This window comes from Pseudomonas fluorescens (assembly GCF_005938625.1).
In the GTDB taxonomy this organism is placed as follows: domain Bacteria; phylum Pseudomonadota; class Gammaproteobacteria; order Pseudomonadales; family Pseudomonadaceae; genus Aquipseudomonas; species Aquipseudomonas fluorescens_BD.
This window is the reverse complement of the sequence record NZ_VCNJ01000017.1, coordinates 115344-173014: the sequence shown is the minus strand read 5'-3', so window position 1 is coordinate 173014 and position 57671 is coordinate 115344. Positions and strand designations below refer to the sequence as shown.

The window sequence follows — 57671 nt, the reverse complement described above, 5'->3', positions numbered from 1 at the left end:
CGACCACCGCGCCGGTGGCGATCATTCAGCATGCGGATGTCAGACGCATGCTGTTGACGCAGAAGTCCTACGTCGAAGGGGCGTTTGACCTCGGCTTGTATGCAGCGCGCCTGTTCGATGACACCACCACGCTCGAGTCCGAAGCCGAACGCAAACAGGCTCATGAATTGCTGGATCTGCTGACGCCAATCGTCAAATCCTGGCCATCGGAGTTCTGCCTCAAGGCCAACGAACTGGCGATCCAGATTCTTGGCGGTCACGGTTACACCCGTGAGTATCCGGTGGAGCAGTATTACCGTGACAACCGCTTGAACCCGATCCACGAAGGCACCCACGGCATTCAGTCGCTGGACTTGCTCGGGCGCAAACTGGCGCAAAACGGTGGCGCAGGGCTGAAGCAACTGATTCGCCTGATCGCCACCACCGCTGAACGCGCTACAGCATACGAATCGCTGACCGCACTGCGTGAACCACTGGAAAAACTGGTGGCGCGCCTGCAAACGGTGACCATCGGTTTGCTGACCGATCTGGCGCAGGGCAAGGTCAATAGCAGTCTGGCGAACTCGGCGTTGTACCTTAAGGTGTTCGGCCACACGGTAATTGGCTGGCGCTGGCTGGAACAGGCGATTCGTGCCGAGGAAGGGTTGGCCAAAGGGAATGCAGCGGATGCTGACTTCTATAAGGGCAAGCTGCAGGCGGCGCGGTATTTTCTGACGTGGGAAGTGCCGGGTTGCCATCATGAACTGACGTTGCTGGAGGTGCGGGATGATACGTGCCTGGCGATGCAGGATGCGTGGTTCTGATTTCAGCGCCATTACCCAGACAAAACACATTATCGCGCGCTCCACACCTGTCATGTTTGACAGGTGTGGAAATGAGCTCTGCGCGATAGGCTGTATCCGCCTGACATGTAGTTTGCAGTTTGCCCGGCAAGTTCGGACTTAACGTCCTCTTCTTACCCTACAAAAGAGCGAACAACATGGACAGCCAAACTGCCGACCAAACCATCAAACTTGCAGGACTGGTAACGCAGGACTATTGCGTCCTTGCTTCGATTTCGCAATTTGGATCGCGAAACGGCACAGTCTGGACTAACAAAAACTCCTCGGTTTCCACTGTAACCAGCAAAAATCACCATCGCCTTTCTGATGAGCGATCGCAGATCAGCATCACGACATCGCCGGACAACTCAGTACCGGCTGTCGAAACAACAGCAGCAGCAATGTTCGAGATCATTATGGCGGAGGACCGTTATGAGACGGTCAATCGCGTAGCTTACAAAGACTACACGTTCATAGGTGTCACTCAGGTGCGAGCAGTAGTGTATGGCGGCGCAGACGCGAAGTTGCTGATTGATCCTAACGTCGTTCTGAGCGCAGAAGAGTTTGTGTTTTCGGCAAGAGTTAATGACGTAGTAAAAGATCCCACTGCAGAGCGCGTTACGGAAAAGCGTTACATCAAAAAAGGGGAAAATCTCTACCAAGCCATGGTTATCACTTCGCGCTCGAGTTATATCAGTAATAAGGATTTCAATAGAGACGATATGTTCAGAACACTGGCAGCTGGCGACACTTACCACGAAGACCAGCAGGTGTGGACTGTCCGAGAGAAGCGAGTGTTTTACCTGGAGACAATTGGTGGCATCGATTTCTATGGGCGAGAAATCCTGCTGTTCTGAATGGCGAAACCAAAGTGAAACCGACGCGCCTTCGAGGCGCGTCGGGTCTGTACCAAAGTCAGAGTCACTCACTTCAATCGGAAGCCACCCATCTGCCGCGCCAGATCATCCGCCAGTTTCTGCAACATCTGACAATCCTCGCGACAGGCCCGAACCTCCCCCGCCGTCGCCCGCGCCAGATCCGAAATCCCCTGCACATTACGGTTGATCTCTTCCGTCACTGCCGACTGCTCTTCCGTCGCCGTCGCCACCTGATGGTTCATATCGCTGATGCGCTCGACCTGACCGGTAATCGCCGTCAACGACGCCCCGGTGCGCTGGCTCGACTCAACCCCGGTGCCGGTTGCGGCCTGCCCGGTACGCATCGACGACACTGCGTTTTCCGCACCTTGCTTGAGGCTGCCGATCATCTGCTGGATCTCGTCAGTAGACGCTTGCGTCCTGCGCGCCAAAGTGCGCACTTCATCGGCGACGACGGCAAAACCCCGACCCATGTCACCGGCACGCGCCGCTTCAATGGCAGCATTGAGCGCCAACAGGTTGGTCTGCTCGGACACCCCGCGAATCACCGCCAATACAGAATCGATCGACGCCACTTGATGCGCCAACTCCCCCACCGCGCCAGCCGCTATGCCAATTTCATCGGACATGCTTTCAATATGCCGAATCGAGCCGCCGACCACTTCCCGCGCCTGCATCGCTTCATCGCGCGCGGTTTGCGAGGCGAGCGCCGCGTTACCGGCATTCTGCGCAATCTCCTGCACGGTCAGGCCCATTTCGTGAACGGCGGTCGCGACCATGTCGGTCATTTCCTGCTGACGGCCAGAACGTTCAGCGGTGTTCTCCACCACTTTCGCCACCTGCCCCACGGCCGTACGCAGACGCTCGCTGGTGGTCAGCACTTCGCCGATCATCCCGCGCTGGCTGTCGAGGAAACGATTGAAGCCTCGGGCGAGATCGCCCAACTCGTCGGCGCGACTGGAATCTAACCGGTGGGTCAAATCTCCACCGCCGCTACCGATTGCTACCAGCGCCGCTGTTACCTGACGAATCGGCCGCACCAGCCCTTGCGCCAGCCACACCACCAAAGCGAGGCACACCAGCGCTACGGCCAGACCGATACCGCCGCTCATCCACATCGCTTTTCGGGCTTCGGCATAGATTTGCGATTGCGGCACTTCGGCCACGAGAGTCCAGCCTAGACCACGCAACGGCAGGCTGAAGGCGAGGAAGTCTTCGCCATCCCGTTGGAAGCTGCTGCTGACGGCGGCAGCCTTTGAGGTAGAGAGCTGGCCCATGACGGCCTGCGCCGCATTGGCACCAATCTGCTCGCTCAAGGTGCGTTTGCCACTGAACTGCGCTTCGGGATGCACCTGGATCAAACCGTCGGAACGCACGAGATAGACCTTGCCGCGCTCACCAAAGCTGAAGTTGTGGATCAGCTCCGACAGCTCTTTCATGCTCAAACCGAGCCCGGCCACACCGACGACTTTACCGGCCTGCTCAACCTTCAAATCGATGAACAGCGCCAACTCTCCGGTCGCCCCGTCGTTGTCGATATTGAGGGTGCGCGGCTGATTGCTGTCGAGGAAGGAATAGAACCACGCGTCAGCCGGTTTTGAACGGCTGAGGGTGCGGTCCAGACCTTTTTCGGTGATGTAGTGATTGGATTCGGTGCCGATGATCAAAGCGGTAAAAGCTTTATGTTCGGCGCGGATGCCTTCCAGATACTGCGCGAAGCCCGCTGTTTTGCTGCTGTCTTCGCCTGAGGCGAGCCAGTCGCGGACCATCGTATTGCTGGCGATATCTTTGGCCGCCGTCAGCGGTTGCACGAGGATGCGCTCGATATCGTTGCGCGTCGCTTCGATGCTCGACGGCAGTGCTTGTTCGACCAGATAGCTCTGGGCGAGACGGTTGACCACCAGGGTATAAATGCCAACCACGATCAGGATACTGACCAGCAGGGCGGTGCCCATGCTGAGAATCAGCTGCCATTGAATACTGCGTCGCCACAACTGCATGGAGCACCCCCAAAGAATAAGTGGCCGAAACAATGCAACAGCCGTGCCGATTGTATACAACCCAGTCGACAATCTATTCTTTGGTTGTGCGCAGCTCCATCAACTTTGGTTAATGGTCTTGGCAATAGTGTCGACCGTGGCGCTGACTTGCTCTTGGTAACGGTCGAGTTCTTCTTTGTGCTGCTTCTTCATTTCAATCTGCTGAGAGCACAGATTCATCGCCGCCAGCACCAGCAAGCGATCACCGATCAGTGTCGGGTATTTGCGTTTGGTGTCGTCCAGCGCTGCCTTGAGCATCATGGCCGCGTCCAGCAGAGTCTGTTCTTCCCCGGCCGGTGCCTTGATCGAATAGTCCTCCCCGAGAATGGAGACGACTTTTACCCCTGCTGTGTGGTGGTTCATGCGCTGACCGGACCTGCGTTGACGCGATCAACCAGTGCCTGAATGCGGGCAGCGGTGGCGCCGTGTTTTTCTTCCTGCTCCATCAGGTTCAGTTGCAGGCTTTCGTTTTCATCCTTGGCCTGGGCCAGTTCCGTGGACAGAGTCTGGTTGGTTTGCGCAAGGCTCTGGTTCTGTTGCACCAGGTCGCTGACGAGCTGTTCCAATTGGCTGAGGGATGCTTCCAACATTTTGATCTTCCAAGCGTTTTTCAAAGGGCGCGTACGATAAAGAAAAGTCACCACGGATGCCAGGGTTAAACCGGCGCAAGGCCTTGATTTTCCTGGTGGCGGACCGTTCCTGCGAGTTTTAAAGACTGTGATCTGCCGATCTGGTTCCTGCACTTCGTCGCCCAAGCCCTTGTGCGACAAATACGCACACTGCCTCAAGACTTTAGTCGTATGACCGATAAGTCATCCATACAGCAGTCTCAGCCCGCATGGAAGCGGCCCTCTCTTGGTATCCGCCCCATGTCCCTTCGCAATATGAATATCGCCCCACGGGCGTTTACCGGCTTCGCCCTGATCGGCGGCCTGATGCTGATTCTGGGTGTGTTCGCCCTGAACCAGATGAGCAAAATCCGTGGCGCCGCCGAGGACATCTCGTCCAGCAGTGTGCCGAGCATCAAGAACCTCGACGAATTCACCCAGTTGACCCTGCGCCTGCGCGTGCTGTCGTACCGCTTGCTGGTCAACCGCGAGCCGGACGTGCAGCAGAAAACCGTTGAACTGCTGGACATGCGTAACCAGCAGATCCGCAAAGCCCAGAGCGATTACGAGCCGTTGATCGGCAGCCCCGAGGAACGTGCGGCGTATGACCAGTACGTGCAGTTGCTCGGCCAGTACCGCCAGATCGAAGACCGCATGAAGAGCCTGTCGCGCAACAATCAAGTGGATGAGCTGCGCACCTTGCTCAACACCGAGTTGCTGAACAATTCCGAAGCGATGAACAGCGTGCTCAACCGTCTGATGCAGATCAACGGCGAGCAGATCAGCGAGACCAACCAGCAAGCAGCCGAGCAGTATTCTTCGGCGTTCGACTTGGTCGTGACCCTGCTGGTGATCGCCACTGGCCTGACGTTCCTGTTCGCCTGGCTGCTGACCACCAGCATCACCAAGCCGATTTCGAAAGCATTGGAAGCGGCGGAAACCATCGCAGAAGGCAATCTGACCCAGCCGATTCACGTCGATGGCAGTGACGAAGCCGGGCGCCTGCTGGCAGCCATGGCCAAGATGCAATCGAAACTGCGTGACACCCTGCAGCGCATTTCCGGCTCGGCCACTCAACTGGCCTCGGCGGCTGAAGAACTGAACAGCGTCACCGACGAAAGCGCGCGTGGACTGACACAGCAGAACAATGAAATCGAACAGGCGGCCACTGCGGTCAACGAAATGACCAGCGCCGTGGAAGAAGTCGCACGCAACGCCGTGAGCACTTCGGAAGCCTCGAAGAACGCCACCACCTCGGCCGGTGATGGTCGTGATCTGGTGCAGGAAACCGTCAGCGCGATCGAACGCATGAGCGCCGATGTGCAGAGCACTGCGTCGCTGATCGGTGATCTGGCCAATGAGTCCCGCGACATCGGCAAGGTGCTGGATGTGATTCGTGGTCTGGCCGATCAAACCAACCTGTTGGCACTGAACGCGGCGATTGAAGCGGCACGTGCCGGTGAAGCCGGTCGTGGTTTTGCTGTGGTGGCGGATGAAGTCCGTGCCTTGGCGCACCGCACGCAGCAGTCGACCAGCGAAATCGAGCGGATGATTGGCAGCATTCAGAGCGGCACCGAACACGCCGTGGATTCGATGCGCAACAGCACCGAGCGTGCCGAGTCGACCCTGAACATCGCCCGTGGTGCCGGCATGTCGCTGGACACCATCAACACCGCCATCGTCGAGATCAACGAGCGCAACCTGGTGATCGCCAGCGCCGCCGAAGAGCAGGCGCAAGTAGCGCGGGAAGTGGATCGTAATCTGGTGAATATTCGTGATCTGTCGGTGCAATCGGCGACCGGGGCGAATCAGACGTGCGGCGAGTAATGAGCTGTCGCGGTTGGCGCTGGATCTGAACAACATGGTTGGGCGGTTCAGCCTGTAAATTTTGAGATCAAGGTCAAAAGCCCCTCACCCCAGCCCTCTCCCAGAGGGAGAGGGGGAAAGGGGGCAGATCTTCGTATTTTTCAAAACCTGAGTTCGACTCGGAATTTCAGGTCGGTGTACCTCGCACAAACACCTCGATCAGTTCCCTCTCCCTCCGGGAGAGGGCTAGGGTGAGGGCAGCAATCGCCCGCCAGACACAAAACCTTATGCCCTGCTGAAAAAGCTTTTTGACAGCATCACATTTCAACAGGTTAGAATCGCTGGCACGCAGACTGCATGGTCAGTTTGTGCCCGTCTTTCCGCTTCTGGAGTACTGCCTTTGAATGCGACGACCATCAACAGCCTGTTCTTGATCGGCGCGTTGCTGGTAGGTGCAAGCATTCTTGTCAGTTCTCTTTCTTCCCGTCTCGGCATCCCGATTCTGGTCATTATTCTTGCGGTCGGCATGGCTGCCGGGGTCGATGGCGGCGGGATCATTTTCGATAACTACCCGACGGCCTATCTGGTCGGCAACCTCGCACTCGCGGTAATCCTCCTCGACGGCGGCTTGCGTACACGGGTGTCGAGTTTCCGCGTGGCGTTATGGCCGGCGCTGTCGCTGGCCACGGTCGGTGTGTTGATCACCACCGGGCTGACCGGCATGGCTGCCGCCTGGTTATTCGACCTTAACCTGATTCAAGGCCTGTTGATCGGTGCCATCGTTGGCTCGACCGACGCCGCGGCGGTGTTCTCGCTGCTCGGTGGCAAAGGCTTGAACGAACGGGTCACCGCCAGTCTGGAAATCGAATCCGGCAGCAACGACCCGATGGCGGTGTTTCTCACCGTGACCCTGATCGACATGCTCGCCAGTGGCCAGACCGGTCTGCACTGGAGTCTGCTGACGCACCTGATCCGCGAGTTCGGCATCGGCGGCGTGATCGGCCTCGGTGGCGGCTGGCTGATGCTGCAACTGGTCAACCGGATCAATCTGGCGGCCGGTCTGTATCCGATTCTGGTCATCGCCGGCGGTCTGGTGGTGTTCGCCTTGACCAACGCCTTGCATGGCAGCGGCTTCCTCGCGGTTTACCTGTGCGGTCTGGTCATTGGCAACCGCCCGGTGCGCAGCCGTCACGGCATTCTGCACATGCTCGATGGCATGGCATGGCTGGCGCAGATCGGCATGTTCCTCGTGCTGGGCCTTTTGGTGACGCCGCACGATTTGCTGCCGATCGCCCTGCCCGCTCTCGGTCTGGCACTGTGGATGATTCTGTTTGCGCGGCCACTGTCGGTGATGGTCGGCCTGCTGCCGTTCAAGGCGTTCCATGGCCGCGAAAAAGCCTTTATTTCCTGGGTCGGCCTGCGCGGTGCGGTGCCGATCATTCTCGCGGTGTTCCCGCTGATGGCCGGGCTGCCGAATGCGCAGCTGTACTTCAACCTCGCGTTTTTCATCGTGCTGGTGTCGCTGCTGGTACAGGGCACAAGTCTGCCGTGGGTGGCCAAGCTGTTGAAGGTGACGGTACCGCCAGAGCCCGCGCCGATTTCCCGGGCGGCGCTGGAAGTTCATGTCACCAGCGAGTGGGAGCTGTTCGTTTACAAGCTCGGCGCGGAGAAATGGTGCATCGGTTCGCCCCTGCGTGAGCTGAAAATGCCCGAAGGCACACGTATCGCCGCACTGTTTCGTGGCCAGCAATTGCTCCATCCGTCGGGTAGTACGGTGCTGGAAGTCGATGATTTGCTGTGTGTTATCGGCCATGAACACAACCTTGGCGCGCTCGGAAAACTGTTCAGCCAAGCGCCGCAACGGGGTCTCGATCTGCGCTTCTTCGGTGATTTCGTGCTTGAAGGAGACGCCCAGCTTAAAGCGGTTGCGGCGCTCTATGGCTTGCCAGCCGAGGGCATCGATCCGGACATGACCCTGGGCGCCTTTATTGCCCACAAAGTGGGTGGCGCACCGATCGTCGGTGACCAGGTGGAGTGGAACAACACCCACTGGACGGTTGCGGTCATGGACGGGAACAAGATCGGCAAAGTGGGCGTCAGATTCCCCGAAGGAAGTCGCCCGGGCCCCGGGCTCTTCCTCTAAACTGCGTCCACTCTCACTTGCTTGACCGGTCTCTATGCCTACCCTGCGCTCCTTTTTCGCCGCGGCCCTGCTGGGCCTGAGTCTTACTGTCGGCCCGCTGTACGCCGCCGAACCACCGTCCAGCGACGCCGTACAGGCCAGCCTCGACAAGCTTGCCGACAGCAAACTGCCGGATGCCGATAAAAAGAGCCTGCAAACCGTCCTGCAGAACACGCTCAATCAATTGAACAATCAGCGTGATTACGAGCAGAAGCTGATCGATCTCAAGCAGCAACTGGCGACCGCGCCCAAGCAGACGATTGAAAGCACCCGCGAACTGACGCGCCTCAAGGCTACGGCCGTGGTACCGGTGGCGCAGCGTTTTCCCAAAGAGTCGATTCAGCAACTGGAGCAAATCCTCACCGATCGCTCGACTCAGCAAAGTGACCTGCAAAAAGCCCTCGCCGACGCCAACAGCCTGATCATCACCGCACAGACGCGCCCCGAGCGTGCTCAGGCAGAGATTTCCGCCAGCCAGACGCGCATCCAACAGATCAACAACATCCTCAAATCCGGCAAGGACGCGGGTAAAACCGTCACCGCCGAGCAGCGCGACCAGTTGAACGCCGAATTGGCGGCGCTGAATGCGCTGATCCCGCTACGTCGTCAGGAACTGGCCGGCAACAGCCAGTTGCAGGATCTGGGCAACGCTCAGCATGACCTGCTCTCGGAGAAGTCCGAGCGCCTCGACCGCGAGATCCAGGAACTGCAAACCCTGATCAACCAGAAACGTCTGGCGCAGTCGCAGGAGACCGTTACCCAGCAGTCGATCGAAGCGCAGAAGGCCGGTAGCAGCAGTCTGCTGGCCATCGAAAGCACGGCCAACCTCAAGCTCTCCGACTACCTGCTCAAAAGCACCGACCGCCTCAACGAAGTCACCCAGCAGAATCTGCAGACCAAACAACAGCTCGACAGCCTGACCCAAAGCGATTCCGCGCTGGACGAGCAGATCAGCGTGCTCAAGGGCAGCCTGTTGCTGTCGAAGATTCTCTATAAGCAGAAACAAGCCCTGCCACGGCTCAAGGTCGACCGCGATCTGGCGGATCAGATCGCCGACATCCGCCTGTGGCAATTCGACGTCAGCCAGCAGCGTGAGCAACTGAGTAATCCGGCCGCCTACGTCGACACCCTGTTGGCCACTCAGCCGCCGGAGCAGGTCACGCCGCAATTGCGCAAAAACCTGCTGGATCTGGCCAACACCCGCGCCGACCTGCTGGAACGTCTGAATCGCGAACTGAGCGCCATGCTCAACGAGTCGATCACCCTGCAACTCAATCAGAAACAACTGCTGAGCACCGCACAAGGTCTGCGTGCGACGCTCGATGAGCAGATGTTCTGGATTCCCAGCAACAAGCCGCTGGATCTGGAATGGATGCGCGCGGTGCCGGAGCGCCTGAAACGCCAGGTCGACACCCTGCCGTGGGCCTCCAGCCTCAGTGAGCTGACCGACGGTCTGACCCAGCGGCCGCTGCTGTTCCTGCCGCTGGCACTGTTGATCGGCGCGTTGCTATGGCGGCGCAAAAATCTGTACGCGCGCTTGAACAAGGTTCACCAGGACATCGGCCACTTCAAACGCGACAGCCAGTGGCACACGCCGCAGGCGATCCTGATCAATATCCTGCTGGCGATGCCGGTCGCATTGGGGCTGGCGCTTTGTGGTCTGGCGTTGCAGATCGACGCCCGTGGGCAGAACGCCAACATGGGCGCGGCTTTGCTGCAGATGGGTCAGGCGTGGCTGGTGTTCTATACCGCTTACCGGATTCTCGCGCCGGGTGGTGTGGCGGAACTGCACTTCCGTTGGGAAAAGCCTCAGGTCGAATTCCTCCAAGGCTGGATCCGCCGCCTCGGCCTGGTGGTGATGGCGCTGGTGACCATTGTCGCCGTCGCCGAACTGCAGCCGGCCGCCCTGGCCGATGACGTGCTCGGCATGCCGGTGGTGCTGACCTGCTACGCCCTGATGGCCTGGCTGCTCAGTCGCCTGTTGATCAGCAGCCCGGCCCACGAGAACACCTCGCTGTTCCGCAAAGCCGTCGGCGTGATGTTCACCTTGCTGCCGATCGCCTTGTTCGTGGCGGTGTGCTTCGGCTACTACTACACCGCACTGAAACTCAGTGACCGACTGATCAACACCCTCTACCTGCTGATGTTCTGGCTGGTGATCGAAGCGACTTTCGTCCGTGGTCTGAGTGTTGCCGCACGACGCCTGGCCTACCAGCGCGCTCTGGCTAAACGTCAAGCAGCGAAAGAGGCTGGCGACGGTGAAGCGGTGATCGAAGAGCCGACGCTGGACATCGAAAAGGTCAACGAACAGTCCCTGCGCCTGATCCGCCTTGCCCTGCTCGGCGGCTTCATCGCCGCGCTGTACTGGGTCTGGTCGGACCTGATTTCGGTGTTCTCGTACCTCGACAACATCACCCTCTACGAATACACCAGCGGCACTGGCGCCAACATGAGCATGGTGCCGATCAGCATCGGCGATATGCTCGGCGCACTGATCATCATTGGCATCACCTTCGCCCTCGCGCGCAACTTGCCCGGCTTGCTGGAAGTGTTTGTGCTGTCCAAGCTCAATCTTGCCCAAGGCAGTGCCTACGCGACCACGACGTTGCTGTCGTACGTGATCGCCGGCGTCGGTTTCGTCTCCACCCTGTCGACCCTCGGCGTCAGCTGGGACAAGTTGCAATGGCTGGTGGCGGCGCTGTCGGTCGGCCTCGGTTTCGGCATGCAGGAGATCTTTGCGAACTTCATCTCCGGCATCATGATCCTCTTCGAACGCCCGGTGCGGATCGGTGACACCATCACCATTGGCAACCTGTCGGGCACGGTGAGCAAGATCCGCATCCGCGCCACGACCATTACCGACTTCGACCGCAAGGACATCATTGTCCCGAACAAGACGTTCATCACCGGGCAATTGATCAACTGGTCGCTGACCGACACCATCACCCGCGTCACGCTGAAACTCGGCGTCGACTACGGTTCGGATCTGGATCTGGTCAAGGAACTGCTGCTCAAGGCTGCCCGCGAGAACCCGCGCGTACTCAAAGAGCCTGAGCCGCACGTGTACTTCCTCAACTTCGGCGAAAGCACCCTCGACCACGAGCTGCGCATGCACGTGCGCGACCTCGGTGACCGCAACCCGGTGCTCGATGAGGTCAACCGCTTCATCAACCGCGAGTTCAAGAAGCAGCACATCAACATCTCGTTCCGCCAGATGGAGGTGTACCTGAAGAACCTTCACGGCCAGGAATACAAGATGGTGCCGATCGAGCCGGAAACGAAAACCATCGTGCCGGTTGCCGACGATCAGAAACCGCTGCAAGAGCCGCCGCCGGCCAAACTCGACTAACCGGTCTAATCCCAGCAGAATGCTCGGACATTCTGCTGGAGCCGGCCCTTGAAAGCCCTCGACGAACTGACCTTCGACAATCGCTTCGCCCGCCTGGGCGACGCGTTCTCCGCCCACGTGCTGCCCGAGCCGATCGACAATCCGCGTCTGGTCGTCACCAGTCCGGCCGCCCTGGCCTTGCTGGATCTCGACCCGGCGACCGCTGAAACCCAGGAATTTGCCGAATTGTTTGGCGGCCACAAGCTGTGGGCCGATGCCGAGCCGCGGGCGATGGTCTATTCCGGGCATCAGTTCGGCGGCTATACGCCGCAACTGGGCGATGGTCGCGGGCTGCTGCTCGGAGAGGTCTACAACACTGCCGGCGAGCATTGGGATTTGCACCTGAAGGGCGCCGGGCAGACGCCATTTTCACGCATGGGCGATGGCCGTGCGGTGCTGCGTTCGTCGATCCGCGAGTTCCTCGCCTCCGAAGCCTTGTTCGCGCTGAACATTCCTTCGTCGCGCGCGGCGTGCGTGATCGGTTCCGACACCCCGGTCTGGCGTGAAAAGCAGGAACGCGCAGCGATGGTCCTGCGTCTGGCGCCAAGCCATGTCCGCTTCGGCCACTTCGAATATTTCTACTACACCAAGCGTCCCGAGCAGCAAAAGCAACTCGGCGAGCACGTGTTGGCAATGCATTTCCCTGAGTGCCTGGAACAACCGGAACCGTATCTGGCGATGTTCCGCGAGATCGTCGAACGCAACGCCGAACTGATCGCCAAGTGGCAGGCCTATGGCTTCTGTCACGGCGTAATGAACACCGACAACATGTCGATCCTCGGCATCACCTTCGACTTCGGCCCGTTCGCCTTTCTCGATGATTTCGACGCCAACTTCATCTGCAACCATTCCGATGATCAGGGGCGTTACTCGTTCAGCAATCAAGTGCCGGTCGGCCAGTGGAACCTCAGTGCACTGGCGCAGGCACTGACGCCGTTCATCAGCGTCGAAGCCCTGCGCGAAACCCTCGGCCTGTACTTGCCACTGTTCCAGGCGCACTACCTCGACCTGATGCGCCGCCGCTTCGGCTTCAACACGGCTGAAGATGACGACCAGAAACTGCTGGAGGATCTGCTGCAACTGATGCAGAACAGCGGCGTCGACTACACGCTGTTTTTCCGCCGACTTGGCGAAGACTCACCTCAGCAGGCAGTCGCCCGCTTGCGTGATGATTTCGTCGACATCAAAGGTTTTGATGCTTGGGGCGAGCGCTATGTCGCCCGGGTTGCCCGCGATGGTGATGCCGATCAGGAACAGCGCCGCATCCGCATGCACGCGTTCAATCCGCTGTACATCCTGCGCAATTATCTGGCGCAAAAAGCCATCGACGCGGCAGAGCAAGAGGATTACTCAGAAGTACGCCGGTTGCACGCAGTGCTGAGCAAACCGTTTGAGGAGCAGCCGGGAATGGAGGGTTATGCCGAGCGGCCGCCGGAGTGGGGCAAGCATTTGGAGATCAGTTGTTCTTCCTGAGGCGGCCTAGATAAACACATCTACAGGCAGCTTGAAGTACTCAGCCAACCATCGAACCTGTCGCAGGTTTAGTTGCCGCTTGCCGCTCAGGATCTCAGAGACGACTGACTGAGTGCCCACTCCAGGCAAGTCGCTCTGGGTCAAACCATGCTCACGCATCAGATATCCCAATACTTCAAAACCCGGAGGTTTTGGGGCCGGGTGATGCGTTTGATCCCATTCTTCAATCCAGTCACCAATGATATCCACCAAGCTCATCAACGGATGAGACTCGTCATCACCGGTAATTTCCAGCAGTTCGTCGACCGCCAACACCAAGGCATCGTAGTCGTCTTCGTTTTCTGGCAACTGCAGAAAACGAGTAAAGAGACCCGGACCTTGGCCCGCACCGGAATCAAGGCAAAAACTTTCAAAGCCAACAGAGTCCCCGGTGAGCGAACAACTCGTCCGGGCATTTAAGGTTTAAAGATATTCAGAGCCCTTCAAAAGCTCCGAGAGTGGAAGGCGTTTAACGGTCTTGGCGGTCATAGGAAGGTATTTCGCTCAGTTCTGCACAAGATGACCGATTAGATAAAATACAGATAGTCAGCCTCCGCGCAGACGTGCGTAGGCCCTTTCCTCAACTGAGGAAGGTAACGACCTACAGATCAATTCCTTGATAATCGTGACTTTGCCTCCAGATCCGTCTCATAGACGTCCTGCCTGAGAACCCATCATGTCCGAACCACTCCTCATCCCCTGCCCCTCCTGCAACGGCCTCAACCGCATCCCCGCCGAGCGCCTTGCGGATCAGCCCAAATGCGGCCGCTGCAAATCCGCCGTGCTGTTGAGCAAACCCTTCGAACTCAAGCAAGGTGATTACGCCAGCCAGATCAAAGGCGATCTGCCGTTGTTGGTGGATGTCTGGGCGGATTGGTGCGGGCCGTGCAAGTCGTTTGCGCCGGTGTTCGAGCAGGCGGCGGCGCAGCTGGCAGGCAAGTGCCGCTTGGCCAAGCTTGATAGCGAGGCCAATCAGCAGTTGTCGGCGCAGTTGGGGATTCGTTCGATTCCGAGCTTGATTCTGTTCAAGAACGGCCGCGAGGTGGCGCGGCAGAGTGGTGCGTTGCCGTTGCCGCAGTTGATGGCGTGGCTGCGTAGCCAGGGGATCTGACACACCCCAGAACCCCCTGTGGGAGCGAGCTTGCTCGCGAAAGCGGTGGATCAGTAAACGAAGATGTCGACTGAACTGACGCATTCGCGAGCAAGCTCGCTCCCACAGGTGTTCATGGATAGCTCAAGGGATCAGTGATCTTCGAGCAGGTTGTGCAGTTCAACGAACTGCTGGGTCAGCTTGTGTCGTGGGTCGAGGTGAATCAGCGGCATGCTGGCCTGGTGCGATTCGCGCATGCGCACGGAACTGCTCAGATACACCGGCAATACCGGCAAACCTTCAGCAATCAACTCATCGAGCATCTGCTGCGGCAGGCTTGCCCGGGCCTGAAACTGATTGACCACAATGCCTTCTACTTCCAGACCTTCGTTGTGGTCGTCCTTCAGCTCTTCGATTTCGGCGATCAGGCCGTACAGAGCCTGACGCGAGAAGCTGTCGCAATCGAAGGGAATCAGCACGCGATCAGCGGCAATCAATGCCGATACCGCATAGAAATTCAGCGCCGGTGGCGTATCGAGGTAAATCCGGTCGTAATCCTCGGACAGCTCATCAAGCAACTTACGCAGCTTGTTGATCTTGTGCTTGGCCTCGAGCTTGGGCTGCAAATCGGCCAGCTCGGCCGTCGCGGTGATGATGTGCAGGTTGTCGAACGGCGTTTCGTAGATATCCGCCTGATTCTTCTTCGAGAACGGCCCCGAGGACAGGGTCTGCTTGAAGAAGTCGGCAATGCCCATCGGGATGTCGTCACCCGTCAGCCCGGTCAGATACTGAGTGGAGTTGGCCTGGGCATCGAGGTCCACCAACAACGTGCGATAACCCTCACTGGCGCTGACCGCCGCCAGATTGCAGGCAATGCTCGACTTGCCTACGCCGCCCTTCTGATTGAACACCACGCGCCGCATGACCAAACCTCCGTGTATCAAAGAATGACCGAGTGTAGATGTGCGCGACCTTGCTTCGCTACCTTCATGGACACGGACTACAAAGTCAGGTGCAAATATCCACGGAAAGATAGCGCAATAACCTCCATTGATCGGCGAGAAGCCCGACAGACAAGCCGCTGACAATCTGGATAATGGCCAAGTGACAGTTTTCTTGCGAACCACTCGGTACATTTCATTGCACATAATGTAACCAGCATTTGCTACACACTCGTCGCACCGGGATAATGCGCGCCACTCGGCGCCATGCGCCACGTCAGGCCTGCTGCGGCTTTGGCATCCAAACGCGTCAACACAAGCCCGCAGGGGCGGGATGAATGTCCGTGATCAACTTCAACATCGCCCAATGGCGCGCCTGGGCCCCTGGCCTCGACAGCGTGGACGCCTGGCAGGCCTGGAGCCGACAACCGGTCGTGCTCCAGAGCAGTGATGCCGCGCCCGATGTGTCGTTTTTGCCGGCCATGCAGCGCCGCCGCCTCAGCCGACTGGCGCGTATGGCATTCAGTGTTGGCTGGCCCCTGGCCGACGGACGGGACAATCTGCCGCTGGTGTTTGTTTCGCGTCACGGCGAAACCCCGCGCACTTACGAGATCCTCAGCGATCTGGCGAACGAGCAGCCGCTGTCACCGACGCAGTTCAGTCTGTCGGTGCACAACGCGATCATTGGCCTGTGGTCGATCATGCGTGGCGAAACCAGCGAAATGAGCGCCCTTGCCGCTGCCGGCGACGGCCTCGAACACGGCATGCTCGAAGCCGCCGCCCTGCTCAATGAAGGCGCCCCGGCGGTGTTGCTGGTGATCACAGAAGAACAACCACCCGAGGCCTATTCAGCGTGGATCGATGACGTGCCGTTTCCATATGCGCTGGGTCTTTTGCTCACCGCCGGTACCGACTGGCAGCTGACCCTGAACAGCACCTCAGAAACACGGTCAAAAGCGCACTGGCCCCACGCGCTGAATCTGCTGCGAACCTTGCTCGGCCAGCAACCCCATTGCCAACATGCCTGGAAAAATCGTGTATGGACCTGGCAACGCAGCCCGTGACCGAGAAAAACCGCGACGCCTATTACTGGCGCCTGCTGGCCACCGCCGCAAGTTTCGCCCTGTTCGGGCTTGGCGGGCTGTGCCTGCGTGTGTTGGTGTTTCCACTGCTGGGCTGCCTGCCCGGTGACGCCCTTGCACATCGCCGACGCGCGCGGCAGACCGTCAGCCGGTTGTTCTGGTTTTTCGTGCGTTTCATGGCCCGCGCTGGCGTGCTGACCTACGACATTCAGGGAGCCGAACGTCTTGGCCGTCCCGGGCAGATGATCATCGCCAACCACCCGTCGCTGATCGACGTGGTGTTCCTGATCGGTCTGGTGCGCCAGGCCAATTGCGTGGTGAAGAAAAGCCTGTGGGAAAACCCCTTCACTCGTGGCCCGCTGCGCAGCACCGAATACATCAGCAACGACGGCAGCATGGACATGCTCGATGCCGCCGCCCAATCCCTGCAAAACGGCCAGACCCTGATCATCTTTCCTGAAGGAACTCGCACCCAGCCGGGCCAGGCGCCAGCCTTTCATCGGGGTGCTGCGGCAATTGCCTTGCGCGGTGCGAAAATCCTCACACCGGTGATCATCAAGGTCAGCCCGACCACATTGACCAAAGCCGAACCCTGGTATCGGATTCCCAGCCGCCGGGTGCACTTCAGTTTTCGCGTCGGGGCCGATATAGACCCACAAGCCTTCGCCGCTCAGGGGCCTGCACCGCAGGCCTCGCGCAAGCTCAACGATTATTTGCACAACTACTTCATTAAGGAGCTCGCCGAAGATGAGCGATCTGAACACCCCTAGCCTGGTGCGTGACATCAAACTGCTGATCATCGATGCCCTTGGCCTTGAAGACATCAGCGCCGACGACATCGGCGACGAGCAGACGCTGTTCGGCGAAGGCCTGGGCCTGGATTCCGTCGACGCGCTGGAACTGGGTCTGGCGATCCAGAAAAAATACGGCATCAAGATAGACGCCGACGCCAAAGACACCCGTAACCATTTCACCAACGTGGCCAGCCTTGCGGCATTCGTCACGGCAAAACAGGCAGCTTGAGACCGGACCATGCAAACTCGTGACGATATTTTCAACACCCTGCGCGATGCCTTGGTCGAGCTGTTCGAACTGGATCCGGCCCGTGTGAGCCTGGAGTCCAACCTGTATCAGGATCTGGAAATCGACAGCATCGACGCGGTCGATCTGATCGATCACATCAAACGCCAGACCGGCAAGAAAATCGCCGCCGAAGAGTTCAAATCGGTGCGCACGGTCGGCGACGTGGTCGAGGCGGTCTACCGTCTGGTTCAACCGGCCGCATGAGCCGACTGATCGGCCTCGGCCTGCTGCTGGCCGGTCTGCTGTACCCCTTTGCGGTGTATTTCGGCATGGAGCATTTTGCTCCGTGGCAGTTCGGCCTGCTGTTGGGCAGCCTGTGGCTGGCGCGGGCACTGACCGGCGAACGCAAGCCCGGCAGCCTGTGGATGGCCGGCGTGGCGATTGCGTTCTGCCTGTTGCTGGCACTGTTCGACAGCCCGCTGTTGCTGCGCTGGTATCCGGTGCTGATCAGCGGCTTCATGCTGGTGCTGTTCAGCCTGAGCCTGAAATACGGCCCGCCAATGGTCGAGCGCCTGGCGCGCTTGCGTGAGCCAGAGCTGCCGGACATTGCGATTCGCTATACGCGAAAGGTCACGGTGGCCTGGAGCGTGTTTTTCTTCTGCAACGGTTTGTGCGCCGCCCTGCTGACCCTGTGGGCGCCGCTGAATTGGTGGATGTTGTACACCGGTCTGATCTCCTACGGATTGATCGGCCTGATGTTTGCCATTGAATGGCTGATACGACAACGGGTAAGAGGCCGTACATGAACTGGATAAAACTTGAGCAGCTGTTGCTCAAGCCTGTGCCGGCGCGGGCCATCAGCCACGCACCGGCCCTCGAACACACACAACTGTGCGAGCAGGCGTTGAGCGTTGCCGCCGGTCTGCAAGCTCAGGGCGTGAAGCGCATGGCTGTGCATCTGGAAGATGCCGCAGAACTGGCCGTCGCTTTGCTGGGCGCATGGCGTGCCGGCGTGAGTGTGCTGCTGCCCTCGGATCTGCAAGCACAAACCCGCCAGCGCTGGTCGACTGAGGTCGATCTGTGGCTGACGGATCACGCCGATGACGCGCAGCTGAGCGACTTTCATCAGCCGCCGTTGCATGGCGCCGAGCTGGATCTCGACCAGTGCCGTTTGAGCCTGTGTACGTCCGGCTCAAGCGGCGAGCCCAAGCGCATCGACAAGACCCTGCGCCAACTGGCCAATGAAGTCCTGGCGCTGGAGCAACTGTGGGGCGCGGACCTCGGTGAGGCCTGCATCATCGGCAGCGTCGCCACCCAACACATCTACGGTTTGCTCTTTCGCGTGCTGTGGCCGCTGTGCGCCGGGCGCACTTTTGTGCGACAGCAACTGGCCTTCCCGGAAGATATGCAGCGCGCCAGCCGCGAACATCCGGCCTTCGCCTGGGTCGCCAGCCCGGCGTTGCTCAAGCGTATGGGCGATAACCTTGACTGGCCTGCCCTCAGCGCCGTGCGCCGGGTGTTTTCCTCCGGTGGCGCGCTGCCCTTTGAAGCTGCGCAGAGCTTGCAACGACGCTTGCAGCAATGGCCGACGGAAATCCTCGGCAGCTCGGAAACCGGCGGAATCGCCTGGCGTCAGGGCGAACAACTGTGGCAACCGTTCGCCGGTGTCGAACTGAGCCAGGACAGCGACGGCGCCCTGCTGATCGCTTCACCTTATTTACCGGCCGGGCACGTTGAGCACACCGCCGACGCCGCGCGAATCGCCGCCGATGGCCGCTTCGAACTGCTCGGACGGCTGGACCGGATCGTCAAACTCGAAGAAAAACGCATCTCGCTGCCCATGCTCGAACAAGCCTTGGTTGCCAACGACTGGGTCGCCGAAGCGCGCTTGGGCGTGGTCCAAGAGAATCGTGCCTCGCTGGGTGCTCTGTTGGTGCTCAGTGAGTCGGGCCTGTTTGCCTTGCGTGAACACGGCCGTCGCAGTCTGACCGAAACCCTGCGCCAGCATTTGCGCCAACACTGTGAAGCGCTGGCTTTGCCTCGACGTTGGCGGCTGGTGCGGCAATTGCCGTTGAACAGCCAAGGCAAGCTGCCGCAGGCCGACGTTGAAGCACTGTTGATGGCGCCGCGACCGAAAGCGCCGCAAGTGCTGGAACAAGTCGAGACCGAGGGTGAATGCAGTCTGCAACTGAGCGTACCGCCGGATCTGGCTTATTTCAGTGGCCACTTCCCTAAAGCCCCGGTATTGCCCGGCGTGGTGCAGGTTGAATGGGCGCTGAACCTCGGTCGCCAATTGCTCAACCTGACTGGCCCGTTTGCCGGGATGGAAGTGCTGAAGTTCCAGCAACTGGTGCGCCCCGGCGATGAAATCCAGTTACACCTGCGGTTTGATCCTGAGCGCCGCAAATTGTATTTCGCTTATCGCAATGACACGGCGACCTGTTCCAGTGGGCGGATTCTTTTGGGTGTAGAGCATGATTGACCTTGGTGAGTGCTACGCACTCAATCGCGAGCAGGCTCACTCCTACAGGGATCGTCGGTATGCATAATCCCTGCGCCGTTATCCCGGTTTACAACCACGAAACCGCGATTACCACTGTGGTCGACGCTCTGCTCGCCCAAGGCCTGCCGTGCATTCTGGTGGACGACGCCAGCACCCAATCCTGCGCGAAGGTGCTCGATACTCTGGCCGAGCGCGACAAGGTGCATTTGGTACGCCTCACCGCCAATCAGGGTAAGGGCGGTGCAGTGATGACCGGTTTGCGCGAGTCCGCGCTGCTGGGCTTCACCCATGCACTGCAGGTCGATGCCGACGGTCAGCACGATTTGCACGATGTCGCCCGTTTCGTCGATGAATCCCGCGCCCATCCCGAAGCGATGATCTGCGGTTATCCGCTGTTCGACGAGAGTGTACCGAAAGGCCGTTTGTACGCGCGCTACCTGACCCACGTGATGGTCTGGATCAACACGCTGTCGCTGCAGATCCGCGATTCGATGTGCGGGTTTCGCGTCTATCCACTGGCCCCGACGCTGGCGGTAATCGACTCGGCGAAAGTCGGCAAGCGCATGGATTTCGACTCGGACATTCTCGTGCGCCTGTCGTGGCGCAATCAGCCGATGCGCTGGCTGCAAACCAGCGTTCACTACCCGCTGGACGGTGTGTCGCACTTCCGTCTGTTCCACGACAACGCGCTGATTTCCAGCATGCACACACGGCTGTTTCTCGGCATGTTGCTGCGCTTTCCGCTGATCCTCTGGCGGCGGTGGCGCGCATGACTGGCGAAACCGACAAGAAGCACTGGGCTGACCGCGAGGAACGCGGCAGTTTCCTGCTGATGAAATTCACCGCGTTCGCCGCCAAGGTCCTCGGGCGACGTCTGCTCAGCCCGTTGCTATACGGCATCGTCCTGTATTTTTTCCTGTTCGGCCGCACCGCCCGGCGCAGTGCCTGGCAATACCAGCAGCGCCTGGCCGCTTGGAGTCAGCGCGAAGCGTTGCGCCCTACACAATGGCGCGTGTTCGGCCAGTTCATGGCGTTCGCCGATTCGATGCTCGACAAGCTCGACGTGTGGAACGGCAAACTCCGAATCGAACAGATCGAAATCATCGACCCGGCGCTGCTGCGCAACCAGTTGCGCGGCAGTCGCGGGCAACTGCTGGTCGGCGCTCACCTGGGCAATCTCGAAGTCTGTCGCGCACTGGCGGAGATCGGTGAAAAGGTCACCATGAACGTGCTGGTGCACACCAAGCATGCCGAGCAGTTCAACCGTTTGCTGGGCGAGGCTGGAGCGACCAATCTGCGCCTGATTCAGGTCAGTGAGCTCGACCCGGTGATCATGCTGCAATTGCACGAACGGCTGGAGCGCGGCGAGTGGCTGGCGATCGCCGGCGACCGTGTGCCGCTGCACGGTGGGCGCAGCGTGACCGTCGATTTCCTCGGCCATCCGGCGCCGTTCCCGCAAGGCCCGTGGCTGCTCGCCGGTCTGCTGAAATGCCCGGTCAACCTGTTGATGTGCCTCAAGCAACCAGACGGTCACTATCGCCTGACCCTCGAACCCTTCGCCGACGCCGTGGTGTGGAAGCGCAGCGAGCGCGAGCAGGTCATTCATCAGTGGGCCTCCCGCTATGCGCAGCGCCTGAGTCACTATTGCCTCGAAGCGCCGCAACAATGGTTCAACTTTTACCCTTTCTGGAAGACCGATGACGACGCCAACCCATGAGCCGGTAACCTTCGGCGAACGCCCATTGCGCATCGAAGACGTGCTGGCCCTGGCCAACCGTCAGGCGCCCGTGCAGTTGCAGAGCGACGCCGACTATCGCGAGCGCATCGCCAAGGGCGCGCGGTTTCTCGATTCGCTACTGGACAAGGAAGGCGTGATCTACGGCGTGACCACCGGTTACGGCGACTCCTGCGTGGTCGCGGTGCCGTTGCATCACGTCGAAGCGTTGCCGCGTCACCTCTACACCTTCCACGGTTGCGGCCTCGGCAAACTGCTCGACGCGCAAGCCACCCGCGCGGTGCTCGCGGCGCGTTTGCAGTCGCTGTGCCACGGCGTGTCCGGGGTACGCGTAGAACTGCTCGAGCGCCTGCACGCTTTTCTCGAATACGACATCCTGCCGCTGATTCCTGAAGAAGGCTCGGTCGGCGCCAGCGGCGATCTGACGCCGTTGTCCTACGTCGCCGCGACCTTGTCCGGCGAGCGTGAAGTGATGTTCCGTGGCGAGCGCCGTCAGGCGGCCGATGTGCATCGCGAACTCGGCTGGACGCCGCTGGTGTTGCGCCCGAAAGAAGCGCTGGCGCTGATGAACGGCACCGCCGTGATGACCGGCCTTGCCTGCCTCGCTTTCGCCCGCGCCGACTATCTGCTGCAACTGGCCACGCGCATCACCGCGCTCAATGTGGTCGCACTGCAAGGCAATCCGGAGCACTTCGACGAGCGCCTGTTCGCCGCCAAACCGCATCCCGGGCAAATGCAGGTCGCCGCATGGCTGCGCAAGGATCTGGCGATCGACGCACCGACCGCGCCGCTGCATCGCCTGCAGGATCGCTATTCGCTGCGTTGCGCCCCGCACGTGCTCGGCGTATTGGCCGACAGCCTGAACTGGCTGCGTTCGTTCATCGAGACCGAACTGAACAGCGCCAACGACAACCCGATCATCGACGCCGAAGCCGAGCGCGTTTTGCACGGTGGGCACTTCTACGGCGGGCACATTGCGTTCGCCATGGACAGCCTGAAAAACCTCGTGGCCAACGTCGCCGACCTGCTCGATCGGCAACTCGCCTTGCTGGTCGACGAACGTTACAACCACGGCCTGCCGAGCAACCTGTCCGGCGCTCCGGCGGATCGTGCAATGATCAACCATGGTTTCAAAGCCGTGCAGATCGGCACCAGCGCCTGGACCGCCGAAGCGTTGAAAAACACCATGCCGGCCAGCGTGTTCTCGCGTTCCACCGAGTGCCACAACCAGGACAAGGTGAGCATGGGCACCATCGCCGCCCGCGATGCAATCCGTGTGCTGGAACTGACCGAACAGGTCGCTGCCGCGACATTGCTCGCCGCCAACCAGGGCGTGTGGCTGCGTGCTCAAGCCGAAGATGCCCGGCCGTTGCCGCCGTCGCTGGCGGCAATGCACGCAGAACTGGCCAAGGACTTCCCGCCGGTGATCGAAGACCGCGCCTTGGAAGGCGAATTGCGCCTGTGCCTGCAACGCATCGCTGCGCAACACTGGAGGCTGCATGCGTAGCGCCGGAGTGCTTCACGCCGACACCGAAATCCTCGTGCCGTTTTTCGACGTCGACACGATGCACGTGGTCTGGCACGGCCATTACGTCAAATACCTCGAAGTCGCCCGTTGTGCGTTGCTCGACAAGATCGGCCACAACTACACGCACATGGTCGAGTCCGGTTACGCCTGGCCGATCATCGACCTGCAACTGCGCTATGTGCGCGGCGCGGTGTTCGGTCAGCGCCTGAATGTGCGCGCCAGTCTGGTCGAATGGGAAAACCGTCTGAAGATCAATTACCTGATCACCGACCTGCACAGCGGCGAACGCTTGACTCGCGCCAGCTCGGTGCAGGTCGCCGTTGAAGTCAGCAGCCGTGAGATGCAACTGGCTTCGCCAAAGGTCTTTACCGATGCCGTGGAAAGGATGCTGCGATGAATGTTTTGGTTAAAAGCCTGAGCGTATTGGCGCTGCTGACGCTGTCAGCGCTGGCCAACGCCTTCGACCTGCAACAACTCAGCGCACAACTGGCGAAACCGGACGTGATCCACGGCCAGTTCATTCAGGAAAAGCACCTGCGTGCATTACCGCAGCCGCTGATCAGCAAGGGCAGTTTTGTTCTCGCCAAAAACCACGGCCTGCTCTGGTTACTGAAAACGCCGCTGCAGCAGGATTACCGCATCAGCGCCAAAGGCATCGCTCGCCGCGACGATAACGGCTGGCAGTTGCTGCCGAACAAGAGTGCCGGTGCCGAGCAGAACCGCTTGTTTCTCGCCGTGCTGCAAGGCGACAGCAGTGGCCTGCAACGTGATTTCGAACTGGCGCTGAGCGGCGATGCACAACAGTGGAAACTGACCCTGACCCCGCGCTCGCTTTTGCTCAAGCAAGTGTTCAACCAGATCAACATCGACGGCGGCGCGCTGGTGCAAACCATCGAACTGCTGGAAACCCAAGGCGACAGCACCGTGCTGCGCATGCAGGACAGCATCGCCAGTCAACCGTTGAGCGACGCGGAGCAACATGACTTTGCCGAGTGAACGCAGGCTGCCATGGCTGTTCCTGATCCTGCTGCTGGCGGTCGTCGCGCTGGCCGGTTGGCAATGGCGCGACGGTGCGCCGCTGTCGGCGAACCTGATGGAGCTGGTGCCCGGCACTCATCCGGACGCTCTTGAACAGCGCGCCGAGCAGCGTATGCAGGAACCGCTCAACCGCGAAATGCTGGTGCTGGTCGGCCACACCGATCGCCAGCAGGCCGTCACCATGGCGCAGACCCTGGGTGAGCAATGGCAGGCCAGCGGGTTGTTCGAAAAGGTGCAGTGGAACCTGCAAGCAGACCTGCCAGCGCTGCGCACGCAACTGCTGCAAGGGCGGCTGGCGATGCTCTCGGCGGATGACCGGCAACTGCTGATCGAACACCCCGACGCATTCATTCAGCAGCGCGTACAAGCCCTGTTCGACCCGTTCAGCGGTTTCAGTCTGGTGCCGAGTCAGGACGACTGGCTCGGCCTGACCGGGCGCATCCAGAACAGCCAGCCGCAGCACGGTTCGGTGCAACTGGACATCGGCAGCGGCGCGTTGATTGCCGATGCCGACGGCAAGAGCTGGGTGCTGCTGCGGGCGCGCACCACCGGCAACGCCTTTGACATGAACCTGCCGCTGCAAGTCGCCGCGCTGCTGCAACACAGTCGCGAACAGGCCGCGAAATCCGGCGTGCAACTACTGGCCGCCAGCGGTTTGCTGTACGCGGCCAACGGTCAGCAACAAGCCACTCGCGAAATGACCTGGGTCGGCGGCGGTGCCACCGTCGGCATTCTGCTGTTGCTGCTGTTGGCGTTTCGCCGCTGGCGCGTGTTGCTGGCGTTTGTGCCGGTATTGGTCGGCATGTTGTTCGGTGCGGTGGCGTGTGTGGCGTTATTCGGTCACATGCATGTGATGACGCTGGTGCTCGGTTCCAGCCTGATCGGCGTGGCCGTGGATTATCCGCTGCACTATCTGTCGAAGAGCTGGAGCCTGAAGCCGTGGCGCAGTTGGCCGGCGTTGCGCTTGACCTTGTCCGGGCTGACCCTGAGCCTGATCACCAGCGCCATCGGTTATCTGGCGCTGGCGTGGACGCCGTTCCCGGCACTGACGCAAATCGCCGTGTTCTCTGCCGCTGGATTGCTCGGTGCCTATTTGTCGGCGGTATGCCTGTTGCCGGCGCTGTTGAAAAACGTCGAACTGCGCCCCGCGCAGTGGCCGCTGCATCTGGCCGAGCGCATGGTCAACCTGCGCGAAAAACTTCTCGAGCGCGTGCGCACACCGGTGTTGCTGGCGCTGCTGATCGCATTCTGCGTGGGCGGTCTGGTACAGCTGCAAAGCAAGAATGACATCCGCCAATGGGTCGGCGCACCGCATCATCTGACCGACGAGGCGCAGGCCATCGCGCGTATCACCGGCTATCAGCCCACCAGCCAGTTCTTCCTCGTGCGCGCCGACAATCAGCAGCAATTGCTCGAGCGTCAGGCCGCGCTGAGCGAGCGTCTGCAGCAACTGGTCAACCTCGACAAGCTGCAAGGTTATCTGGCCCTCGATCAATTGGTCAGCCCACCGAACCAGCAAGAACAGGTGCGCGAGGCGCTGAACAAACTGCCGCAATACTGGCAGCCACTGCTCGACCTCGGTGTACCGCTCGCCGCCCTGCAAAGCGAACTGCAACAGCTGCAGACCGTGCCCGCCGAAGACATCGACGCGGCACTGGCCGGCCCGCTCGGCGAGCCTTATCGCATGCTTTGGCTCGGCCCGAGCGAGGCTGGCGTGGCGGCGATAACCAGCCTGCAAGGCTTGAACAACCCGGCGCTGTTGCGCGTGCAAGCGCTGGACTTGCCGGGGGTGATGCTGGTCGATCGCCTCGGTGAATTGAATGAAGTTTTTGCGGCGACGCAGATCAGCGCTGCTGAACTGAAACTCGCCTCCTGCGCGTTGATCGTGCTGGTGCTGATGCTGCCGTTCGGTCTCGGCGGCGCGCTACGCATTGTCGCCCTGCCGCTGCTCGCTGCGCTGTGCAGTCTCGCCAGCCTTGGCTGGCTCGGTCAGCCACTGACCCTGTTCAGCCTGTTCGGCCTGCTGCTGGTGACGGCAATCAGCGTCGATTACGCGATTCTCATGCGTGAACAAGTCGGTGGTGCGGCGGTGAGCCTGCTCGGCACCTTGCTGGCCGCTGTGACGACGTGGCTGTCGTTTGGTTTGCTGGCGGTGTCCAGCACGCCGGCGGTGAGCAACTTCGGTCTGTCGGTGAGCCTCGGTCTGGCCTTCAGCTTCATGCTCGCACCGTGGGCCGGACGTCACGAACACACCGCGACAGTCGCGGAGCCAGCGGCATGATGGTCGCCGTTTTCTGGCTGCTGACCATGGCGTTGTTCGCCGTGGCCACTCGTGTTGGCCGCCACTTCGGCCTGATTCCGATTGTCAGCCAGTTGTTGCTGGCGAGCTTCGGCTTGCCGCTGCTGATGTACTTCTGGATCGAGCCGGGCTGGCAGCTCAGCGGTGCCGAACTGATCGCGCCAGACTGGCTGAAAAACCTCTACAGCCTGAGCTTTGCCCTGCTGCTCGGGCACATTCTCAGTGATGTGATCGATCTGAAACTGGATCGGCAGAGTGTGAAAATCGCCGTGCCGAGTTTCGCCGTGCCGTTCGCCTGTGGTCTTGCCGCGGCTTATTGGCTACTGCCGGCGCAACCGTGGCTCAACTCGCTGGCCATCGGCCTGGTGTTCGCGATTACCGCGATCCCGGTGCTGTACCTGTATCTGCGCCACATCGATTACCCGCCCGCCGCCACGCGCCGCCTGGTGCAAACCGCGATCCTCATTGATCTGACCTGCTGGACGCTGTTCGGCCTCGCCCAGGGCAGTCTGCATCTGAGCAGTCTGTTGCTGCCACTGGGACTCGCGTGTGTGCCGTTGCTTTTAAGTCTGTTGCGTGTGCGCCGGCCGCTGACCTACAGCCTCGTTTTTTTCGCGCTGCTGGTGATGGCCGAGCATTACAAACTCAACGCGCTGATCTTCGGCATCGGCTATCTGCTGTGCATGGCCGCGCTGAAAGTGCCGCTGGTGTTGCCCTTGCCGGCGCGCTGGATGAGCCGTTTGCAAACGTGGCTGGCGATTCCGCTGATTCTGACGTTCGGCATCGTCCAGATCGATGTACACAGCGCCCTCGCCAGCCTCGGCGCGGCGCAATGGGCGGCGCTGCTGCTGTTGCCGATTGCCAGTAAACTGCTCGGCAACTGGCTCGGTCTCGGCTGGGCCGGCGCCTCGTTCGAAGGCGCCAGCCGCTGGCGTGAAAGCGTGCTGCTCAATATTCGTGGCCTAAGCGAAATCGTCTTTCTCAATCTGCTCTTGCAACAACAACTCATCACCCCGGCGCTGTACTTCGCGCTGATGCTGATGGGCCTGATCGCGACGCTGCTACCGGCCCTGATCGGTCTGCATCGCGCGCCATTGAATCTGCAACATCCTTTGCCCCGGAGTTCACGTGCCAATCGTTGAAATGGAATCCCGTCAGGTCGTGATCATCGGCGCTGGCCCGTCCGGCGCCATTGCTGCAGCGTTGCTCAAGCGCAAGGGCCACGATGTACTGGTGATCGAGCGCCAGCACTTTCCACGCTTTTCCATCGGTGAAAGCCTGCTCAGCCATTGCCTGGATTTCGTCGAAGAGGCCGGCATGCTCGACGCTGTCAATGCCGCCGGATTCCAGCGCAAGACCGGCGCCGCATTCGCCTGGGGTGAGCGTTACAGCGCCTTCGATTTCGGTGACACCTTTACCGGCGGCAAACCGACCACGTTTCAGGTGCAACGCGCCGATTTCGACAAACTGCTGGCCGATCAAGCGGCGCTGCAAGGCGCGGAAATCCGCTACGGCGACGCCATCGTCAGCGTCGATTTCGAGCGGACGAAACCGCAGCTGGATGTGCGCCGCGAAGACGGCAGTAAGTACCGCGTCGAAGCGGATTTCGTCCTCGACGCCAGCGGCTACGGTCGCGTGTTGTCGCGACTGCTGGACCTCGAAGCGCCGTCGAATTTCCCGGTGCGCCAGGCAGTCTTCACCCACGTCGAAGATCACATCGACAACCCGGCATTCGACCGCGAAAAAATTCTCGTCACCACCCATCCAGAGCACCGCGATGTCTGGTTCTGGACAATACCGTTCAGCAACGGTCGTTGCTCGGTGGGCGTGGTCGCGGCGCAAGAGCATTTCAACGGCCGCGACAGCGATCTGGATGCCTGCCTGCGCGGTTTCATCGCCGAAACCCCGAGCCTTGCCGGCGTGCTGAACAACGCTGTCTGGGATACCCCCGCGCGCACCCTCGGCGGCTACGCGGCCAATGTGAAAACCTTGCACGGGCCGGGCTTCGCACTGCTCGGCAACGCGGCGGAATTTCTCGACCCGGTGTTTTCCTCCGGCGTGACCATCGCCATGCGCTCGGCGAGCATGGCCGCCGCGGTGCTGCACCGTCAGTTGCAGGGTGAAACCGTCGACTGGCAAAGCGAGTTCGCCGAGCCGTTGAAACGTGGCGTCGACACCTTCCGCTGCTACGTCGAGGGCTGGTACGCCGGCACCTTTCAGGACGTGATTTTTTATGAAGACAGTCAGCCAGAAATCCGTCGGATGATCTGCTCGATCCTCGCCGGTTACGCCTGGGACGAACGCAACCCGTTCGTCAGCGAAGCGCGCCGCCGCTTGAAAATGATCTCCGAACTCTGTGCAAAGGACGCCCCATGAATTACTTGAGCGACAGCTACGTCGAGGAGACCCGCTTCGGTTTCTGGTTCCTGCGCAGCCACACCTGGCAGCACCATGTGTTGCGCGTGGCGATCAATGATCTGCGCGGACTGTTCAGTGAAGCGCTGCCGCAAAACCCGGTGTTGCTGGACGCCGGTTGCGGTCAGGGCAAGTCGTTCGGTCACCTGCGCCAGACCTTCGCGCCCCAGCGTCTGATCGGCGTTGATGCTGACCCGCACAGCCTTGAATTGAGCGGCGCAGAAGCGGCGCGTCTGGAACTGGAGGTGGAATTGATCGGCAGCGATTGCGCGACGCTCAATGTGCCGGATGCCAGCGTTGATCTGTTGTTCTGCCACCAGACTTTTCATCATCTGGTTGAGCAGGAAAAGGCCCTGGCCGAGTTTTATCGGGTGCTGAAACCGGGCGGCTATCTGCTGTTCGCCGAGTCCACCGAGGCATACATTGATACGTGGGTGATTCGCTGGCTGTTCCGTCATCCGATGCACGTGCAGAAGAGTGCGGCGCAGTATCTGCAGATGATTCGCGAGCAAGGGTTTGAGTTTGCCGAGGGCAATGTTTCCTACCCGTATCTGTGGTGGAGCCGGTCGAAGGATTTTGGTTTGCTGGAGCGGTTCGGCTTACTCAAACCCAAGCCGTTCGGGCAGCGCGAAGAGACGTTGGTGAATGTCGTTGCGCGCAAGCCTCTGGCAGAGGTTTCCTGATGTACACAAATCCTTGTAGGAGTGAGCCTGCTCGCGATAGCGGTGGGTCAGCCAACCTGTATTTTGAATGTGCGACCGCTATCGCGAGCAGGCTCACTCCTACAGTGTCCGCGGTGTGGCGATTTTTTGTTTTTGGCATGATGCTTCTGTTGAGTGCCTGCGCCAGCCAGGCGCCGTTGCCGGCGGGCAATCCAACACTCCCGCTGCCTCTGCAACTGCACATCGAACGCCAACAAGCCGAACAACGCCAGGACTGGCTGCTGGTGATCCAGCGCGAAGGCCCGGGCATCCGCTGGTCGATGATGGATCCGCTGGGTATTCCTCAGGCACGTCAGCAACTGATCGACGGCCACTGGCAAGCCGATGGGCTGCTGCCGCCGAACCCGGAAGCCCGGGAATTGTTTGCCGCGCTGTTATTCGCCCTGACCCCGTCCGGCGAGCTGCTGCGCAATTACCCCACTGCGCAGGTACAGGCCGGGCAACGCTCTCTGCCGGCGCGCTGGGACATTCGTTATGCCCAACCGTTGAGCTTCGAATTGAACCTGCCTCAAGGCCCGCACTACCGCGTTTCTCCGCTGGGTAAACCGACGCCATGACTGCTTACCTGAATGCCCTCGGCGTGATCTGCGCCCTGGGCCGCGACAAGTCCGAAATCGCACGTAACCTGTTCGCTGGCGACTGTTCGGGCATGCGCCGCGAGTCCGGCTGGGTGGCGGAGCGTGAATTGCCGGTGGCCGCCGTACACGGTGAACTGGCGCCGATCCCGCCGACACTCGCCGATCAAAGCAGCCGCAACAATCAGCTTCTGCTAGAGGCGGCGCTACAGATTCGCGATAACATTGATCAAACGATCCAGACCTACGGCCGCGACCGCATCGGTGTTGTGCTCGGCACCAGCACCTCGGGCATCGACGAGGCCAGCCGTGGCCTGGCGCATTACATTCGCGAGCAGCAGTTCCCGGCGGAATACGATTACCGTCAGCAGGAACTCGGCGCGCCAGCAAATTTCCTCGCCGACTGGCTGCAACTGAGCGGCCCGGCCTACGTGATTTCCACCGCTTGTACTTCCAGCGCCCGCGCCTTGATGAGCGCTCAGCGCCTGCTCGATCTGGGCTTGTGCGACGCCGTGCTGTGCGGCGGCGTCGACAGTTTGTGCAAGCTGACGCTTAACGGTTTTTCGTCGCTGGAAGCAGTGTCGGACGAACGCTGCAATCCGTTCTCGGCCAATCGCAACGGCATCAATATTGGCGAGGCGGCGGTGTTGTTCGTAATGAGCAAACAGCAAGGTGAAGGCCCGGCCATTGCCCTGCTCGGCGCCGGCGCCAGTTCCGACGCGCATCACATTTCCGCCCCTGAGCCGACGGGGCGCGGCGCACTGCAAGCGATGCAAAAAGCCCTCAGTCGCGCACACCTGCATGCCACGCAAATCAGCTACCTGAACCTGCACGGCACCGCCACCCAACACAACGACGCCATGGAAAGTCTGGCGGTCGCCGAACTGTTTCCCGAGGGAGTCGCCTGCTCATCGACCAAACCGATGACCGGCCACACCCTCGGCGCAGCCGGCGCACTGGAAGCAGCGTTTTGCTGGTTGAGCCTGAGCGCCGAAAACCCCGACCACGCCTTGCCGCCACACGTCTGGGACGCTCAGCCCGATCCTGCGCTGCCGCCGCTAAAGTGGGTGACCGCGAGCGAACGCCTGACGTCCATTGCACCCCGCTACCTGATGAGCAACTCGTTTGCCTTCGGCGGCAATAACGTCAGCCTGATTATCGGAGACGCCCCATGACGGCCTGGCCGCTCGCCGAACTGCTGCCCCACGCGGGCGACATGATTCTGATCGACAGCATCCTCAGCTTTGACGAGGAGCAGATTTTTACCCGCCTCACGGTCAAGCCAGATGGCCTGTTCAATCTGCCCGACGGCAGCCTGCCGGCATGGGTCGGCGTCGAACTGATGGCACAGAGCGTCGCAGCGTTTGCCGGTTGCCACGCGCGACTCAAAGGCAATCCGGTGGAGCTGGGGTTCCTGCTCGGCACGCGCAAGTTCGAATGCAACGTCGAAGCGTTTCCCGCCGGTAGCGATCTGACCATTCATGGTCTGCGCTCGCTGGAAGACGACAACGGCATGGGCGTCTTCGAATGTCATATCCACGGCGCCGGCATCCATGCCAGCGCGCGGCTGAACGTGTTCCGCCCGCCCCAGGTTACTCAATATCTGCAACAGACACAGGAGTCGAACCATGACTGAATCCGTGCTGGTCACCGGCTCCAGCCGTGGCATCGGCCGCGCCATTGCCTTGCGTCTGGCGCAGGCCGGGCATGACATCGTCCTGCATTGCCGTAGCGGCGTGACTGAAGCGCAAAGCGTTCAGGCTGAAGTCGAAGCGCTGGGCCGCAAGGCGCGGATCCTGCAATTCGACGTTGCCGACCGTGAAACCTGCAAAACCATCCTTGAAGCCGACGTTGAAAGCCACGGGGCTTATTACGGTGTGGTGCTCAATGCGGGCCTGACCCGCGACGGCGCGTTTCCGGCGCTGAGCGATGACGATTGGGATGTGGTTCTGCGCACCAACCTCGATGGTTTCTACAACGTGCTCCACCCGGTGATGATGCCGATGATCCGCCGCCGCGCCGCTGGTCGCATTGTTTGCATCACTTCCGTGTCGGGGCTGATCGGCAACCGTGGCCAGGTCAACTACAGCGCTTCCAAGGCTGGCGTGATCGGCGCTGCAAAGGCGTTGGCGATCGAGCTGGGCAAGCGCAAAATCACCGTTAACTGTGTCGCGCCGGGCCTGATCGACACGGCGATGCTCGACGAAAACGTGCCGGTGGAAGAATTGATGAAAATGATCCCCGCGCAACGCATGGGCACCCCGGAAGAGGTCGCCAGTGCGGTGAATTTCCTGATGTCGGCGGAAGCCTCGTACATCACCCGTCAGGTCCTGGCGGTCAACGGAGGCTTGTGCTGATGAAGCGCGTCGTCGTCACCGGCATGGCCGGCATCACCTCGCTGGGCAGTGACTGGGAGACCATCGCCGGCAATTTCGCGGCCAACCGCAGCGGCATCCGCCGGATGGACGAGTGGGATCGCTTCAGCGAACTCAACACGCGCCTGGCCGGGCCGATCGATGATTTTGCAGTGCCTGCGCACTGGACCCGCAAGCAACTGCGCAGCATGGGCCGGGTGTCGCGGCTGGCGGTTCGTGCTGCAGAAAACGCCCTGGCTGACGCCGGTTTGCTCGGTGACGAATCGATCAAGGACGGCAGAATGGGCGTGGCTTGCGGTTCGTCCACCGGCAGCACCGACGAGATCAAAGCGTTCGGCAACATGCTGCTCAACTCGGTGGCCGAAGGCCTCAACGCCAACTCCTATGTGCGGATGATGCCGCACACCACCGCCGCCAACATCAGCATCTTCTTTGGCCTGACCGGGCGGCTGATCCCGACGTCGAGCGCCTGCACCAGCGGCAGTCAGGGCATCGGTTACGCCTACGAGGCGATCAAGTTCGGCCGCCTGCCGTTGATGCTCGCCGGCGGCGCCGAAGAGCTGTGCCCGACCGAGGCCATGGTCTTCGATGCGCTCTACGCCACCAGCCTGAAAAACGATGCGCCACAGACCAGCCCGCGCCCGTACGACAAGGGCCGCGATGGTCTGGTGATCGGTGAAGGTGGCGGCATGCTCGTGCTCGAAGAGCTGGAACACGCCCTCGCCCGTGGTGCGCACATCCACGCCGAGATCGTCGGCTTCGGCAGCAACGCCGACGGCCAGCACACCACGCGCCCGGAACAAGTGACCATGCGTCGTGCAATGGAACTGGCGCTGGAAGACGCCGGCCTGACGCCGGATGCCATCGGTTATGTAAATGGCCACGGCACCGCTACAGAACAGGGCGACATTGCCGAAACACTGGCAACCAGCAGTTTGTTCGGTGAACGCATGCCGATCAGTTCGCAGAAAAGCTTCCTCGGCCACACACTCGGCGCCTGCGGCGCACTGGAGTCGTGGTTCAGCATCGAGATGATGAATCGCGACCTTTACGTGCACACGTTCAACCTCGACGAGGTCGATCCACACTGCGGCAAACTCGATTACCTGCGCGGCGAATTCCGCCAGATGCATCACGACTACGTGATGAACAACAATTTCGCTTTTGGTGGCGTCAACACCTCGTTGATTTTCCGCCGCTGGCACTGACCGCAACACGTTTGGAGTGAAGGGAATGACTCAGTTTCACCGCATCGCCGCTCTGTTGGCACTGGCTTTTGTGCTCGGCGGCTGCACCAGCAAACCGGTTTACAACGCCAAGGAAGAGTTCTCGCCCAACCTCGGTTTCACCCAGCAACAGATGAGCCGCGCCATCGTCACTGCACTGAACGATCGCCAGTGGGTCGTGCAATCGGTGCGTCCGGGCATGATCAAAGCGGCGATCACCGTACGCGGTCGCCATCACGCCGAAGTCGATATTCCGTTCACCCCGACCTCGTTCGAAATCGACTACCGCAGCAGCTACGGCCTCGACGCCAAGGACGGCAAGATCCACGGCAACTACAACCGCTGGGTCAACCGCCTGCGCGACAACGTGCTCAAAGAGCTGTCGATCAACCCGGACATTGAAGCCGTTAACAACCTCGGCATCATCAAACAGGGCGCCGACGAACCGACTTACCTGAGCTTCCGCGAAGGCGTCAAACGCGCCACCGACGCCGGCCTGCTCGACGGCAGCGTGAAGTTCTACCTGGCCGGCGAAACGCTGCCAAAACAGGTGCGCAAACTCGACACCGTGAGCAGCAGCCGCAAGACCAACGGCTCCAACAAGTCCGACGAAGACGCCTGCTTCTGGGCGCTGCAATCGGCGCTGGCAACTCTGCAGAACGCCGCGAAAAAAGCTGATGCCAACGCGGTGATCAACATCGCCAGCGTCGACCAGCGCGACCTGTACAAAGACACTGAGAAATTCCAGTGCCGTGCCGGGCTGGTGGTGTCGAGTGTGGCGTTGCGCGGGGATTTGGCGCACGTGGATTGATGGGATTGTAGAAACGACAAAGGGCGCCATTCGGCGCCCTTTCACAAACAGGTTGGCTTGTCATCACCGATTACCTGTCTGGCTCTACGATGGCTGGTCACCCAGGATCCTTAGAGTCTCACAAGCCCCTTGCGGGAACGCTCGCAGTATTGCCCGAATCATCAATCCGGACAACGGCTGGCGTTTGGCCTCACTGCGCCACTTCTGCAGCCATTACAGCCCAAGCGCCCGCCTGACTGCGGCTTTAACGGCGCAGAACTCTTCTGTTTCAAGGTGTGAGATCAGATAGACGCGCTTTCCTTCACGATCTCTGCTTTTGATTCGGTCCAGTCGGGAAAGGCTGACAGTGGCCACCATATCGCACTTCGCCCAACAGATCGGGCTGGCGCCTTGAAGATGGCTGGAGAGTTCGTAATGGTGATCAAGTAAGCAATCCGGCGCAGTAGTACTCAGCGGCACGACCGTCACCAACATACTGTTGGTTCTGTGTTTGCGTATTACGACAACGGGCCTGACCTTGACCATTTCAGGTACTTCATAACCTCTGAAATCGCAGATCAAAACACTACCTTCCTTGGGCTGGTATCGAAGTGGCATCCATGGCACTCACTTAAAGAAATCGATTCTGCGCAAGAAAACAAACACTCGCTAAAACAGTTCGTAACCGCAAATGTGGTGAACTCGGCTGCACAAGCTGAACACTCGCCACACAGCATCTACACTCGCTCATGCAGGCCATCAATACGCCTGTCAGAACGGCGGGCCCGGTCGGTCGAGCACTCGCGGTTCTCTTTCACCGTCAAGGAGATGACCATGCAAGTGAAAGCCCTGATCGCCGCTGCGCTTTTCGTGCTACTGCCCAGCGCCAGCCATGCTACCAATCTGATGTACATGCCCTTCGAAACCGTGCTGTCGGAGGCGATTCGTGCCGGGCGGCTGGATGGCAGTGTGAAGTTCTATCTGCTCGGTAATGGACCGCAGGGCACGCAGCAGTTGCTGCGCCCTGGGGTGGTCAGCGATTTGAAGACCAACGGCTTCAACAAAAGCGACCACAACTCCTGCGAGTGGGTGTTGCAGTCGAATCTGATCAAGTTGCAGGCCGATGCCAAACGGGTCGGGGCGAATGCGGTGGTCAATATCGTCAGCTATTACGACCAGCATGTGCGCAAGGATTTGAATACGTATGAATGCAGGGCGGGGATCTTTGTGACGCGGGTGGCGTTGAAGGGGGATTTGGTGCGGTTGCCCTGAATTGGGTGGTGCTTGAGCGGACGCCTTCGCGAGCAAGCTCGCTCCCACCTTGGAATGCGTTCCCCTGTGAGAGCGAGCCTGCTCGCGATTTGATTGCGCAGCAATCACGCTTTTGATGGCTCGACTTTGCGCGTGAGCAAATCTACGAAAGCCTTGGCCATCGGCGATTTCTGATCCTTGCGCTGCACCAGCCACACCGCCGACACCGCCTCCGGATCGAGCAACGGGCGGTACACCACGCCGTCGATGCGCATCCGCTGATAAGACGCCGGCAGCACCGAAACCCCCAACCCCGCTGCGACCAAGCCGATGATGGTCATCGCCTCCCCCGCCTCTTGGGCGAAGTGCGGGCTGAACCCGGCATCGCGCGCCAGACTCAGCAATTGCGCATACAGCCCGCTGCCGTAGCTGCGCGGAAAGAACACGAACGGCTCCAGCGCCAGCGCCGAGAGGAACAAGCCCTCCTCCGACCCCTGCGCCAGTGGATGCTTGGAACCGAGCACGGCGACCAGCGGCTCGCGCATCAACTCGACAACACTCAGCGAATCGGGCAAACCCAGCGGGCGCATGATGCCGACCTCGATTGATTCATCCACCAGGCCCTCGGCGACTTGCGTGCTACTCATCTCACGAAGGTTGAGGTGCACCGCCGGAAAACGCTGACGAAAGGAAAAGATCGCCTGCGGAATGGTCGAGTTGAACGGCGCCGAAGAGGTGAAGCCAATCTTCAACTCGCCCAATTCACCGAGTTGCGCACGCCGGGCGACGTCCGCCGCTTTATCGACCTGCGCCAGCACCAAGCGCGCTTCTTCGAGGAACAATCGACCAGCCTCGCTCAACTCGACCCGACGATTGGTCCGCTCGAACAACCTTGCGCCAACCTCTTGCTCCAGCGCCTGAATCTGTTGGCTCAGCGGCGGCTGCGAGATGCCCAGCACCTGCGCGGCACGGCCAAAATGCAGTTCTTCAGCGACGGCGATGAAGTAGCGCAGATGACGCAATTCCATGAAAACTCCATTAGGTCGTTAAAGCTATCAAACAGGTCGAACAATATATTGGATAGAAACATTAGCCAGCTATATGATTTTTTCATTGCCTGCCTGGCCGTGCCCTCCGAGGTCTGAAGTGAAAACTGCTGTTGCGCCCCTAGCCCATGAAATCCCGCCTGCTGCGGCGGACCATGTCGTCGCCGAGCTACAAGAGATCTATATCGAAAAAGGCACGCCGATGTTCATGCGCACGGTGCTGGCGCTGTTCAGCGGCGGCTTCGCGACGTTCGCCCTGCTCTATTGCGTGCAGCCGATGATGCCGCTGCTGTCCCACGAATATGGGATCAACGCCGCGCAGAGCAGCCTGATCCTCTCGGTGGCCACTGGCATGCTCGCCATTGGCCTGCTGATCACCGGGCCGATCTCTGATCGGGTCGGGCGCAAACCGGTGATGGTGACCGCACTGTTCGCGGCAGCGCTGTGCACCATGGCCAGTGCAATGATGCCGAGTTGGGAAGGTGTGCTGATCATGCGTGCGCTGATCGGGCTGTCGTTGAGCGGGCTGGCGGCCGTGGCGATGACGTATCTGAGCGAAGAGATTCATCCGCAGCACATTGGCCTGGCGATGGGTTTGTACATCGGCGGTAATGCGATTGGCGGGATGAGCGGGCGTTTGATCACCGGTGTGTTGATCGACTTCGTCAGCTGGCACACGGCGATGCTGGTGATCGGTGGTTTGGCGATGATTGCCGCAGCGGTGCTCTGGAAGATCCTGCCCGAGTCGCGCAACTTCCGTTCACGCTCGCTGCACCCGCGCAGTTTGCTTGACGGCTTCACCATGCACTTTCGCGATGCCGGTCTGCCGCTGCTGTTTCTTGAAGCATTCGTGCTGATGGGCGCGTTTGTAACGCTGTTCAACTACATCGGCTATCGCTTACTGGCCGCGCCGTACAACCTCGATCAGGTGTTCGTGGGCTTGCTGTCGGTGGTGTACCTGTCGGGGATCTACAGCTCGGCGAAGATCGGTTCGCTGGCGGACAAGCTGGGGCGACGCAAAGTGCTGTGGGCGACCATTGCGCTGATGTTTGCGGGACTGGCGTTGACGATGTTTACGCCGTTGCTGTTGGTGATTGTCGGCATGTTGATTTTCACCTTTGGCTTCTTCGGCGCGCATTCGGTGGCGAGTAGCTGGATCGGTCGACGCGCGACCAAGGCCAAGGGGCAAGCGTCGTCGTTGTATCTGTTCAGCTATTACGCAGGGTCGAGCATCGCCGGGACGGCGGGCGGGGTGTTCTGGCATCTCGGCGGGTGGAACGGGATTGGTTTGTTTATCGGTTCGTTGTTGCTGATCGCGCTGCTGGTGGCGTTGAAGCTGGCGAAGTTGCCGCCTCTCGGTGGTGTCAAAGCCTGAAAGCAAAAGATCGCAGCCTTCGGCAGCTCCTACATTAATACCATGTAGGAGCTGCCGAAGGCTGCGATCTTTTGATCTTGAAAAAACGCCCGGCATAAGCCGGGCGTTTTGTTTTCTGTTATTTAGAGCTGTGTGGCGATCACTCGTGATACTGCGCCGACAATTCATGCACCGCGCGCAGGAACGCACCCGCATGTTCCGGATCAACCTCAGGCGTGATGCCATGACCCAGGTTGAACACATGCCCACTGCCCTTTCCGTAGCTGGCCAGAATGCGCCCGACCTCGGTGCGGATCGCTTCCGGTTTGGCGTAGAGCACGGTCGGGTCCATGTTGCCTTGCAGGGCAACCTTGTCGCCAACCCGGGCGCGGGCGTTGCCGATGTCGCAGGTCCAGTCCAGGCCCAGTGCGTCGGCGCCAGCCTCGGCGATGCTTTCCAGCCACAGGCCGCCGTTTTTGGTGAAGAGGATTACCGGCACTTTGCGACCGTCGTGCTCGCGGATCAGGCCGCTGACGATTTTTTTCATGTAAGCCAGCGAGAACTCCTGATACGCCGCCGCCGACAGGTTGCCGCCCCAGGTATCGAAGATCTGCACCGCTTGTGCGCCGGCCATGATCTGGCCGTTGAGGTACGAGGTCACCGACTGCGCCAGTTTATCCAGCAGCAGGTGCATTGCTTGCGGGTTGTCGTAGAGCATCGCTTTGGTCTTGCGGAAGTCTTTCGACGAGCCGCCTTCAACCATGTAGGTCGCCAGGGTCCACGGGCTGCCGGAGAAACCGATCAGCGGCACACGACCGTTGAGCTCGCGACGGATGGTGCTGACCGCGTCCATCACGTAGCCGAGGTCTTTGTGTGGATCAGGGATTGGCAACGCTTCGATATCGGCGAGGGTGCTGACGACTTTCTTGAAGCGCGGACCTTCACCGGTCTCGAAGTACAGGCCCTGGCCCATAGCATCGGGGATGGTGAGGATGTCGGAAAACAGGATCGCCGCGTCCAGTTGTGGATAGCGGTCGAGCGGTTGCATGGTGACTTCGCAGGCGAATTCCGGATTCATGCACAGGCTCATGAAATCACCGGCCTGGGCGCGGCTGGCGCGGTATTCCGGCAGGTAGCGGCCGGCTTGGCGCATCATCCACACCGGGGTGACGTCTACGGGTTGCTTGAGCAGGGCGCGGAGGAAACGGTCGTTCTTCAGGGCAGTCATGTCGGCATCCGGAAAAAAAGTGCGGGCATTTTCTCAGAGCGCGACGCAAAAGGCACGGATGCAGGTCAGCCTTTTGTCTATCGGGTCAATTTATTGCGTGGGAATGCTGATTTTGCAGCACCGGGAAACAACTGTGGGAGCGAGCTTGCTCGCGAAAGGGCCGGCACATCCAACATTGCAGTTGGCTGATAGACCGCTTTCGCGAGCAAGCTCGCTCCCACATTTTTGATCGCATTTCAGCTTGAAATGTAATCAGACGCCCAGGTAATCGAGGATGCCTTCGGCGGCATTGCGGCCTTCGAAGATGGCCGTCACCACCAGGTCGGAACCGCGCACCATGTCGCCACCGGCGAAGATTTTCGGGTTGCTGGTCTGGTGCTTGTACTGACCTTGCTCAGGCGCAACGACGCGGCCCTGGCTGTCAGTCTGGATCTCGAATTGTTCGAACCACGGCGCCGGGCTCGGGCGGAAACCGAAGGCGATGACCACGGCGTCGGCCGGGATGATCTCTTCGGAGCCCGGGATCGGCTCGGGGCTGCGACGGCCACGGGCGTCCGGTTCGCCGAGACGGGTCTCGACCACTTTGACGCCTTCGACCTTGTCCTCACCGACGATAGCGATCGGCTGGCGGTTGTAGAGGAATTTCACGCCTTCTTCCTTGGCGTTCTTCACCTCTTTGCGCGAGCCGGGCATGTTCGCTTCGTCACGACGATAAGCGCAGGTCACCGATTTGGCACCCTGACGGATCGACGTGCGGTTGCAGTCCATCGCCGTGTCGCCGCCGCCGAGAACCACAACCTTTTTGCCTTTCATGTCGACGAAATCTTCTGGCGACTTTTCAAAGCCCAGGTTGCGGTTGACGTTGGCAATGAGGAAGTCCAGCGCGTCATAAACGCCCGGCAGGTCCTCACCGGCAAAACCGCCCTTCATGTAGGTGTAGGTGCCCATGCCCATGAACACCGCATCGTATTCGGCGAGCAGTTGTTCCATGGTCACGTCTTTGCCGACTTCGGTGTTCAAACGGAACTCGATGCCCATGCCGGTGAAGACTTCGCGGCGATTGCTCAGCACGGTCTTTTCCAGCTTGAACTCGGGGATGCCGAAGGTCAGCAAACCACCGATTTCCGGGTTCTTGTCGAACACCACCGGGGTCACGCCACCACGCACCAGCACGTCGGCACAACCCAGACCCGCCGGGCCTGCACCGATGATGGCGACACGTTTGCCGGTCGGTTTGACCTTGGACATGTCCGGGCGCCAGCCCATGGCGAACGCGGTGTCGGTGATGTACTTCTCGACCGAACCGATGGTCACCGCGCCGAAGCCGTCGTTAAGGGTGCAGGCACCCTCGCACAGACGATCCTGCGGACAGACCCTGCCGCAGACTTCCGGCAGGGTGTTGGTCTGGTGCGACAGCTCGGCGGCCTGAAGGATGTTGCCCTCGGCCACCAGCTTCAGCCAGTTCGGAATGAAGTTGTGCACCGGGCACTTCCATTCGCAATACGGGTTGCCGCAACCCAGGCAGCGGTGGGCCTGATCGGCCGACTGCTGGGGTTTGAACGGTTCGTAGATTTCGACGAACTCTTTCTTGCGTTGACGCAACAGTTTCTTCTTCGGATCTTTGCGCCCGACATCGATGAATTGAAAGTCGTTACTGAGACGTTCGGCCATCTTCAAAACCTCTTACACGACAGCTCCAAGCTACAAGCTTCAAGCTGCAAGAAAATCACATTAGTCCGTTACAGCGCGCACTGGCTCCAGCTTGCCGCTTGAAGCCAGTGGCTTGCAGCTGCGCCGTTATTGCGGACTCGCACGAGTACTGGAGAGCAGAGATTTCAAACTCGCCGCCTTCGGTTTGACCAGCCAGAAACGGCGCAGGTAGTCATCGAGGTTTTCGGCGAGTTCACGACCCCACTCGCTGTCGGTTTCCGCGACGTACTCGTTCAGCACGTTTTGCAGGTGGCTGCGATAGGCTTCCATCGCCTCGCCGCTGATCCGCTGGATTTCCACCAGTTCGTGGTTGACCCGGTCAACGAAGGTGTTGTCCTGATCGAGCACATAGGCGAAACCACCGGTCATGCCAGAGCCGAAGTTGTAACCGGTCTTGCCCAGAACGCAGACAAAACCACCGGTCATGTACTCACAGCAGTGATCGCCAGTGCCTTCCACAACCGTGTGGGCACCGGAGTTGCGCACGGCGAAACGCTCGCCTGCGGTGCCGGCGGCGAACAACTTGCCGCCAGTGGCGCCGTACAGGCAGGTGTTGCCGATGATGGCGCTGTCCTGAGTCTTATAAACGCTGCCCTTCGGCGGCACGATGGTCAGCTTGCCACCGGTCATGCCTTTGCCGACGTAGTCGTTGGCATCGCCTTCGAGGTACATGTTCAGACCGCCGGCGTTCCACACGCCGAAGCTCTGACCGGCAGTACCTTTGAAGCGGAAGGTGATCGGCGCTTTCGCCATCCCCTGGTTGCCGTGCTTGCGCGCGATTTCGCCGGAAATCCGCGCGCCGATCGAACGATCGCAGTTGCAGATATCCAGATCGAACTCGGCGCCGCTCATGTCGTTGATCGCCGACGAAGCCATCTCGACCATTTTCTCGGCCAGCAGGCCTTGGTCGAACGGCGGGTTGCGCTCAACGCCGCAGAACTGTGGCTTGTCCGCCGGGATGTGATCGCTGCCCAACAGCGGCGTCAGGTCCAGGTGGTTTTGCTTGGCGGTCTGGCCTTCGAGGATTTCCAGCAGATCGGTGCGACCGATCAGCTCTTCGAGGGAGCGCACGCCGAGCTTGGCCAGCCACTCACGGGTTTCTTCGGCGACGTAGGTGAAGAAATTCACCACCATGTCGACGGTACCGATGTAGTGATCCTTGCGCAGCTTCTCGTTCTGCGTCGCAACGCCGGTGGCGCAGTTGTTCAGGTGGCAGATACGCAGGTATTTGCAACCCAGCGCGATCATTGGCGCGGTACCGAAGCCGAAGCTTTCGGCGCCGAGGATCGCTGCCTTGATCACGTCGAGGCCGGTTTTCAGGCCACCGTCGGTCTGCACCCGGACTTTGCCGCGCAGGTCGTTACCGCGCAGGGTCTGGTGGGTTTCGGCAAGGCCGAGTTCCCACGGTGCGCCAGCGTATTTGATCGAAGTCAGCGGCGAAGCACCGGTGCCGCCGTCGTAGCCGGAGATGGTGATCAAATCCGCATAGGCCTTGGCCACACCGGCGGCGATGGTGCCGACGCCCGCTTCGGCGACGAGTTTCACCGAAACCAGCGCCTTCGGGTTGACCTGTTTCAAGTCGAAAATCAGCTGCGACAAGTCTTCGATCGAATAGATGTCGTGGTGCGGCGGCGGTGAAATCAGGGTTACGCCCGGCACTGCATAACGCAGCTTGGCGATCAGCCCGTTGACTTTACCGCCCGGCAGTTGCCCGCCCTCACCCGGCTTGGCGCCTTGCGCGACCTTGATCTGCAGCACTTCGGCGTTGACCAGATACTCCGGCGTTACCCCGAAACGGCCAGTCGCAACCTGCTTGATTTTCGAGCTCTTGATGGTGCCGTAACGTGCTGGATCCTCACCACCTTCGCCGGAGTTGGAACGCGCACCGAGGCGGTTCATGGCTTCGGCCAGGGCTTCGTGAGCTTCCGGCGACAAGGCGCCCAGCGAGATACCGGCGGAGTCGAAGCGCTTGAGCACCGATTCCAGCGGCTCGATTTCACTGATGTCCAGCGGCGCGTCGAGGGTCTTGACCTTGAACAGGTCGCGGATCATCGACACCGGACGGTTGTCCACCAGCGAGGTGTATTCCTTGAACTTGGCGTAGTCGCCCTGCTGCACGGCGGCTTGCAGGGTGTTGACCACGTCCGGGTTGTACGCGTGATATTCGCCACCGTGGACGAACTTCAGCAGACCGCCCTGCTGGATCGGCTTGCGCGGACTCCAGGCTTCGCTGGCGAGTGCTTTCTGCTCGGCTTCGATGTCGACGAAACGCGCACCCTTGATGCGGCTCGGCACGCCACGGAAGCTCAGGTCGCAAACTTCTTCGGACAGGCCGATGGCTTCGAACAGCTGCGCACCACGGTACGAAGCGATGGTCGAGATACCCATCTTCGAGAGGATCTTCAGCAGACCTTTGGTGATGCCTTTGCGGTAGTTCTTGAACACCTCATAGAGGTCGCCCAGCACTTCACCGGTACGGATCAGGTCGCCCAGCACTTCGTACGCGAGGAACGGATACACCGCCGAGGCGCCGAAACCGATCAGCACGGCGAAGTGATGCGGGTCACGGGCGGTCGCGGTTTCAACAAGGATGTTGGAATCGCAACGCAGGCCTTTTTCGGTCAGGCGGTGGTGCACGGCACCGGTCGCCAGCGAGGCGTGGATCGGCAGCTTGCCCGGGGCGATATGACGGTCGCTCAGAACGATTTGGGTGCGACCGGCGCGCACGGCTTCTTCAGCCTGATCGGCCACATTGCGGATTGCCGCTTCGAGGCCGACGCTTTCGTCGTAGTTGAGGTCGATGATCTGCCGCTCGAAACCCGGGCGGTCGAGGTTCATCAACGAGCGCCACTTGGCCGGGGAGATGACCGGCGAGCTGAGGATCACGCGCGAAGCGTGTTCCGGCGACTCCTGGAAAATGTTGCGCTCGGCACCGAGGCAGATTTCCAGCGACATCACGATCGCTTCACGCAGCGGGTCGATCGGCGGGTTGGTGACCTGCGCGAACTGCTGCCGGAAATAGTCGTACGGCGTGCGCACGCGCTGCGAGAGCACGGCCATCGGCGTGTCGTCGCCCATCGAGCCAACGGCTTCGTAGCCTTGCTCGCCAAGCGGACGCAGGACCTGATCGCGCTCTTCGAACGTGACCTGATACATCTTCATGTATTGCTTGAGCTGATCGACGTCGTAAAACGCCGAACCGTGATCGTTGTCTTCCATGGTCGCCTGGATGCGCAGAGCGTTCTTGCGCAGCCATTGCTTGTACGGATGACGGGACTTCAGACGGTTGTCGATCGCGTCGGTATCGAGGATCTGCCCGGTTTCGGTGTCCACGGCGAAGATCTGGCCAGGGCCGACACGACCTTTGGCAATCACATCTTCCGGCTTGTAGTCCCACACGCCGATTTCCGAGGCGAGGGTGATGAAACCGTTGGTGGTGGTGACCCAACGCGCCGGGCGCAGACCGTTACGGTCGAGCAGGCACACCGCGTAACGACCGTCGGTCATTACCACGCCGGCCGGGCCGTCCCACGGTTCCATGTGCATCGAGTTGTACTCGTAGAACGCACGCAGATCCGGGTCCATGGTTTCAACATTCTGCCACGCCGGCGGAATAATCATCCGCACGCCACGGAACAGGTCGATGCCACCGGTGACCATCAGTTCGAGCATGTTGTCCATGCTCGACGAGTCGGAACCGACACGGTTGACCAGCGGGCCGAGTTCTTCCAGATCCATCAGATCGTTGGTGAACTTGGTGCGACGGGCCTGCGCCCAGTTGCGGTTACCGGTGATGGTGTTGATCTCGCCGTTGTGGGCGAGGAAGCGGAATGGCTGAGCCAGCGGCCATTTCGGCAGGGTGTTGGTGGAGAAGCGCTGGTGGAACACGCAAATCGCGGTTTGCAGGCGCTCGTCACTCAGGTCTGGATAAAACGCGGCCAGATCGGCCGGCATCATCAGGCCTTTATAGATGATGGTTTTGTGCGAAAAGCTGCAGATGTAGTGGTCGGAATCGACGGCGTTGGATACCGACGAACGACGACGGGCGCTGAACAGCTTCACGGCCATGTCCTGATCACTCAGGCCTTCACCGCCGATGTACACCTGCTCGATCTGTGGCAGGCGCTCAAGAGCGAGGCGGCCGAGGACGCAGGTGTCGATGGGCACTTTGCGCCAGCCGATCAGTTGCAGGCCTTCAGCAAGGATCTCGCGGTTCATGTTCTCGCGAGCGGCTTCGGCCTTGGCCGGATCCTGGTTGAAAAAGACCATGCCCACCGCATATTGCTTGGGCAGCTCAACGCTGAAGGTTTCCTGGGCAATGGCCCGCAGGAACGCATCAGGCTTTTGAATCAGCAGACCGCAACCGTCACCGGTCTTGCCGTCGGCATTAATCCCACCGCGGTGGGTCATGCAGGTCAGGGCCTCGATGGCCGTTTGCAAAAGGGTATGACTGGGCTCGCCCTGCATATGGGCTATCAGGCCGAAACCGCAGTTATCCTTGAATTCATCTGGTTGGTACAGACCTGCTTTCATAGACACTTTCTCACCAGGCTGCCTCTTTTCGAGGCAAATTTCTTTTCAATTCAACCACTTGCATCCCGCGCCGAACGTACGCCAGCTTAGCAGGGGCAAAAGGGTGGTCATTGTACACAGCGACACAGAGGCTCACAAATTTGACGACGAAATGTCGCAAATTCATGTCGCATTTGTGAAAGGTTTAAAGCGATCTGCTGTGCTAGTCAAAACTTTTTTAATTTTGACCGCAACGACTCAAAGACTACTGTGACGCAGACACCACAAGGCACGCGACCTGGAAGGAAGCGCGCACTCGTAGAAATTTTGAGGTGCTTGGAGAGGCGGCCTGGGTAAGGCCGCCGAATCTTCAGCGAGTTGTTGCCAGTTCCTGTTGGACGCTGGCAACAGTGCGAGGCCAAGGTTTACCAGCCTGAACCTTCGCTGGCAAGGCCTTGATGGCAGAAACGGCTGCATCACGATTGGCGAAGTTGCCGTAGGTGATCACGTAGAGCGGCTTGCCGTTGAGGACTTTCTTGAAATAACGGTACTCGCCGCCCTGCTCCTTGACGAAGTTTTGCGCGGCAGTTTCGGAGCTGGTGCCGAGGATTTGCACCACGTAGTTGCTGGTCGGCTGACCGGCGTACCAGCTGCCACCGGCCGCTTTGGCGACGGTAACCGGCTTCTCCGCCGGTTTGGCAGCGACGACTGGCTTGGCCGGCGCTGGAGCCGGCTTGGCGACCGGTGCGGCCGGAGCTGGCTTGGCGGTAGCCACTTGTGTCGGCGCCGGAGTCGGCTTGGCCGCTGGCAACGGAACCGGTGTCGGCGCAGGGCCGGCCGGAACGCCCGCAGGCGGTGCGGAAGTGGTTACGGTCGGCGGGGTATTGCTGGAACCTTCCAGCGGCACGCCATCGTCGCCTTCGGTGATGCCACCGGCTGCTTCGGCCAGCGGGCCGCGCATCACTGGCTGCGAGTTGCCGACCAGCGGCAGCGGCATCGGCTGCGTATTACCGGCGAATTCGACGTTCGGCGCGCCGCCATTGGCTGCGCCCTGGCCCAACGGCAACTGCGCCTGTTCATTGGCCGGTGCACCGGTGGTCGGCGCCTTGTTGCGGCCCGGCATCAGCCAGGCGGCGGCGACCGCTACCACAACGACGGCGGAAATCGCCAATACGTGTTTCTTCGGCATGTTGAACCCCATACTTGGACGCTTGACCGCTGAGCGGCTGGCAATCATGACTTCGATCAGAGCATCGCGAGCGACCTGGTTGATGTTGCCCGGCCAACCCTCGGCACTTTCGTGAATATCAGAGATCTGATCTGCGGTGAAAAGTTCGACACCCCGGCCAGCACCTTCGAGCCGTTGGTCGAGATACTCGCGGGTTTCTTCTTCGGTGTACGGCTGCAGTTCGATGACGTGAAAGCGCTCTTCCTCAAGGTGCAACGCCTCGAGCTGAGCGATCAGCGACGACTCGCCGAACAGGAACACGTGCGGGCGACCTTCCGGCGCGCCGGCACCCAGCGCCATCAACGCTTCGAGGGCGGATTCGTCGAGCTGCTCGGCGTCGTCCACCAGCAGATAGACTTCCTGACCGGTCAGTGCGAGTTGCACCACTTGATCCAGAATCGCGCCAACTTCGGCCTGAGCGACGTTCAGTGCCTGCGCGACTTGGCGCAGCACGCCAGCGGCATCCCCGGCACCACGGGCGGACACCACCACGCTCTGCACCGACTGTTTGTTGGTGCTGGCGACCAGCGCCTGACGCAGCAAAGTCTTGCCACTGCCTTGCGGCCCGGTGACCACCAGCAACAACTGGCTGTAACGCGCCAGATGATGCAGTTGACCCAGCACCGGTTTGCGCTGAGCCGGAAAGAACTTGAAGCCCGGCACACGCGGCGCGAACGGGTCGTGGCTTAACTGGAAATGGCCGAGGAACGCCTCGTCGGCATGCAAACTAGTCATCGGAATCTTATTAACCTTTAAGCTGAGCCAGGGCGCGGTAATCCGCTCCCAGCGTGGCCTGTAGAACCTCTTTCGGATAATCGTCGGTCACTACCGCTTCGCCCATCCGGCGCAGCAGCACCAGGCGCAGACGACCGTCGATCACTTTTTTGTCGATTGCCATGTGTTGAAGAAAATCGGCCTCGGTCATTTCAGTCGGCGGTACCACCGGCAGACCGGCGCGCTGGAACAGACGAATGCCGCGATCACGCTCCTCATCACTGATCCAGCCCAGACGCGCGGACATCTCCAGCGCCATCACGGTGCCAGCCGCGACCGCTTCCCCGTGCAACCAGACACCATAGCCCATGTGGGTCTCGATGGCGTGGCCGAAGGTGTGGCCAAGGTTGAGCGTGGCGCGAACGCCGGTTTCTTTCTCATCTGCGCCGACCACCGCAGCCTTGGCTGCGCAGGAGCGCTCGATCGCGTAAGTCAGGGCTTTCTGATCCAGCGCACGCAGGGCGTCGACGTTGTCTTCGAGCCAGGTCAGGAACGGCTCGTCACAAATCAGCCCGTACTTGATGACTTCGGCCAGACCGGCGGACAGCTCGCGCTCTGGCAGGGTTTTCAGGGATGCCGTATCGATCAGCACGACGTTCGGCTGATAGAACGCGCCGACCATATTCTTGCCCAGCGGATGATTGATGCCGGTCTTGCCGCCCACCGACGAATCGACTTGGGACAGCAATGTCGTAGGGATCTGGATAAAGTCGACGCCGCGCTGGTAGCAGGCAGCGGCGAAACCGGCCATGTCGCCGATCACACCGCCGCCGAGGGCGATCACGGTGGTGCGGCGATCATGACGGGCGGTCAGCAGACCGTCGAAGATCAGTTGCAGGGTTTCCCAGTTCTTGAAGGCTTCGCCGTCCGGCAGCACCACGGAGATCACCGAGAACTGCGCGAGGCTGCGGGTCAGACGTTCGAGATAGAGCGGCGCAACGGTCTCGTTGGAGATGATTGCCACCTGCCGCCCATGGATATGCGGCGCCAGCAACTCAGGCTGATCCAACAATCCTTCGCCAATATGAATCGGGTAGCTGCGCTCGCCTAGATCGACCTTGAGTGTCTGCATGTGTCCCCACAGTGAAGATGGAAGCAGGCGTCCTGCCCTGAATTATTGGTTGTCTGCGGCCTATAGCGGGTATGACGCCGCTCGCACGCCATCCGCCACAACCTCTACGGCTGTGACAGGACGCCGAGGATAGCGCATTTCGGGCGAGGCTTTAACGGGGTGGAAGCTGCGCGAGGCGATCAAGAATATCGAGCACCACCATGCGTGGCGGCCGTTCGTCGGTTTCCACCACCAGATCGGCGATTTCCCGATAAAGCGGATCACGGATCGCCAGCAGATCACGCAGGGTTTTTTCAGGATTGGCGGTGCGCAGCAACGGTCGATTGCGGTCGCGCGAGGTGCGGCCGACCTGCTGTTCAACGGAGGCGTGCAGATACACCACTCGCCCACCCTCATGCAGGGCCTTGCGATTGGCATCACGCATCACCGCGCCACCGCCGGTTGCCAACACCACGCCATCGAACGCGCACAGCTCGGCGATCATCGCCTGCTCACGGTCACGAAAGCCGGGCTCGCCTTCCTTGTCGAAGATCCACGGGATATTGGCGCCCGTGCGCAATTCAATTTCCTTGTCGGAATCTTTGAACGGCAGGCGCAGCTCTTTGGCCAGTAACCGGCCGATGGTGCTTTTGCCAGCACCCATCGGTCCTACAAGTATCAAATTTCGCACAGAATCAACGACTCACAGCAATCGCCTGGTTATTCATGATACGTGGTGTGAGAAATACCAGCAGCTCGGATTTTTTCTCCGAAACCACATCACGCCGGAAAAGGCGGCCAAGATACGGCACATCGCCAAGAAATGGCACCTTATCTACGACCTTGCTTTGAGTATTTGAGAAAACGCCCCCAATCACGATGGTTTCGCCGTCATTGACCAGCACCTTGGCGTTGACCTCGTTTTTCTTGATCGGCGGTACATCCTGCACTTTGTTCAAGTAGTCCGGTTCGTCCTTGGTGACCTTGACCTCCATGATGATGCGGTTGTCGGGGGTGATCTGCGGGGTGACTTCCAGCGACAGCGAAGCCTCCTTGAACGACACCGACGTCGCGCCGCTGGAACTGGCTTCCTGATACGGAATTTCGGTGCCCTTGAGGATTTTTGCGGTTTCCTTGTCGGAGGTGACCACTTTCGGCTGCGAGACGATTTCACCGTTGCCGGTCTTCTCCATCGCGGTCAGTTCGAGATCGAGCAGCACGTTGTCGGTGATGAAGGCGATGCCGATCCCTGAGGTATTGCCCACTGTGCCCATGTCGACGAACGGCGAGTTGGTGCTGGTGCTGCCCGGCGTACCGATGGTGGTCGATGAGCCATTGCTCACCCCAGAAGTGTTCCAGTTGCCCTTGTTCTGGATCGAGCCACCCCAGCGTACGCCCAGGCTTTTGTCGTAATCGACGTTGGCCTCGACGATCCGCGCCTCGATCATCACCTGACGCACTGGAATATCCAGCTGCGCCACGATCCGCCGCAGCTCATCGAGTCGATCCTGAGTCTGATAGGCAATGATGTTATTGGTCCGTTCATCCACGGTAATCGAACCGCGTTCGTCGATTTTCGCCTCGGCACTGGTGACGGACTGGAACAGTTTGGCGATGTCCGCCGCCTTGGCGTAGTTCACTTGCAGCAATTCACGACGCAGCGGCGCCAGCTCGGCGATCTGTTTCTGCGACTCCTGCTCCTGGCGCTCGCGGGCAGCGATTTCATCGGCCGGAGCCACCAGCAGCACATTGCCGATCTTGCGTTTATCCAGGCCTTTGGTTTTCAACACCAGATCCAGCGCCTGATCCCACGGCACGTTTTGCAGGCGCAAGGTAATGCCGCCCTGCACGGTGTCACTAGCGACCAGATTGAGGTTGGTGAAGTCGGCGATCAGTTGCAGCACCGAGCGCACATCAATGTCCTGAAAGTTCAGCGAGAGCTTTTCGCCGACGTACGCCTGACGGTCAGCGTTGCGCTTTTGCAGGTCATCGACGGTCATCGGGCGGATGCTGACAGTCAGCTTGTTGTCGGTCTGGAAGGTCGAGTACTCGTAGGTGCCGCTGGGTTCAACGGTAATAACCGTGCGATCAGCGGTCACTCCGGCATTGACGAACTGCACCGGGGTGGCGAAATCCTTGACGTCGAGGCGTACCCGCAGCTTGTCCGGCAGCTGCGTGCGGGCGAAGCTGAGGATGATCTTGCCGTCATGCTCCTGAATATCCGGTGCAATGGTCGGGTCGGACAGGTCGATGACGACATTGCCTTCACCTGCCGTACCGCGCTGGAAGTCCACACCGCGAATCGCCCGGTTTTTCGGCACAAAGGCCTTGGCAGGCGCAACCGCTTTAGCAGTAGCACGAGGTGCGACGGCAGCAGGACGTGCCGCCGCTGCCGGTGCGCCCTGACCGACCACCACGAACAGATTATTGCCTTCGACCCGCGTGGTGTAAGGCGCCAGTTGCGTGAGACTGACAATCAGCCGAGTCCGCTCCTTGGCCTCGACCACCGTGGCCGTGCGCGCATTACCACTGCCCAGATCAAGATTCTTGCTGGCCAACTGACTGGCGACACCGGGCAGGTCCAGCGCAATCCGCGCCGGTGATTCGGTGGTGTAGCCCTTGGGTTGTGGCGGCGGGCCGTCGAACGACAACTTCAGCTCGACGCGATCACCCGGCAACGCCGCCACGTCCAGCGTCTTCAGATTGGCCGCGAGTACCATCGGCGACATCAGCGCTATCCATAGCGAAAAACCGAGGGTGGAGAAAATCCTGTTCATTGTTCGACTTCCACTATGAGTGCTCTTTCAAAGGAATGGTGCGCGGACGCTCCAGCCAGGCGCCTTCGCCGTCGGGAACGATTTCGACCACATCGACCTGGGTCGCACTGATGGCGACAATGCGCCCGTCGTTGCGCCCCAAGTAGTCGCCGACTTTCAGCCGATGCACTCCGCCCGCCCCGCGCAACAACGCGAAGGAGCCGGAAGCATTGGCAATCGTGCCGACCATCTCGAACTGCTCGATGTTGAAACCTTCGAGGTATTGCTTGACCCGATTGGGGTCGGGTTTGACGTTGCGCGAGCCGTGCTTCTGCCCGGCCAGATCGACGCGCACCTGGCGCGAAAACGGACTGCGCAGGTTGGCCGCGCTGTAAGTGAATGTGGGGTAAGACCGGAATGTCGGGGTTGGTTCAATCTTGCCTGCCGGGCGCAGGCGCACTTCATTCATGTAGGCATCGAGGTCACTGAAGTCATCGCTGCCTCCACAACCGCTCAACGCGAGCAGCGTCATCGACAACGCGATGTAACGATTCGGGGTCATTTCTGCAGCCCCTTGTCGTTATAGCGATAGGTCTTGGCAAGGATGCTCATGCGCAGCTTCGGCCCGCCTTCTTTATCGGCAGGAGCGAGTTCGAAGTCGTGCAAGGTAACGATGCGCGGCAGCCCGGCCACACCGCTGACGAAGGTCGCGAGATCGTGATAGGCGCCGGTGACGGTGATCTGGATCGGCAGTTCTATGTAGAACTGCTGGGTGACCTCCGGCAGCAGTTTGATTTCTTCGAACTCCAGACCGCTGCCCAGGCCAGTGCGGGTGATGTCCTCAAGCAGCCCCGGCACTTCGGTGTCACTGGGCAATTGCCGCAACAACACGCCGAAGGTGTTTTCCATCTCCTTCATTTGCTGGGTGTACAACTCAAGGTTGGCTGACAGGCGCGCCTTGCTGGCGAACTGCTCCTTGAGCGTGGCCTCTTCCTCGCGCTTGGCCTCCAGCTGGTTCTCCATATCACTGATAAAAAAGTTATAGCCAAGCGCCAATACCAGCACCATCAACAGCGCCCCGGCGATGGCTTTCACTGCCGCTGGCCACGAGCCGATGTTGCTCGTATCGAGGTCGTTGAAATCGATGTCGCGCAGACTTTCCAGCCATTCGGACGGCTTCATTGCTCGTCCTCCAGGGTCTTGGGCTGAGTCTGCCGAACGGTCAGTTCAAAAGTGTTGGCCTGATCCACCTCGCCGGCGGTCGTCGCTTTCACCTCATTGAGGCTCGGGGCGTCGAACCAGTCAGAAGCATCCAGGTTGCGCATCAGCTCGGAGACCCGGTTGTTCGATTCTGCAGCGCCGCTGATCGACAAGGTTTTGCCAACCATCTTCACGTCAGTGAAATACACACCGTCCGGCAATGTCCGCGCCAGTTGGTCGAAGATTCGCCCGCTGATCTGCCGGTTACCCTGCAAATCCTGAATGATGCGCATGCGTTCGACCAGTTGCTGACGGCGCGCCTTGAGTTCACTGATCTGCTTGATCCGTTCGTCGACCACCGCGATCTGCTTGCCGATGTAGTCGTTGCGCGCAACTTGCCGCTCAATGGCCGCACTGATGATCTGATCGGCGATGAGTACCGCACCGACCGAGCCGACCACCACGCCGATCAAGGTCAGCAGGAAGCGCTTGCGCCGTTCTTCACGACGCTCCTCGCGCCAGGGTAGGAGGTTGATCCGCGCCATCAGTCGAAACTCCTGAGCGCGAGCCCGCAGGCGATCATCAGCGCCGGCGCGTCACTGGCCAGCGCTCCGGCGTTGACCTTGCTGCTCAAGGCCATGTTGGCAAACGGATTGGCCACTTGCGTTGGCGTGTTCAGGCGTTGCTCGATCAAGCGGTCCAGCCCGGGCACCGACGCCGTGCCGCCGGCCAGCAGAATGTGATCGACCGCGTTGTATTGCCCGGAGGCGAAGAAGAACTGCAAGGAGCGCGACACCTGCTGCACCAGCGCCTCGCGAAAGGGTTGCAAGACCTCGCTGATGTAATCATCGGGCAGACCGCCCTGCTTTTTTGCCAGCCCCGCCTGCTCGAGGGTCAGGCCATAACGACGCTGGATTTCTTCGGTCAGTTGCCGGCCGCCGAACAATTGCTCGCGGGTGTAGATGATCTTGCCGTTGTGCAAAACGCTGAGGGTGGTCATGGTCGCGCCGATGTCGACCACCGCGACCGTCAGGCGCTCCTGCGACGCGGCCAGTTGCGTCGCCAGCAAGCCGAACGAGCGCTCCAGTGCATAGGCCTCGACATCGACCACCCGCGCGGTCAGCCCGGCCAAAGCCAACGCCGCTTCACGGACTTCGACGTTTTCCTTGCGACAGGCGGCGAGCAACACGTTGACCCGCTCGGGATTGCGCGGTGATATGCCCTGGACTTCGAAATCGATGGCGACTTCGTCCAGCGGATAGGGAATGTATTGGTCGGCTTCGATCTTGAGCTGATTTTCCAGCTCGTCGTCGGACAGCCCGGCATCCATTTCGATGACTTTGGTGATCACGGCGGAACCGGCCACCGCAACCGCCACGCTCTTGAGCGCGGTGCGCGCCTTGACCAGCACGCGGCTCAGGGCCTGACCAACGCCTTCAAGCTCGGCGATGTTCTTTTCGACCACGGCGTTGACCGGCAATGGCTCTACCGCGTACGCCTCGACGCGGTAGCGATCACCCTGACGGCTCAGTTCCAGCAGCTTCACTGACGTAGAGCTGATGTCGATCCCCAGTACCGTATTGGTCTTTTTATTGAAGAGTCCCAGCACTACCAATTCCCTATGACTTTCCGTGAGTTACGGACTCTGTAATACGCATTGCGTTCCTTCACCCCGTCTTGACAGAAGCGCAAATGACGCCCCCAGCAGAAAAGTGCTTATAATGCCCAGCGTTTTTTTCCGCTTTTTACTGCCTGCGCGGATGGTTCTGTGTGTAGCCGGAACCCCGTCGCCAAATTCATTCTTTGCACTGGATGTCCAAACGCCTTGATTCGTCTGCTGAAATTTTTCGGTTGGTCCATCGTCGCCGTTTTCTGCGGACTGCTTCTAGGTCTCAGCGGCGCGTTTCTTTACCTTAGTCCGGGTTTGCCGTCTGTGGAGGCTCTGCGAAGCATTCAGTTGCAGATTCCATTGCGGGTCTATTCCAGCGACAACAAGTTGATCGCAGAATTTGGCGAAATGCGCCGTACACCGATCCGTTTCGCCGACATTCCGCCCAATTTCATTAATGCGTTACTAAGTGCTGAAGACGACAATTTCGCCAATCACTATGGCGTCGATCCGAGCAGCCTGATGCGCGCCGCGACCCAATTGGTCAAAAGCGGTCACATTCAGTCCGGCGGCAGCACCATCACCATGCAGGTAGCGAAGAATTTCTTCCTGACCAGCGAACGCAGCTTCTCGCGCAAAACCACCGAAATCCTTCTGGCCCTGCAGATCGAACGACAGCTGACCAAGGACGAAATCCTTGAGTTGTACGTGAACAAGATCTATCTCGGTAACCGCGCCTACGGCATCGAGGCGGCGGCGCAGGTGTATTACGGCAAGTCGATCCGCGATGTCAGCCTGGCGCAGATGGCGATGATCGCCGGCCTGCCGAAAGCACCTTCACGCTTCAACCCGCTGGCCAACCCGGCGCGCAGTAAAGAACGCCGCGACTGGATCCTCGGGCGCATGTACAAGCTCGGCAAGATCAGCGAGGCGGACTACACCGCTGCGATCAACGAGCCGCTGAACGCCAGCTATCACGTGCCGACCCCGGAAGTGAACGCGCCGTACATCGCCGAGATGGCCCGCGCCGAAATGGTTGGCCGCTATGGCAGCGACGCTTACACCGAAGGTTTCCGCGTCACCACCACGGTGCCGAGCAACCTGCAGGAAATGGCCAACACCGCGCTGCACGAAGGTTTGATGACCTACGACCAGCGTCATGGCTACCGTGGCCCCGAATCGCGCCTGCCAGGCAAAACCCGCGAAGCCTGGGCCAGTGAGCTGACCAAACAACGCACCATCAGCAGCCTCGAACCGGCCATCGTCACTCAGGTCGACAAGAATGGCCTGCAAGTGCTGACCCGCACCGGTGAAGAACACGTCGCCTGGGACACCATGAAATGGGCGCGTCCGTTCCTCAACACCAACAGCATGGGCGCCAACCCTCGCCAGCCGTCGGATGTCGCGCAGGTCGGTGATCTGGTCCGCGTGCAGCGTCAAAAAGACAACTCGCTGAAGTTCAGCCAGATCCCGCAGGCACAAGGTGCGCTGGTGTCGCTGGATCCGCAGAACGGCGCGATTCGCTCGCTGGTCGGCGGTTTCGCCTTTGAACAGAGCAACTACAACCGCGCCATGCAGGCCAAGCGTCAGCCGGGTTCGAGCTTCAAACCGTTCGTCTACAGCGCTGCACTGGACAGCGGCTACACCGCTGCGACGCTGGTCAACGACGCGCCAATCGTGTTCGTCGACGAGTATCTGGACAAGGTCTGGCGCCCGAAGAACGACACCAACACCTTCCTCGGCCCGATCCGCTTGCGTGAAGCGCTGTACAAGTCGCGTAACCTCGTGTCGATCCGCTTGCTGCAGGCGATGGGCGTGGGCAAGACTATCGACTACATCACTCGCTTTGGTTTCAACAAGCAGGATCTGCCGCCCAACCTGTCGCTGGCGCTCGGCACCGCAACGCTGACGCCGATGGAGATTGCCACCGGTTGGAGTACGTTCGCCAACGGCGGTTACAAGATCACCCCGTACATCATCGACAAGATCGAAAGCCGTAACGGCGACACGCTGTTCGTCGCCAACCCGCCGACCGTGCCTGAGGGTGGTTCGGCGACGGACGGTATCGCAGTACCGAACAGCGAGTCGTTTACGGTCAACGCCACACCGGTTGCGGGTGAAGTACCGGGCAACGCAGCCATGCCACAAACGCCGGCAGTGGCTGAGCGGATTGTTGATGGTCGTACTACGTACATCCTCAATAGCATGTTGCAGGACGTGATCAAGCTCGGCACCGGTCGTCGCGCGTTGGCCATGGGCCGCAGCGATATCGCTGGTAAAACCGGTACCACCAACGAATCGAAAGATGCCTGGTTCTCCGGTTACAACGCCGATTACGTAACCACGGTATGGACCGGTTTCGACCAGCCGGAAAGCCTCGGTCGTCGCGAGTTCGGCGGCACCGTAGCGCTGCCGATCTGGATGAACTACATGTCGGCTGCGCTCAAGGACAAGCCGCCGCATGTTCAGCCAGAGCCGGAAGGTTTGCTGAGCCTGCGCGTGGACCCGGTCAGTGGTCGTGCGGCGACGCCGAGCACGCCGGGCGCGTACTTCGAACTGTTCAAGTCTGAAGATACGCCGCCGTCGGTGAATGAACTGGGCAATGGCACTGCGCCGGGCAGCCCGTTGCCGGCGGATGAGCAGGCGCCGATCGATTTGTTCTGATCCGCTGACACTGAAAAGCCCCGCCTTCGCGAGAAGTGCGGGGCTTTTTTGTGGATGAAGATCAAGGGCCCCTCACCCTAGCCCTCCCGAAACGTCGGAGCGCCCAAAGGGAGAGGGAACTGATTGGGGATGCTGGTGAGTGATGCCGACCTGAACGTGCTGTGTTGAATCCATAGGCGCTAACGCACTTTCAGGTCGGTGTATCTCGCGAATCTTCCACGGTCAGTCCCCTCTCCCTCCGGGAGAGGGCTAGGGTGAGGGGCTCTTGATCTTCAGGCAATAAAAAGCCCCGACTCTCACGAGCCGGGGCTTTCAGTTGAAGCGTTACAAAGGCTTAGCCGTTGAACACGTCATCCACGCTTTTCAGCGGGTAGTTCTTCGGATACGGCAGGGTCGCCACACCGGTCTCGATCGCGGCTTTGGCCACAGCGTCGGAGATCAGGGTAATCAGGCGCTTGTCCATTGGCTTCGGAATGATGTACTCACGGCCGAATTCCAGCGGCGCGCCACCGTAGGCATCGCACACGTCCTGAGGTACAGGCAGCTTGGCCAGTTCACGCAGGGCGTTGGCCGCCGCCACTTTCATTTCTTCGTTGATGCGCTTGGCGCGAACGTCCAGGGCACCACGGAAGATGAACGGGAAGCCCAGTACGTTGTTGACCTGGTTCGGGTAGTCGGAACGGCCGGTGGCCATGATCACGTCGCTACGGGT

General features: G+C 60.2%; 50 protein-coding genes and 1 pseudogene (2 of these 51 cut by a window edge). 31 read left to right on the top strand and 20 right to left on the bottom strand.

Going from position 1 to position 57671, the window contains the following annotated elements; all coding sequences use genetic code 11:
* Together FGA82_RS12505 and FGA82_RS12500 are read left to right on the top strand one after the other, a co-directional pair.
* Positions 1–803: the end of an acyl-CoA dehydrogenase gene (locus FGA82_RS12505; RefSeq protein WP_141127298.1), read on the top strand. It extends 1000 nt beyond the left edge of the window; only the last 803 of its 1803 coding nucleotides appear in the window; its start codon lies beyond the left edge, outside the window; the stop codon is at positions 801–803.
* A gap of 176 nt (positions 804–979) precedes the next feature.
* Positions 980–1678, top strand: a complete 699-nt coding sequence (locus FGA82_RS12500; protein ID WP_141127297.1) for a hypothetical protein — start codon at positions 980–982, stop codon at positions 1676–1678.
* Positions 1679–1746: 68 nt separating this feature from the next.
* Here the strand turns inward: FGA82_RS12500 and FGA82_RS32880 are convergent, their stop codons facing one another.
* The 4 genes and pseudogenes from FGA82_RS32880 to FGA82_RS12485 form a co-directional block, all read right to left on the bottom strand.
* Positions 1747–2478 carry a methyl-accepting chemotaxis protein gene (locus tag FGA82_RS32880; RefSeq protein ID WP_432767146.1) on the bottom strand — a complete coding sequence of 244 codons (732 nt, stop codon included), beginning with the start codon at positions 2476–2478 and terminating at the stop codon, positions 1747–1749.
* A 135-nt stretch (positions 2479–2613) separates the two neighbouring features.
* Positions 2614–3654, bottom strand: a pseudogene (locus tag FGA82_RS32875) (HAMP domain-containing protein); the annotation flags it as partial.
* 144 nt (positions 3655–3798) lie between these two features.
* Positions 3799–4101, bottom strand: a complete 303-nt coding sequence (locus FGA82_RS12490; RefSeq protein WP_141127295.1) for a cell division protein ZapA — start codon at positions 4099–4101, stop codon at positions 3799–3801.
* Positions 4098–4328, bottom strand: a complete 231-nt coding sequence (locus FGA82_RS12485; protein WP_016987570.1) for a hypothetical protein — start codon at positions 4326–4328, stop codon at positions 4098–4100. Before FGA82_RS12485 ends, FGA82_RS12490 begins: the two co-directional genes overlap by 4 nt.
* A gap of 210 nt (positions 4329–4538) precedes the next feature.
* Between FGA82_RS12485 and FGA82_RS12480 the strand changes: the two genes are divergently transcribed.
* From FGA82_RS12480 to selO, 4 genes are all read left to right on the top strand, one after another.
* Positions 4539–6173 carry a methyl-accepting chemotaxis protein gene (locus tag FGA82_RS12480; protein ID WP_432767144.1) on the top strand — a complete coding sequence of 545 codons (1635 nt, stop codon included), beginning with the start codon at positions 4539–4541 and terminating at the stop codon, positions 6171–6173.
* Between the two features lie 379 nt (positions 6174–6552).
* Positions 6553–8295, top strand: coding sequence for a potassium/proton antiporter (locus tag FGA82_RS12475; protein WP_007909521.1), 1743 nt, complete (start codon positions 6553–6555; stop codon positions 8293–8295).
* Between the two features lie 34 nt (positions 8296–8329).
* The gene (mscK, locus tag FGA82_RS12470) at positions 8330–11683 is read left to right on the top strand and encodes a mechanosensitive channel MscK (RefSeq protein WP_141127294.1); all 3354 of its coding nucleotides are present in this window, start codon (positions 8330–8332) and stop codon (positions 11681–11683) included.
* A gap of 48 nt (positions 11684–11731) precedes the next feature.
* The gene (selO, locus tag FGA82_RS12465) at positions 11732–13195 is read left to right on the top strand and encodes a protein adenylyltransferase SelO (RefSeq protein ID WP_141127293.1); all 1464 of its coding nucleotides are present in this window, start codon (positions 11732–11734) and stop codon (positions 13193–13195) included.
* A 6-nt stretch (positions 13196–13201) separates the two neighbouring features.
* Here selO and FGA82_RS12460 read toward each other — a convergent pair whose 3' ends face one another.
* On the bottom strand, positions 13202–13549 hold the full coding sequence (locus FGA82_RS12460; protein ID WP_141127292.1) for a helix-turn-helix domain-containing protein: 348 nt from the start codon (positions 13547–13549) through the stop codon (positions 13202–13204).
* Between the two features lie 361 nt (positions 13550–13910).
* Between FGA82_RS12460 and trxC the strand changes: the two genes are divergently transcribed.
* Positions 13911–14345, top strand: coding sequence for a thioredoxin TrxC (trxC, locus tag FGA82_RS12455; protein ID WP_034152926.1), 435 nt, complete (start codon positions 13911–13913; stop codon positions 14343–14345).
* Between the two features lie 131 nt (positions 14346–14476).
* Here the strand turns inward: trxC and FGA82_RS12445 are convergent, their stop codons facing one another.
* A complete protein-coding gene (locus tag FGA82_RS12445; protein ID WP_024011296.1) occupies positions 14477–15247 on the bottom strand; it encodes a ParA family protein in 771 nt (256 codons plus the stop codon).
* 356 nt (positions 15248–15603) lie between these two features.
* Here FGA82_RS12445 and FGA82_RS12440 point away from each other — a divergent pair, with 356 nt between their 5' ends.
* The 21 genes from FGA82_RS12440 to FGA82_RS12340 all read left to right on the top strand — a co-directional run bounded on the left by FGA82_RS12440 (position 15604) and on the right by FGA82_RS12340 (position 34597).
* Positions 15604–16329 (top strand): beta-ketoacyl synthase chain length factor, encoded by a 726-nt coding sequence (locus FGA82_RS12440; protein ID WP_141127291.1) that lies wholly within the window; start codon positions 15604–15606, stop codon positions 16327–16329.
* The gene (locus FGA82_RS12435) at positions 16305–17117 is read left to right on the top strand and encodes a lysophospholipid acyltransferase family protein (protein ID WP_141127290.1); all 813 of its coding nucleotides are present in this window, start codon (positions 16305–16307) and stop codon (positions 17115–17117) included. Before FGA82_RS12440 ends, FGA82_RS12435 begins: the two co-directional genes overlap by 25 nt.
* Positions 17095–17370 (top strand): phosphopantetheine-binding protein, encoded by a 276-nt coding sequence (locus FGA82_RS12430; protein ID WP_116029224.1) that lies wholly within the window; start codon positions 17095–17097, stop codon positions 17368–17370. Before FGA82_RS12435 ends, FGA82_RS12430 begins: the two co-directional genes overlap by 23 nt.
* Before the next feature lie 9 nt (positions 17371–17379).
* Entirely contained in the window at positions 17380–17634 is a 255-nt protein-coding gene (locus FGA82_RS12425) for an acyl carrier protein (RefSeq protein WP_007909503.1), read from the top strand.
* Positions 17631–18176, top strand: coding sequence for a hypothetical protein (locus FGA82_RS12420; protein WP_141127289.1), 546 nt, complete (start codon positions 17631–17633; stop codon positions 18174–18176). Before FGA82_RS12425 ends, FGA82_RS12420 begins: the two co-directional genes overlap by 4 nt.
* Entirely contained in the window at positions 18173–19852 is a 1680-nt protein-coding gene (locus tag FGA82_RS12415) for an acyl-CoA synthetase family protein (RefSeq protein WP_141127288.1), read from the top strand. Before FGA82_RS12420 ends, FGA82_RS12415 begins: the two co-directional genes overlap by 4 nt.
* A gap of 59 nt (positions 19853–19911) precedes the next feature.
* Positions 19912–20646 (top strand): glycosyltransferase family 2 protein, encoded by a 735-nt coding sequence (locus FGA82_RS12410; RefSeq protein ID WP_141127287.1) that lies wholly within the window; start codon positions 19912–19914, stop codon positions 20644–20646.
* A complete protein-coding gene (locus FGA82_RS12405) occupies positions 20643–21590 on the top strand; it encodes a glycosyl transferase (protein WP_141127286.1) in 948 nt (315 codons plus the stop codon). Before FGA82_RS12410 ends, FGA82_RS12405 begins: the two co-directional genes overlap by 4 nt.
* A complete protein-coding gene (locus FGA82_RS12400) occupies positions 21571–23115 on the top strand; it encodes an HAL/PAL/TAL family ammonia-lyase (protein WP_034152935.1) in 1545 nt (514 codons plus the stop codon). The genes FGA82_RS12405 and FGA82_RS12400 overlap by 20 nt, the downstream gene beginning before the upstream one ends.
* On the top strand, positions 23108–23533 hold the full coding sequence (locus tag FGA82_RS12395; protein WP_141127285.1) for an acyl-CoA thioesterase: 426 nt from the start codon (positions 23108–23110) through the stop codon (positions 23531–23533). Before FGA82_RS12400 ends, FGA82_RS12395 begins: the two co-directional genes overlap by 8 nt.
* Positions 23530–24132 (top strand): outer membrane lipoprotein carrier protein LolA, encoded by a 603-nt coding sequence (locus FGA82_RS12390; protein WP_141127284.1) that lies wholly within the window; start codon positions 23530–23532, stop codon positions 24130–24132. Before FGA82_RS12395 ends, FGA82_RS12390 begins: the two co-directional genes overlap by 4 nt.
* Positions 24116–26455: an MMPL family transporter gene (locus FGA82_RS12385; protein WP_141127283.1), complete on the top strand. Its 2340-nt coding sequence runs from the start codon at positions 24116–24118 to the stop codon at positions 26453–26455. The genes FGA82_RS12390 and FGA82_RS12385 overlap by 17 nt, the downstream gene beginning before the upstream one ends.
* Positions 26452–27615 (top strand): sodium:proton antiporter, encoded by a 1164-nt coding sequence (locus FGA82_RS12380; RefSeq protein WP_141127282.1) that lies wholly within the window; start codon positions 26452–26454, stop codon positions 27613–27615. The genes FGA82_RS12385 and FGA82_RS12380 overlap by 4 nt, the downstream gene beginning before the upstream one ends.
* The gene (locus FGA82_RS12375) at positions 27602–28849 is read left to right on the top strand and encodes an NAD(P)/FAD-dependent oxidoreductase (protein WP_141127281.1); all 1248 of its coding nucleotides are present in this window, start codon (positions 27602–27604) and stop codon (positions 28847–28849) included. Before FGA82_RS12380 ends, FGA82_RS12375 begins: the two co-directional genes overlap by 14 nt.
* Positions 28846–29571, top strand: coding sequence for a class I SAM-dependent methyltransferase (locus FGA82_RS12370; RefSeq protein ID WP_141127280.1), 726 nt, complete (start codon positions 28846–28848; stop codon positions 29569–29571). Before FGA82_RS12375 ends, FGA82_RS12370 begins: the two co-directional genes overlap by 4 nt.
* 137 nt (positions 29572–29708) lie before the next feature.
* Positions 29709–30167 (top strand): hypothetical protein, encoded by a 459-nt coding sequence (locus FGA82_RS12365; protein ID WP_141127279.1) that lies wholly within the window; start codon positions 29709–29711, stop codon positions 30165–30167.
* The gene (locus FGA82_RS12360; protein ID WP_141127278.1) at positions 30164–31360 is read left to right on the top strand and encodes a beta-ketoacyl-[acyl-carrier-protein] synthase family protein; all 1197 of its coding nucleotides are present in this window, start codon (positions 30164–30166) and stop codon (positions 31358–31360) included. Before FGA82_RS12365 ends, FGA82_RS12360 begins: the two co-directional genes overlap by 4 nt.
* Complete coding sequence (locus tag FGA82_RS12355) at positions 31357–31821, top strand: hotdog family protein (protein WP_141127277.1); 465 nt, start codon at positions 31357–31359, stop codon at positions 31819–31821. The genes FGA82_RS12360 and FGA82_RS12355 overlap by 4 nt, the downstream gene beginning before the upstream one ends.
* The gene (gene fabG / locus FGA82_RS12350; protein WP_141127276.1) at positions 31814–32542 is read left to right on the top strand and encodes a 3-oxoacyl-ACP reductase FabG; all 729 of its coding nucleotides are present in this window, start codon (positions 31814–31816) and stop codon (positions 32540–32542) included. The genes FGA82_RS12355 and fabG overlap by 8 nt, the downstream gene beginning before the upstream one ends.
* Positions 32542–33768 (top strand): beta-ketoacyl-ACP synthase, encoded by a 1227-nt coding sequence (locus FGA82_RS12345; protein ID WP_016983866.1) that lies wholly within the window; start codon positions 32542–32544, stop codon positions 33766–33768. The genes fabG and FGA82_RS12345 overlap by 1 nt, the downstream gene beginning before the upstream one ends.
* 25 nt (positions 33769–33793) lie before the next feature.
* Positions 33794–34597, top strand: coding sequence for a hypothetical protein (locus FGA82_RS12340; protein WP_038360091.1), 804 nt, complete (start codon positions 33794–33796; stop codon positions 34595–34597).
* A 213-nt stretch (positions 34598–34810) separates the two neighbouring features.
* Here FGA82_RS12340 and FGA82_RS12335 read toward each other — a convergent pair whose 3' ends face one another.
* A complete protein-coding gene (locus tag FGA82_RS12335) occupies positions 34811–35194 on the bottom strand; it encodes a type II toxin-antitoxin system PemK/MazF family toxin (protein ID WP_110719514.1) in 384 nt (127 codons plus the stop codon).
* Positions 35195–35410: 216 nt separating this feature from the next.
* Here FGA82_RS12335 and FGA82_RS12330 point away from each other — a divergent pair, with 216 nt between their 5' ends.
* Positions 35411–35848 carry an excinuclease gene (locus FGA82_RS12330; protein WP_141127275.1) on the top strand — a complete coding sequence of 146 codons (438 nt, stop codon included), beginning with the start codon at positions 35411–35413 and terminating at the stop codon, positions 35846–35848.
* Between the two features lie 104 nt (positions 35849–35952).
* On the opposite strand, the gene FGA82_RS12325 is transcribed toward FGA82_RS12330, so the two are convergent.
* Entirely contained in the window at positions 35953–36855 is a 903-nt protein-coding gene (locus tag FGA82_RS12325) for a LysR family transcriptional regulator (protein ID WP_016983863.1), read from the bottom strand.
* Between the two features lie 118 nt (positions 36856–36973).
* Between FGA82_RS12325 and FGA82_RS12320 the strand changes: the two genes are divergently transcribed.
* Positions 36974–38248: an MFS transporter gene (locus tag FGA82_RS12320; RefSeq protein ID WP_141127274.1), complete on the top strand. Its 1275-nt coding sequence runs from the start codon at positions 36974–36976 to the stop codon at positions 38246–38248.
* 139 nt (positions 38249–38387) lie between these two features.
* Here FGA82_RS12320 and hemE read toward each other — a convergent pair whose 3' ends face one another.
* The 11 genes from hemE to FGA82_RS12260 all read right to left on the bottom strand — a co-directional run bounded on the left by hemE (position 38388) and on the right by FGA82_RS12260 (position 54295).
* Positions 38388–39455, bottom strand: a complete 1068-nt coding sequence (gene hemE / locus FGA82_RS12315; RefSeq protein WP_008077242.1) for a uroporphyrinogen decarboxylase — start codon at positions 39453–39455, stop codon at positions 38388–38390.
* A 252-nt stretch (positions 39456–39707) separates the two neighbouring features.
* Positions 39708–41126: an FAD-dependent oxidoreductase gene (locus FGA82_RS12310; RefSeq protein WP_039757038.1), complete on the bottom strand. Its 1419-nt coding sequence runs from the start codon at positions 41124–41126 to the stop codon at positions 39708–39710.
* Positions 41127–41252: 126 nt separating this feature from the next.
* Entirely contained in the window at positions 41253–45698 is a 4446-nt protein-coding gene (gene gltB, locus FGA82_RS12305; RefSeq protein WP_141127273.1) for a glutamate synthase large subunit, read from the bottom strand.
* A gap of 349 nt (positions 45699–46047) precedes the next feature.
* Entirely contained in the window at positions 46048–47640 is a 1593-nt protein-coding gene (locus tag FGA82_RS12295; RefSeq protein WP_141127272.1) for an AAA family ATPase, read from the bottom strand.
* A gap of 10 nt (positions 47641–47650) precedes the next feature.
* Positions 47651–48751 (bottom strand): 3-dehydroquinate synthase, encoded by a 1101-nt coding sequence (gene aroB, locus FGA82_RS12290; RefSeq protein ID WP_134175927.1) that lies wholly within the window; start codon positions 48749–48751, stop codon positions 47651–47653.
* Positions 48752–48902: 151 nt separating this feature from the next.
* Entirely contained in the window at positions 48903–49421 is a 519-nt protein-coding gene (aroK, locus tag FGA82_RS12285; protein WP_011332081.1) for a shikimate kinase AroK, read from the bottom strand.
* A 4-nt stretch (positions 49422–49425) separates the two neighbouring features.
* On the bottom strand, positions 49426–51507 hold the full coding sequence (gene pilQ, locus FGA82_RS12280) for a type IV pilus secretin PilQ family protein (protein WP_141127271.1): 2082 nt from the start codon (positions 51505–51507) through the stop codon (positions 49426–49428).
* Positions 51508–51520: 13 nt separating this feature from the next.
* Positions 51521–52048 carry a pilus assembly protein PilP gene (locus FGA82_RS12275; RefSeq protein ID WP_141127270.1) on the bottom strand — a complete coding sequence of 176 codons (528 nt, stop codon included), beginning with the start codon at positions 52046–52048 and terminating at the stop codon, positions 51521–51523.
* Complete coding sequence (pilO, locus tag FGA82_RS12270; RefSeq protein WP_123449349.1) at positions 52045–52668, bottom strand: type 4a pilus biogenesis protein PilO; 624 nt, start codon at positions 52666–52668, stop codon at positions 52045–52047. The genes FGA82_RS12275 and pilO overlap by 4 nt, the downstream gene beginning before the upstream one ends.
* On the bottom strand, positions 52665–53231 hold the full coding sequence (locus FGA82_RS12265) for a PilN domain-containing protein (protein ID WP_141127269.1): 567 nt from the start codon (positions 53229–53231) through the stop codon (positions 52665–52667). The genes pilO and FGA82_RS12265 overlap by 4 nt, the downstream gene beginning before the upstream one ends.
* Complete coding sequence (locus tag FGA82_RS12260; RefSeq protein ID WP_141127268.1) at positions 53231–54295, bottom strand: pilus assembly protein PilM; 1065 nt, start codon at positions 54293–54295, stop codon at positions 53231–53233. Before FGA82_RS12260 ends, FGA82_RS12265 begins: the two co-directional genes overlap by 1 nt.
* Positions 54296–54514: 219 nt before the next feature.
* On the opposite strand from FGA82_RS12260, the gene FGA82_RS12255 reads away from it, so the two are divergent.
* On the top strand, positions 54515–56959 hold the full coding sequence (locus FGA82_RS12255) for a penicillin-binding protein 1A (protein WP_432767145.1): 2445 nt from the start codon (positions 54515–54517) through the stop codon (positions 56957–56959).
* A gap of 334 nt (positions 56960–57293) precedes the next feature.
* Here FGA82_RS12255 and FGA82_RS12250 read toward each other — a convergent pair whose 3' ends face one another.
* Positions 57294–57671, bottom strand: partial view of a malic enzyme-like NAD(P)-binding protein gene (locus FGA82_RS12250; RefSeq protein WP_093105782.1) — the 3' portion only. It continues 891 nt past the right edge of the window; 378 of the gene's 1269 nt are visible here — the last part of the coding sequence; the start codon falls outside the window, past its right edge — the gene reads right to left on this strand; the stop codon is at positions 57294–57296.

Coding starts and splice junctions, on each gene's coding strand:
- FGA82_RS12415 (WP_141127288.1), top strand. CDS start 18,173: ATGAACTGGATAAAACTTGAGCAGCTGTTGCTCAAGCCTGTGCCGGCG.
- FGA82_RS12380 (WP_141127282.1), top strand. CDS start 26,452: ATGATGGTCGCCGTTTTCTGGCTGCTGACCATGGCGTTGTTCGCCGTG.
- FGA82_RS12480 (WP_432767144.1), top strand. CDS start 4,539: ATGACCGATAAGTCATCCATACAGCAGTCTCAGCCCGCATGGAAGCGG.
- trxC (WP_034152926.1), top strand. CDS start 13,911: ATGTCCGAACCACTCCTCATCCCCTGCCCCTCCTGCAACGGCCTCAAC.
- FGA82_RS12325 (WP_016983863.1), bottom strand. CDS start 36,855: ATGGAATTGCGTCATCTGCGCTACTTCATCGCCGTCGCTGAAGAACTG.
- FGA82_RS12355 (WP_141127277.1), top strand. CDS start 31,357: ATGACGGCCTGGCCGCTCGCCGAACTGCTGCCCCACGCGGGCGACATG.
- FGA82_RS12400 (WP_034152935.1), top strand. CDS start 21,571: ATGACGACGCCAACCCATGAGCCGGTAACCTTCGGCGAACGCCCATTG.
- FGA82_RS12395 (WP_141127285.1), top strand. CDS start 23,108: ATGCGTAGCGCCGGAGTGCTTCACGCCGACACCGAAATCCTCGTGCCG.
- mscK (WP_141127294.1), top strand. CDS start 8,330: ATGCCTACCCTGCGCTCCTTTTTCGCCGCGGCCCTGCTGGGCCTGAGT.
- FGA82_RS12500 (WP_141127297.1), top strand. CDS start 980: ATGGACAGCCAAACTGCCGACCAAACCATCAAACTTGCAGGACTGGTA.
- pilO (WP_123449349.1), bottom strand. CDS start 52,668: ATGAAGCCGTCCGAATGGCTGGAAAGTCTGCGCGACATCGATTTCAAC.
- FGA82_RS12370 (WP_141127280.1), top strand. CDS start 28,846: ATGAATTACTTGAGCGACAGCTACGTCGAGGAGACCCGCTTCGGTTTC.
- FGA82_RS12365 (WP_141127279.1), top strand. CDS start 29,709: ATGATGCTTCTGTTGAGTGCCTGCGCCAGCCAGGCGCCGTTGCCGGCG.
- FGA82_RS32880 (WP_432767146.1), bottom strand. CDS start 2,478: ATGGTCGCGACCGCCGTTCACGAAATGGGCCTGACCGTGCAGGAGATT.
- FGA82_RS12435 (WP_141127290.1), top strand. CDS start 16,305: ATGGACCTGGCAACGCAGCCCGTGACCGAGAAAAACCGCGACGCCTAT.
- FGA82_RS12360 (WP_141127278.1), top strand. CDS start 30,164: ATGACTGCTTACCTGAATGCCCTCGGCGTGATCTGCGCCCTGGGCCGC.
- FGA82_RS12275 (WP_141127270.1), bottom strand. CDS start 52,048: ATGACCCCGAATCGTTACATCGCGTTGTCGATGACGCTGCTCGCGTTG.
- FGA82_RS12440 (WP_141127291.1), top strand. CDS start 15,604: ATGTCCGTGATCAACTTCAACATCGCCCAATGGCGCGCCTGGGCCCCT.
- fabG (WP_141127276.1), top strand. CDS start 31,814: ATGACTGAATCCGTGCTGGTCACCGGCTCCAGCCGTGGCATCGGCCGC.
- FGA82_RS12295 (WP_141127272.1), bottom strand. CDS start 47,640: ATGACTAGTTTGCATGCCGACGAGGCGTTCCTCGGCCATTTCCAGTTA.
- gltB (WP_141127273.1), bottom strand. CDS start 45,698: ATGAAAGCAGGTCTGTACCAACCAGATGAATTCAAGGATAACTGCGGT.
- FGA82_RS12410 (WP_141127287.1), top strand. CDS start 19,912: ATGCATAATCCCTGCGCCGTTATCCCGGTTTACAACCACGAAACCGCG.
- FGA82_RS12265 (WP_141127269.1), bottom strand. CDS start 53,231: ATGGCGCGGATCAACCTCCTACCCTGGCGCGAGGAGCGTCGTGAAGAA.
- aroB (WP_134175927.1), bottom strand. CDS start 48,751: ATGCAGACACTCAAGGTCGATCTAGGCGAGCGCAGCTACCCGATTCAT.
- FGA82_RS12420 (WP_141127289.1), top strand. CDS start 17,631: ATGAGCCGACTGATCGGCCTCGGCCTGCTGCTGGCCGGTCTGCTGTAC.
- FGA82_RS12430 (WP_116029224.1), top strand. CDS start 17,095: ATGAGCGATCTGAACACCCCTAGCCTGGTGCGTGACATCAAACTGCTG.
- FGA82_RS12310 (WP_039757038.1), bottom strand. CDS start 41,126: ATGGCCGAACGTCTCAGTAACGACTTTCAATTCATCGATGTCGGGCGC.
- hemE (WP_008077242.1), bottom strand. CDS start 39,455: ATGACTGCCCTGAAGAACGACCGTTTCCTCCGCGCCCTGCTCAAGCAA.
- FGA82_RS12335 (WP_110719514.1), bottom strand. CDS start 35,194: ATGCCACTTCGATACCAGCCCAAGGAAGGTAGTGTTTTGATCTGCGAT.
- FGA82_RS12385 (WP_141127283.1), top strand. CDS start 24,116: ATGACTTTGCCGAGTGAACGCAGGCTGCCATGGCTGTTCCTGATCCTG.
- FGA82_RS12425 (WP_007909503.1), top strand. CDS start 17,380: ATGCAAACTCGTGACGATATTTTCAACACCCTGCGCGATGCCTTGGTC.
- FGA82_RS12405 (WP_141127286.1), top strand. CDS start 20,643: ATGACTGGCGAAACCGACAAGAAGCACTGGGCTGACCGCGAGGAACGC.
- FGA82_RS12390 (WP_141127284.1), top strand. CDS start 23,530: ATGAATGTTTTGGTTAAAAGCCTGAGCGTATTGGCGCTGCTGACGCTG.
- FGA82_RS12330 (WP_141127275.1), top strand. CDS start 35,411: ATGCAAGTGAAAGCCCTGATCGCCGCTGCGCTTTTCGTGCTACTGCCC.
- FGA82_RS12345 (WP_016983866.1), top strand. CDS start 32,542: ATGAAGCGCGTCGTCGTCACCGGCATGGCCGGCATCACCTCGCTGGGC.
- FGA82_RS12445 (WP_024011296.1), bottom strand. CDS start 15,247: ATGCGGCGCGTGGTGTTCAATCAGAAGGGCGGCGTAGGCAAGTCGAGC.
- FGA82_RS12340 (WP_038360091.1), top strand. CDS start 33,794: ATGACTCAGTTTCACCGCATCGCCGCTCTGTTGGCACTGGCTTTTGTG.
- FGA82_RS12490 (WP_141127295.1), bottom strand. CDS start 4,101: ATGAACCACCACACAGCAGGGGTAAAAGTCGTCTCCATTCTCGGGGAG.
- FGA82_RS12485 (WP_016987570.1), bottom strand. CDS start 4,328: ATGTTGGAAGCATCCCTCAGCCAATTGGAACAGCTCGTCAGCGACCTG.
- pilQ (WP_141127271.1), bottom strand. CDS start 51,507: ATGAACAGGATTTTCTCCACCCTCGGTTTTTCGCTATGGATAGCGCTG.